Source organism: Mesorhizobium captivum (genome assembly GCF_033977165.1).
GTDB lineage: Bacteria > Pseudomonadota > Alphaproteobacteria > Rhizobiales > Rhizobiaceae > Mesorhizobium > Mesorhizobium captivum.
Genome location: NZ_JAVIJB010000035.1, coordinates 1 through 56800, shown reverse-complemented (window position 1 = coordinate 56800; position 56800 = coordinate 1). Strand labels below are relative to the sequence as shown.

Sequence of the window (56800 nt, the reverse complement as noted above, 5' to 3'; positions counted from 1 at the left end):
GACTGGATGCGGGCAGGGCTGCAAAACCAACCAAACGCGGGGACACGACTGGGCGGCCGCGGCCACGATCTACTCGCCTCCCCCGAAACGCGGATTGCTCGTAAAGCCCTGAGCGAGCGGCTTGATCAGTGGTTGGCAAATTCACGCCTGGCCGTTCTGATTGGTAATGAGGGCGTCGGCAAATCATGGTCGTTCTTGTCTTGGTGGATTGATCGTTCGCAACAGCCGGTTTCCTTGCCGTTGACGATCTTCGTGTCTGCCAAAGACATCCGGGACGAAACCGTTGAGGAGTTGATCAGTCGATTGCTGGCCACCCGCCTCCAACAAGGCGACCGCCAGTTTTGGCAGCATCGGCTTGACCAGTGGCGCCGTGCTGAAGCGGTCGGACCTCAACTCATTCTTGTAATCGATGGTCTCAATCAAAACTGGATGAAGCGCGATTGGGCAGATTTTGTCCAACCTTTGTTCGACCAGCGCTGGCTCGGCCGAATTGCCGTGCTGATGACATGTTGGCCCGATCACTGGGCAGAGCTTCATAAGCTCGCACCGCTGACCCCGGAGCCCGTCGAGATCCCAGTTACCGTTTTTAGCAATGAAGAGCTCGACCTCTTGCTCAGCAGGCATCACCTTTCCCGGGAGAGTTTCACCGAGCCGATGCTTGCGCTGATGAGAGTTCCGCGCCTCTCCTTGTTGGCAATCACGAGGCAAAAGGAGCTTGCTGAAAGCGGCGATATCACCCCTGAACGTCTAGCTTATGAGGACTGGAAGAACCGCATCCTACGGCGCGGTTCGGCGCTCGCCATTGGCGACGGAGAGTTTCAGGATTTTGTCCGCGACATCGGAACGACCCTGAGAAAGTCGGTCGAAAACTCTGCCTTTACCCGACGGGACCTACTTGACCGCTTGGGAAGGGACAGCGGCAAAGAACGGAAAGACTTACTCGAAACGCTCGGCGAGATCGTTGCCGGACGCTGGCTGGAGCCGGGAAAACGGGCGCATGAGTTCCGCGTTAATCCCGAACTTACGCCGTTTGTGCTCGGCCTGACGCTGGCGCACGAATTGAAACAGGCTCCTGACGATGGTCCGGCGGCTGCGATCATCGCTGGCTTTGTCGACCCGTTCAAAGGCCAAACATTGGGCGTCGCAATCTTACGAGCCGCGTCGACCATCGCCTTGCTCGACCCTGAAGTCGGTCGCGGCGCCCGGCGCGCCATACTGAAGCGCTGGCTGGCAGAACAGAATTTCATGCAGGTAGACTTCGATGCCTACTGGCGCCTGATCGGACTCGACGTCGACCTGATCTGTCAAAATGTCGAGGAGACATGGCTTTCGAAGGAGGGAAGCGGAAGCTTCTCCGATGAAATCCTTATCAAAGGGATGGTCCAGGCTTATCGGTTCCCACAAGTCGCCTCCCACCTTGTTCCCCGGGCTGAACAATGGCTGGGCTGGCTATGGGAAGACCCTGATGAAGGCCGATTCCTGGGCCGAATTGACCCCAGCTCCAAACGGTCGATCGAGAACCGGGCTCGGACGAAAGCATCTTTGGCAAAATGGCAGAACCGCGGAAGCCACGAATGGCCGAGGATCGAGCTGCGGACATCCGGAGACGTCAGTTGGTTTAGCCATAGGGTATTCGGCATTCTCTCATTCCTGCCGCGCGCGCCCTTTATTCGTGCCTTCACGGCTTGGGGACTCAGCCGAGCTGTGATGGGCGTGCCACGCCACCTCGAGGAACTTGCCTGGGTTTTGCGACTCAACAACGAAGATCCAGAGCCGTTCGAACTGGTCTTTTATGAATGGATCGAAAGGCTGCGTGCCGTCGGAAACGGGATTGCCAACGAGGCGGCGAATTACCTTCTCGAAGCCATTGCTGATCCGCGCGCGCAAGGCTTGCTTGGCAGAAGTGAGACTTCGGAAACGGAAAGTGACGGGAAGGCGGCGCAAGCCGCATGGGCAGATCCTCGAAACCCATTCCAGCAGCCAGGTCGCGATAGTCACAAAGAGCATGTCAGCGGACGCCTATTGTGGCTTCATCACCGCCAAAACGGTGACGAAGATATTCGTTTCAAAAACGCCAGGATCAGCTTGGCACGGCTCGAACCGGCCGTTTTGCAGGAGGTTGCTGTTGAGGCGGTCAGAAGCGCCTCTGACCGCACCCCTGAACAGCTATGGGGACTCGTGCACCGAGCACACAGCATCCTTATGCTGTTGACCGCGGAGGAACGCCACGTCCTTGTTGAGGCGATAGACAGCGTACTTGGTAGCGGCAAACTCGCTGATGAGAAGGAGCTGCTCTGGTGGCGCGCCCGCCGGCTGGAAGTACGGCTTTGGGATGCTTCTGCGAGCGAACAGCTTACAATTATCACGAAGGAATGCCGTAACGCGACCGAACTCGCCCTCCTCGATGGTGCGTTACCCCAACCGGACCAGACGCTTCTTCGGAACGAATTAGCCAAGTTTCCCCTCACGGGAACGAAGGCTGAAAAGCTCGTTTGGTTATATTATCTGCGCCAAAGGGCGGCCGACGAGACACTGCGCGGATGGAGCGGTTTGGCTGCTCTCATATCCGACGAGGACGAGGACGTTGGGCGTCTGGCCATTGAGTTGGCGGCGGCAACTCGTGAACCTTCAGTCATGGAGGCGGTCGCGGCAAGCGGCAGGGACGCAAAATCAGCTGGAAATCGACTCGAGCGGGCGCATGTTTCTCGCGCGCTGCTCGCTGCAAGTGAAGTTTTGGGCCGGCCGGACCTGCTCAAAAGGGCAGACCCTGAGGTCGTTGCCCTGCAAGCAATTTGGCATCCTACCGATACCGCCATCTTGCACTCATACGACATGTTTTTGCGAGCGGCCCTCGGAGACTCGCTTGTATTGCGATCGGGCCCTGTCGGCGATCACTGGGTTCGGCATGAGGCGGCCATGCGCGCCCTGATTTCCCAGGATTCGAATGGATTCCTGCCTTGGCTGACCAGCTGGCTCAGTGAAATCGACGATATTCCACATTTGGTGCTTATGGATGAATTTCCGCTTATCGCTCTTTGTCGAATGCTGTTCGAAGCTGGTGCGCAGCAGGCTGAAGTCCTTTGGGACAAACTCACTGAGAGAATGGCGGGCGGAATCGTAAAAAACCAAAGCTTAGCGCTTATGCCCATGAAATCACCTGTGGGTGAAAATGGTGATCGGATGCGCACCCGCGTCCTGTCGTCGGCAACGACGGATCAGGATTTGGCAGCCCTAGTTCAAGCCGCACTAAAAAACGGTCACGCCGGCTGGCTCGAGCGCGTCATCCGTGACGGCGAAGCCAGTGGGCGGGCCGGCGAGATTGCCAAGGCCTACACGTTGCTTGGATATTCCGATGCCGTTAGCCCGTTCATCAGCCTTTGGGAAGATTTCTCGGGTCGGGAGCCCAATCGTGGATGGCTGGCATCGGTCTATCAAGCCAGCCATACCACCTTTGAGCTGAACCGATGGGCGCGCCACTGGTATTGCGAATATCTCAAGGCTCCGGATCCAGCGGCGGCCTTTGCAGCCTTTGGGCTGCTTCTGTCTTGCCTCGATGGTAGGGCATCCCTTTGGATCAAAACAAAATCCGAATTGGCGCCGGCTGAAGGATATTTAAAGGCTCACTGGGATTCCAACGTGCATGAACTAAACGACGCTATAAAAAACTCGCGAGACAAGCTGAAGAAGACCCTATTCCACACCGCCATCATGGAGCAAACTCAACACCCATGGCTATAGCTTTGGAGACCGAATATCCTTCTCACAACATCTTGCTTACACAGTGATACTCGGCAGTTTCTGATTTGTTGTGCAAGGGTTTGTGTAAGAAAATCCAAGGTTCAGCGACCCCTCACGCCAGCGGCCAGGCTTCGGAGATTCGACAGGAGTTGCGTTTCAACATCGCTTTCTGAACAGCTCCAAATGTCCCCTATGGCGGGATACGCTAGCCTCACGTCCCAGGGCGAAAGCGGTCGTCCGTCGATTTGCGCGAACGGTGAATCCGTTTCGGTTAGGATCCTCTCCCGTGGCATCAATTCAACGAGCTTACGTCCCTTTGCTGAGCCCATCATCGAAGGTCCCACACTGAACCAGCAACCGATTTGAATAGCGCGCTCAAGCTCTCGAGTGCTTCCCGAGAACCAGTGGAGGATTGGCGTTCCGGCCGCCGGCTCGGCTTCAAGAAGGTCCAGGACTTTAGAGGCAGCACGCCGCGAATGCAGACTAATCACACGTCCGCCTACCTTACTGCAGGCGAGCAAGATTCGACGCAATGTTTTGATCTGCAACTCAAAGCTGTCGCTCAAATGCGGGCTGCCGTCGAGCCCGACCTCGCCGACATAGCCCGTTTCCGACAGATAGTGCTCGAAGAGGGCTATTTCGGTGTGGCGCTCACGTACCAGTTCTGGATGGAGCCCCAATGCAATCCGAACGCGTCGCCGGTTTCCGATGAGCCGTTTCGTGCCGGTCCACGCTTTCGGCGTGGTCGTGACGGCCAGCAGATAGACACCTTTCTTTTCCGCTTCGTCTAAGATCGGATTCGGATCTTTGAAGAGATCAATGTGGCAGTGAAAATCGATCAAAGGACGCCTTGCACCTGTAATAATTTTTTGAGCTCGTCGAGACCACGCTCCACCACACCTTGAGCTAACGCCGTATCTCCGACGATGGCTGAATTCAAGGCGCCGCCTATCCACTCCTCCACGCCTAAAGTGTCAACCGTGTGCACTGCCGCAGCGACTGACCGGACATCATCGAAGTCGCGAAAACGGCGGCCCGGTGTTCCGATGGCATCATACTTGTAGGTCGGCGTCGCGTCGGTCACGCCCCACTTCAAAAACGACGCGCGCCTAACCAAACATGGGACACAGCGTCCGCACTGCTGGAACCCCGTGCGAGCATAGCGACCGCAGCTGGTAGTTGATCCAATGAGTTGCTTCAGAAGCGGCTGGTTCTTGGACTCGGCGAGCATCTCCCCCTTGGTTTTGTACTGATAGGGGTTTACCAGCTTCACGCTGAGCCCAGCGGCATCAAGGACCTCTTGAAGCTTCGCCAGATAGAAAGGGTGGGTCGTACGCGTGCTGAGCGAACCGAGACGCAGCGGCGTTAGCGGCACGTTGAGGCTGATGAACCCGTTTTCAGGCACATACAGCTTTACCGCCGTCCCTTTCCCGTAGGTTTGGAGGCAAGTGGCCGCAAGAACCCCTACCCCGAAAAACATCATCGATCGCGCGCGTTGTGACCTTTCCGACCGCCCCGGCGGTGAGGCGTTGTGGTTCACTTGCAAATGCATCGCCTGCTTGGCGATCCGCTGGGCGAAGGTTCGCTGGTCGTGCTTGTCACCTTTTGCGATCTGGCTGACCAGGAAAGGCAGGTGCCCTGCGGCAACAAGGTCCATTGCACCGATGAGACTGTCCATCCCGCCCGACAGCAAGCAGACCACATCTTCGTTGCGGACCTTCACCGGATTAGGAGGTGCCGGAAGATATCCGCCCCCAATGAATTCCAGATTCCAAATGTCGGCGGTCAAGAAGCGAAGCGCTTCCTCAAGTTGCGGTGCAGCACTTGTCCAAAAGCTCGGATCTATTACAGCGACCGTGAGCTTGATCTGGCGCGTCCAGCCATCAGCGCTTGTCGTTCGCGTGGAGCTTTCGTCTGCCGCGATAACCGAAAGCGCTAATGACAGAAAATCCCAAGCGCGTGCCGCAGGGCTGAGACTTAGCGCTCGCACCACTGGTGGGATGGTAGCTCCCACTGAGCCGACATGTGGCGACGATCGGTAGCCATACAGTACGAACGGCGTATCGACGCCGGACGGCAAAGATGTCCCTGCTGGAGCGCATCCGACGGTCGTCATAGGTAGCTCTCAAAGATTTCGAATGTGTCGCGCAGGATGGCGTCGGATATTGATACTGCATTTTGGCGGTTCATCGGCTGTGAGGCTCGCTGGACCCTAAAAGCACGCGCGACCTCCTGGCGGACATAAGATTTCATTTCCTGGAGTCGTTCGACGCCCTCCGAGTACGAGTCCGCTTTGTCGAGAACCGCCTTTCCGACATCGAGTTCGATACGGTGCGCAAGATCGTGCGCAATGTAACCCTCCACGACGCCATAAATCTGCGCCGCGTTCAGATTCGTAAGGTCCGCACTCGGATCCGCGTCTAGCAACTCAGAAAGCGATCGAGAAACCGAGTCACGCGCGGCTTCGCCGTCTTGCGTGCCGTCAACTGGGGCCAGCGCGTTGGCAATTATGTCCGCGATTTCCGCCTGCGATTTGCCGGCGAGCTGGGTCGGGTCCAGCGCTAGTTCCGTTGGGATTGGGGTCGCAGTCCGCAACGCATCGAGCACGCCATAGAGACCGCCGGCTCGCTGGGCCGTACCGCCCATACGCCGTGCTGCAGTGGATGATCCGCCAAGACCGCTGCGGGAATAATGACCAAGGCCTCGCCTGAGATCGTCCCGAGAACCGCTGCGGGCGAAGCGCCCGAGACTGGTGCGCGCCTGCTGGAAGCGTCGTGGCGGCGCCGCGGGAACCGGTGCCGGCAGAGGTGGCGGCTGAAGTGGCTGCGGTTGCTGAGCCGGCGGCGCCGCTGGCGCCGGTTGACCGGGCGTTGAAGGAACCCATTCAGGCACTAGCGGGACATCCTTGCCCGGTCCCCGGCTCGACGTGGAGGTGCCCATTATTTCCCCGCCTTCTTTGACGCCGCTGTGATGGCCCTTTTCACAGGGTCCTTGATATCGGCTTTGCCTGCCCAGCCGCTCAGGATGGGCGTTGCCCATGGTTTGTCGGCAAGCAGGGGCACAATCGCCGCTGTAAGTTGCGAGCCAGGCAATCCTGCGAGAAATCTTGTAATTGCTTGGACATGTTCGCCGGGCGCTTGGGCAAGCGTTAGCAATCCGAACAGCTCGTTCGGCGTGCCCCATATATTGACCATTCTGGACCTTCCGAGAACGCGCTCGGTAATGATCCCGAGCTCGTGCGCCGGGAGGGTCTTCAGTTTGGCGCCAACAGCCGCGCTCTCTGCATTGAGCTTGACGACTGCTTCGAGAAGTTCTGCGCCCTCTGAGGAAAGCCTGTCAGCTGCTGTGATGATTGGCATGTGTTCTCTGCTGACATAGACCACGCCCTGCAGATTCAAATCCGCAAGCGGCGGCTGCAGTGCGAGCCATTCGCGTACGAAGTCGCTATTCCAGTCCCCTTCGAGTTGCGGGATGTCCGCATTCTTGCCAGCCGCTTCCTCCCAAGGCGCAAGAAAAACCGGCTTTCCATCGCCGCTCTCGTTAATGGCAGCCAGAAGCTCAGAATACGCCTTTTCCGATCCGCAGCGCTCGAACAACAACATTTTCGCTAGGGCCGTCTCGTCCACGTTCACCTTCTGCGCCCGTGCGATCGACATACGAATGGATAGTGTGTTCAGAACGCGCTTTATCAAGCGAGGATTGCCAGCAATCTTTGATGACGTTGTTAGAATTGGCGCGATACGGTCGGCCAAATCCAGCTGGGCTGACAAGGCTGCCGTGGCCCCGGAAATCTGTGACGCTACAAATGCGCGATCGACCCGCTTGCCTGTCCACGTTTCGCCAAGGCGTTGGCTGATTGCGTTGCGAACCTTGTCCTTTTCTGCCTGCGGTAGCGTGCTGTTCTCGACGAAGAGCATCATTAGGTATGCGCGGACGTCTTGTGTTCCGAGAGGCGGAACGCGAATAGGCACCTGTATCAGTTTGTCGAAGTAGTTGGTAACAAGGTCATCATTCAGCGCCATCCCTTTGAAATGCGCGCGGACGGCCTCGCGGATAACGGCATCATCGGCTGCAATTACAAAAGCGGTTCTTTTCAAAAAGAGAAACAGACGCATCGCTTCAAGCGTCGCAATCGCAGTCGGCGGAAGACAGCGGTCGAGATCGTCGATTAGAACGACAAGCGTCACATCCAGCTCGCGAAGCGTATCCTCCAACGCATCGCGAAAATCATGAATGGCTTGCGGAGGTGTTGGGCCTGCGGGAGCGGCGGCGGGGCCGATTAACCCTTTTCCGCCTTCTGCCGCCTTTGATGCCACATCAGCTGCTTGGTCAACGTCCTTTTGGCTTATGGAGCCGTCGAAAAGGCCTTTGAAAGCCGAGGTCCCTTCTGCCAAAAGACCTACCGGCGGCAGTCCTACTGCGAGGGAGGCCACCGTGGTCGCACTGACGCTGGCAAGGCGAAACCAATTTACCCGGGCTAGCAAGCCTTTCGCCTTGTCGACTGCTTTGTCGACGGCGCCTTTCTTCTCTTCGGCCCGCGCCAGGATCGCACGGGCGATGATTTCCATTAAGGCGGTTCGCGTATCATCAAAGCCCTGATACAGCCACGCGTTGAATTCGACGAACAGGAATTTGTCGCTGCCTTTCTCGCGGAGGGATTGCGCGAGCAGCTTCATCAGAGATGACTTACCGACACCCCAGCCGCCGGACACGCCTAGCGAAAGCGGGCGGCCGTTAGCCTGTGCTATCATTTCCGCCGCAATGTCAGCGACATACCGAAAATTCAAAAAATCCCGATCGGTCTCATTGTCAGACCACATGGCTCCCCCCCGGAGTAAGCGGCGTTACTCTATATTTGAACGAATCAATTTAGACAGATACTTCTTCCCATTGGAAGCATAATCCCATTGGGCTGGGCAACGTTGTTATTGCATTGAACGACCGGCGTCTATGGCGACCTCGTTGCTTCACAGCCGGAAAGGGCATTAATCAACAGATACTTCAGGCGCTCTCCAATGCCAGTCCGGCAGTCGCCAGTTCGGATACCCGCGAAGCATGCCGTTAATAGCTTCCGATAGCGGCATCCGTTTAATGTGGCGGCCCCTACTGAATCTGACAGGCGGCAAAACATCGGGATACGTGTCCTTACCCGCAAGATCCACTGCAAACGGTACTATTTCCTCGCAATCACATAGGAACTCACCGGTCTCACGGTAGTACTGGATATTTTTGTAGCTGAGGGCCTTTGTCAGCCTTAAGGCCACTGGGCGCTCAGACATGATCCAACAACATTTGACCCCGGAGCGCTGATAACGCTCTCCCCTGGCTAGAAAGCCATCCAAATGCTGGCTTGAGAGTTGAATCTCAAATGCGACCGGCGCGCCATTGTCAGCAAAAACCAGCGCATCTGCTATCCATTCGGCACCATTTCCGTCTGTTCCCCAAACCTCCAACTCGGCCCGAAATCCCATAGCTCGAGCTGCCTTGACAACATCGATCTTCAGGCGGGTGTGAGCGTAGCTTTCGGGGTGGGGAAGTTGTCCTGCAAATCCAGGGGCATGCGCGAAGAACCGTAGACCTCGGATTGATGTTTTGGGCACGGCCGGCCAACCTGTCCGCGGCATTAGCCATGTCCCCAGCGGTGCAGCGCAAATCCCCAGCCAAACGGCATCAGAGACCGAAAAGGCCTCGGCCGTCTCTCCAGTCATCGCGTTGTACGCTATCTGCCCCAATTATCCGTCCCCTTTCACCCATCAATGCTGCCGCAGAGCTCTAGATCATTGCGGTGCGAAAAGATTCACCGCAGAAGCAGTGAGATCCTCGTCCACCTCTCCGCCTCGATACACGACGACCTTAGCGATCACAGCGTTTGCGCAGTCGATGATCAAATGCAGTCCCAGCATGTAGTCGTACTCTCCGGCCATTGTGAGACCGCGTAGCTTTGCGACATCAAGGTCGAGCCCCCTCGGGTTTGCAGCCTTTTTCACCTCGACGACGGCACAGTTGTAATGGGTTCGCCTGCGGTGAACTATGATGTCGGGGAAGATTGTGAGGGCAGAAGTATCATCTGGGGACGCCTTCAACTCCTCTGGCCGAGGCAGATTCTTGGTCGCGTCTCCTAACCGATTGTATTCACAGTCGGTGTGCCATTGATCGAAGTGGGGCGCGATGTGCACCGCTAGACGGTGCGTCAAACTGCGCTCGTTAACCTCAACTTCCAGAAGGTCGGTTTCGGTGGCCAAAAATTCGTCAGTGGCTTTCGCAAGGCGGGCAAGTGTTTCCTTCGGTCCAGGAAAATCTTTCGGACGCTTGGGATCCGCCCAAATTGCGTATTCCATGCTTACTTCCCTCCTTGCATTTGACCGTAATCGCCGGTAGACGTCGATTTTCGGCACCTGTGGAATCCAATCTGCCGTGACATTCTTGTTGCATGAAAATTACATGAGCTCGGCCATAACGATAGTTGTTCGAATAACTATTTGAAAAACTTTGGCGTACCCGAGACGATTCGAACGTCCGACCCCTTCCTTCGGAGACTGTCGCTCCCCCGCGAATGAGGCGCAATTGACCTTGGCCCGGGTCTAATCTGCCTCCACCAGCCGATTGCGCGTTGAGCACGTCGAGGATCAATGCCTGGCAACCAGGTGGCCGAAACACTCAGACGATCAGTCCCGGTGGTCCGATAGATGCTATGCCACTTTTTCGAAGGCTTGCGGCGACGCATCGCGCTCGAACGCGATCGTGCCCTGTCCCGGGCCAGGCAAGCGAGGCAGGAGCGGCCGCTCAGGTCTCGTAAATGGGACGGTTGCGCCCCGGCCGCCGCCCACCACAACGCTGTTCCAGCCGGCTCATGTTGTCTACCGTGACACGGCGGTTGTTCTCGATCCGGATAACGCCGTCCATTCTCAGTCTGGTCAACTGACGGCTCACCGTCTCGTTCGTAATTCCAAGGAAATCAGAGATGTCGGCACGCGTCAACGGCAGATCGAAGCACGCCGACCTGGCTGCCGGACCAACACTGGAGCCGATGTTGCGGGCGATCATGAGAAGAAAGCTCGCCACCTTCTCAGGCGCGGTCTTGCAGCCCAGAGTCACCATCCATTCGCGTGCTTCGTCAAGTTCGTTCAGCGTCTGCCTGAGCAGGCGATGCTCGAGCTCCGGTGATTGCTTCATCATCTGTTCGATTGCCGCTTTGGGAAACGAGCACAGCGAGACTCTCGTTGCCGCTTCGGCATGGATCGCGCTTTTCGCCTTAAACGGCTGTCCCAGAAAATCCGGCGCGAACTGGAGACCGACGATTTGCTGGCGGCCGTCCGAAAGGCTCTTCGTCAGCTTCACCACGCCCGATAGCACGTTCGAATAGCTGTTGAGGGCCTCGGCATCGCCAATCAGTTCGACGCCCGGTTCGACGCTGTGCCGCGACGAAGTCTTGGCGAGCTTAGCCAAACGATCTGGATCGAGCGCGCTGCAGAGGCCGCGGCGCCGTGCCTGGCAAGACAGGCAATAGGCGGGGATGCCGGAACTGTGAATGTCGTGCCGTACTGTCATTGATCGCTCTCCCGATCTGATCGCCCTCCCGGCCCAAGCGCCGGCACGATAACAATCGACGGTAGAAAAATCTTTGCGGCAGTTTGTCGTGCTGGAGCCTGACCGAAATCAGGGCTCTGGCTCATCTGCGAGTCCACAGTCCCGACGACGCAACAAGGTGGACCACTACATGCGACCGGAACTAGCTGCCAGACTTTGCGAGAACGTCCCGCGCTACACCAGTTACCCGAGCGCGCCGCATTTCCATCCGGGTATCGATGCTGCCGTTTACCGCGGCTGGCTGGAGGCGCTCGAAGGCGGCGGCGAAATATCGCTCTACCTGCACATTCCCTATTGCGATAGGCTCTGCTGGTTCTGCGCGTGCCATACCAAACAGACGCGCCACTATGAGCCGGTGGCCGCTTATTTGCGCTCGTTGTATGCTGAGATCGCGACGGTTGGCGGCCTTGTCAGCGGCAAGGGCCGAATTCGCGCGCTTCATTTCGGGGGCGGTTCGCCGACCGTGCTGAAGCCGCAGCATATGGTGGCATTGGGGACGGCGCTGCGAGACAATTTTGATTTTCTCGACGATGCCAAGATCAGCGTCGAGATCGATCCGAACGAGATGGACGAAGCCCGCCTCGACGCGCTTGCCGAAATTGGTATGACGCGGGCAAGCCTCGGCGTGCAGGACTTCGATCCGAAAGTGCAAAAGGCGATCAACCGCGAGCAAAGTTTTTTGCAGACGAAGGCGGTCGTCGACGGCGTTCGTTCCCGGGGAGTAGATTCCGTGAACCTTGATCTGCTCTACGGCCTGCCGCATCAAACCAGCGAGAGCGTACGTTCCACCGTGGCGCAGGCGCTCACCCTGGAACCGGACAGGATGGCGCTGTTCGGCTACGCTCACGTGCCTTGGTTCAAGAAACATCAGACGATGATCGACGAGGCATGGCTCCCCGGTCCCACGGAGCGAATCGCTCAATCGCGACTTGCTGCGCGAGCGATCGAGGACAAGGGGTACGAATCAATCGGGCTCGACCATTTCGCAAAGCCAGGCGATGCGTTGGCGGTAGCGGCCCGCGCGGGGGCGTTGCATCGCAATTTTCAGGGCTACACCGAGGATCGCTGCGAGACGTTGATTGGACTTGGCCCTTCGTCCATCGGCCGGTTTCGCCAGGGCTACGTTCAGAACACGCCTTCGACTGGCGAATATCGGCGCAGGGTGGAAGGCGGGGAGCTGGCAGTCGTCCGCGGCATAGCATTTTCCGACGACGATCGCGTCAGGGGCTGGATCATCGAGCGACTGATGTGCGATTTCGCCTTCTCGGCGATCGACCTGGTGGAGAGCTTCGGGAAAGCCGGCCAAAAGCTCCTTCGTCAGGCAAGCTCCATCGCCCTTAAGGATTCTGCTCGACTGCTTGAACTCCAAGGCGACAGTTTCGTCGTGCCGGCGGAAAACCGTCCCTTCGTGAGGAGCATTGCGGTCAAGTTCGACAAGTATTTCGAACGTGGAACGGCCAGGCACTCAGCGGCAGTTTGAGCATTTTGACCGTAAAACTCGCGTCAATCGCGTTTGATCGATTGATAGCCATTTCCGCAGCACTGGAAATTGCGAGGGTTTCATGGCTATCGGTTGCAGATAGCAGCTGGCCTCTTTGACGGCTTTTCGCCCTGCCCCCAATTCCTGCGCGGCGTTCACGCGAGCTGGCCGGCGGCGACCGCCGTTCACCCGCGGGACGACTTGATCCGCAAAGCGCTGGAGGACCTTGCCAGTCGAACTTCATCCGGCTCGCCCTCCGAGCGGGCGACGGCGAGGGACGCCACCGCGTTAGCAATGACATTCGTCAGCAAGCGGAACTCCGACATGGGGCGGTCGGGACGACAAGGAGCGTTGTAGCCAATGTGACGAAGCCTACATCGGCCATGCGAGCTCACCCCTTCGAAGGGAGCATGGTGACAAGACGCAGCAGGATTCGATCGCCGATCAAGAGATCGATGTTCGTTGGCGGAGTGAAAGGCCCAGCGTCATGTAGATGTTGGCGCATTCCAGATTGAAGCAATATCCAGTCGGGATGATCCTGGCCAAAGCAATGCCGAACAGCACCGAGAAGGACAGCACCTGCAGGATGTCGCCTCCGGCGAAGGCACCTTCAATCAGGCCGGGATAACGTTCATCAGGAAGCTTGTCACGGACTGCTCGTGGACCCTTGGGGCATAGGTATTCACGACTTGGACATCGAGCGAGGCGGGATCGATGTTGAGGCTAGCGAGAAGCTGAACGACATTGGCGACGATCGGGCCTTCGATCAGCGGGAGCGTCAGAAGGTGAAAAAATAGGCATCGCCTTGCCGGCAACCCTCCCGACCTTCCGGAGATCATCCATGACGGCGATGCCGGTCGCAATTGTCAGGAAGATGACAGACGCGACGAGCTTGATGAAGGCATCACGGAGGGCCTCAGGCTCTCGCCGAGCCCCGGATAGGAGTGGCCGAGTGCGACGCCGAGGGCGATGGCGGCAAGTGTTTGGGCGCAAAGCTTGGCATAGAAGGGTTTGCGGGGTGCGGGAACCGCACCGCGGACTTGTAGAGCTGACATTGCACTTTCCCTGACTGGATCGAGAGGTGGGTTCCGACCTTCGCGGGCTTGTCCCCATCGCGGCGCCTCAGTCGAACGCGACAACGTCGCAGCAAGCGCCGTGCCAAAACCGCGGCGGCGCGAGAAACGCGCAGGACCCTTCATGTCGTGCTTATGCGGATTTCTGCTCACTGGCGGCTGGCGCGTGCCTATTCGACAGAAGGGCCGACGGTCAGGGTGGAGTGTCGCTCCGGGCGCTACATGCTGCCTGGCAGCGACAGGAAGGCCGTCGACGCAAGCTCTTTACGAGGCTGCGATCGGCATCTTGATTGTCGATTTCTTGCTATGGGATGCCGAAGGCTGTCGCCCGGGCGAGTGCTGGCTAGGCGCCTCGTTTGTTACCCCAGAGCATAACGTGCAGCTGTGGTAACACGCGGGCTTCGAACCACCTGTCGCGGGTTACGCGATCAACCAGCCACTCCATGCGTTTCATTATTCCATCAACGTCGACAGGCGCGTCTTCATTTCCGGGGTGTGGCGGCGTGTGATTGCCGGGTTGCAGATAGACTGGAAGTCGCGGAAATCTCGCGGCGGCCTCTTTCGCAAAGGCATAGTCATTTTCGTCGAAAACAACGAGCTTCAGCACGACTTGCGGCTTGTCCTGCGCCGCCTGGAAGCATGCCTCGATAGTAGCCCAATCGGTCCTCATTTCACTTGACGGCGGCTTTGGGCTGAGGACCAGCACGTCAAGTTCGGCGAACCATTCCCGGACCACGGAACCTTGGGTTTCCAGCGCAAATCGGTAGCCCTCATCATGACCTCGCTTGATGAGAGCACCGAAAGGCTGGATAGCCGGATTGCCGCCTGACAGCGAAACCATCAACGGGCGGCCGCCGGAAAGCGCGACCACGTTTTGCCACACCGCGTCGGAGGACATCATCTCCCATTCATGCCGGAATTGCCTGTCCACCGCATGCAGACTGTCGCACCAGGAACAGCGATAATCACATCCGCCGGTTCTGACGAAGACCGTCGGCAGACCGATGAGCACGCCCTCGCCCTGGATCGTCGGCCCGAAAATCTCACTCACGCGGATTGCAGGATGCGTATCGGTCATGGCCGGCATTCGGCCCATGTTTTCGGCGTCTCGCTAACCCGCACGGCCGTGGTTTCGGGCAAGCGTGCCTTGCACCATTCATAAAAGTGTCTGGCCAGACATTCCGCGGTAACCTTTTCATGTCCCAGCACGTCATTGAGATGTCGGTGGTCGAATTCATCATCGATATAACGTTTGAGCGGTGCCAAATCGTGATAGTCGCGGACAAAGCCGTGCTCGTTCAGTTCCTTGCCCGATAGCTCCACTTCGACGATGTAGTTATGCCCGTGCAGGCGCGCGCACTGGTGGTCAGGCGGCAAGGACGTGAGTTGATGAGAGGCCGAAAAGTGGAATTCCTTGGTGATGCGGAACATTACACGCTCCTCCTGCGCAACGCGTCGAGCCAGAAGCCGGCGTCCTCGTAGTCGGTGGGATCTGGGTGGCCACAGAGATGAAACGCCTCGCGCCGCTCGACGCACGTCCCGCACCGTCCACAGTGACGCTTGCCGCCCTTGTAGCAGGACCAGGTCTCCGCAAATGGCGTGCCGTGTCGGGCTCCATCCTCAACTATGTCCGCCTTCGTGAGATTCACATAAGGCGTATAGAGGCGAATATTCGCGTAGCCTTCGAGCGCGTGGTCTTGCATCATCTGGAAGGCGTCGATGAAGGCTGGCCGGCAGTCCGGATAGATGAAGTGATCGCCACCATGCACGGCCGTCGCCACCGCTTCGGACTTGCGCGCGGCAGCGAAGCCGAAGGCGATGGCCAACATGATGGCGTTCCGGTTGGGCACCACCGTGACCATCATCATGTCTTCGGCGTAGTGCCCATCGGGTACCTCCACATTGTCGGTCAGCGCGGAGCCGGAAAGGCCGCGGCCGATTTCGCGGATGTCGATGATGCTGTGCGGGACGTTCAGACGCTCCGCGCAAAGGCCGGCGAAGTCCAATTCCTTGCTGTGCCTTTGGCCGTAATCGAACGATAGGAGGCCGGCGAGTTCGTGCTCCGCTGCCACCTTGTGAGCAAGGGAAATGGAGTCCAATCCGCCGGAGCAGACGACGAGAGTCTTCATCGTTGGGGTTTCCTGTTTTGACCGGGTAGGCTGCGACCGGAGATTTCTCTGCTCTCCCAGTACCCCAGGGAGCCTCGTTTGTGAACTGAGGACGAGTTTGATGCGCTGACGTGCCGCTGTGCTCAAGCGGGCTGAGCCTGCAAGAAACACCAACCTGATAGACGGCCCACTTCACTGCATTCCAAGATCCAGGCATAACAAAATAGGCTCTGAAAGAGGCGCGGACCCGCAGAAACAAGGTTCTCGACGCTTCGATCAAGCGCCAAGTGGCCGAGCTTCGAGGACTGAAGGAACCGATTTTATTAATGGGCCTCGAGCGGAAGCCCAACGTCATTAACAGCCCGCGCCTTCAGGTTCAGGATTGGCTCGAATCGGAGCACGCCGTCAGTCAGTTGCCGAGCGTCAACCCAAACCAAACGATCGGGCGTGGGCCGTCTTCTGTGAACAAGCCGTGTGCGTCATTGCAATCACCCCTGTGTTGCGCGCAATTGCTCCCATGGCTGCGGATGAACTGGATTCGCTGGTATTCCAGATGGCGGTCGAAAGTGTCGGCGCGCTCTCCATAGGCTTCACTGAAAAGGCCGCGGCGATAGCCGCCAGGAGCCGCGGTATCCTGCTTTTCGACGTGCGGGTGGACGGTGACGCGGCGGTCCAGCGGATCGCGGCCATCCGATATCCAAGTGACCGGACCGGCGTGCTGGCCTTGGACATAAAAGGCGTTGTTATCCGCCATTGCATTGTCGGTGGAATTTTCTTGGGTTTGACCGCGCCACTGGAGAATTGGACCGGCCTGCCCCTGTCGATGCAGGCCAAGATTAATGTCGACGACCATGCCGCTCTCTTCCTAGGCGCCTTGCGGGAGGCCGGACATATGCCGGTCAGCTAGCCTGATTCATGAGGGTTGGCGGAGGTGGTGCAAGCCGTTGAAACGACGTGGAATTTGGTTGCTTACGCCAATCCTAATCATTCCGGAGACCACACCCGCCATGCACGATCCTACGCCGCCGCTGAGCGGTTTATCATCTGTCGGAGGCAAGTCCGTCGTTGCCCGTTTCGACGGCGGCATGCTGTCGTCCAACAGTGGCGTTCTGGCTCTGGCCGAGGTGGAGAAGTGGCTGCGGGTGGCGGAGCGTCTGGCACGCTGCATCGATGATCCGCGCTGCCCGGGCCAAGTCGTCTATATGATCGGCTTGCGCATGAAGATGATTGCCGCCGGTTATGTGGATGGCAATGATGCCAACCGGCTGCGCTCCGATCCGATCTTCAAGATGGCCCAGGATGCACCCCATTCGGGTCGGGATCTGGCGTCGCAATCGACAATGTGCCGGCTGGAGAACCTGCCCGGCGTGCGGGAACTGGTCGCGATGGGCCGGGCGATGGTTGTGCCTCCGTCCGGCAGATTCCGAAGCGGATCGTGCTCGACATCGACGACACCTTCAATGCCGTGCACGGCGGCCAGCAGCTCGTCTGTTCAATGCCCATCACGACGAGTACGGCTTCCAGCCGATCGTGGTGTTCGATGGCGATGGCCGCTTCGTCGCGGCCAAGCGGCCGAGTGGGGCACAAATCCGCCCCCACCTGCGCCGCCTGGTGCGGGCGATCCGGAGCAACTGGCCGAACACCCGGATCCTGATCCGGACCGACCGCCACTATTGCAGTCCACAGGTCATCGACTGGTGCCGCGCCGGTAGTGTCTCAGTTTGAATTTTCCGCCACGTGCTTTTTGTAAAGACCGCGCTTGCCCGGCTTCGGCGCAACGGCGTCCATCTTCTCGCAAAGGTCTTCCATCGACCACAGAGTTTGCGACACGCCAGCCGCCATTGCGGGCGTCATTTTCGACGTCTTATTCATTTTGATGAAGTTGTACCAGACGGTATAGATCGCGACCATGTGGACGTGGTTGTCGAACTTCTTTGAGAACGCATTGGTAAGACGCGTGAAGCGGCGGTTTGCCATGCGCATGGTGAGATTGGCACGCTCGATGTGCGACGTGCTGACATGCTCCGGATTGCCTTCGACGCGCGTCTTGACGCCAGTGCAGACAGCCGGGCTATAGCGGCGCTCTGGCGACTTGTTGCTTTCCGGCTCGCCGTACTGCTTCACAAGCATGGCATAATCGATGTCGGCTCCAAAGGCTTCCTCGACCGCATTGAGATAGGCGCGGTGACCATCGGTCGTAAGCTGGACGCGGTTCGCAATGCGGTCCTTCACGTCATCCATGAAGGCCAGCGCATATTCGCCGTCGCGACCTCCGACCAGCCACGACACGATAAGCTTGGTGTCGCTGTCCAGAGCGGTCCAGGTCCACACGTCGCCAGCGCCTTCGACCGGCTGCTTCATCGTCGAAACGTTCTTGGCCTTCGCGCCGACAAACGACCAGATTTCATCGCACTGGATACGCTTCGACGTGACGTTGCGGACTTCGCGGTCATGCAGATCGGCGCAGAACTTGCCGGCATCGACCAGCAGCTTGGAAACGGTGTTGATCGACACATCGGCAACGCGGGAGATCGACCGCATCGAGCTACCCTCGCAAAGCATCGAGAGGATTTGGACGCGGGTTTGCAGGGGCAGCTTGTTCATGCCCCTAGTATGTGAACTTTTATGCTTAGCGTCAAGCATTCAAGTTCAATTCGAATTTCGAAGTCTCGGCGTGAACGGCACGACACGCGTATCCAGGTGACCCTTTGGCAGGCCACAAAGCCGCTCGATATCACCCAGGCTAAGCGCTAGCGCTTCCTCTAATTGGTCTTTGGTCTGCACTCCGTGATCTAAAAGCATTTTGATAGATGATTCCAGAATTGTCGGTTCGCGCGTCTGAAACAGCTCATCAAGCGGCTCGTGATTTCTGATGCGCTTCATATTTAACTGCCGCATAATATAGCCATGCTGATTTACGTTTATTAACTCCAAATCTTTACATCGATAGGCCATAGCGGCGATAGATACACCCCACTTCTGCTTCAAAAACTCAAAGTGACTAAGAGACGTACCCAAGACTTCCCGACTGAAAGTATCTTGCGGCAGAAGTAGCGCGCTGGCGAAGCGATTCGCCTGCCGCTCAATTTCATTAATATTGTCGGATGTAACCGCGACCGAAGAATGCAGCAACATATGCCCAAGTTCGTGTGCAAGATTATAGGCTGTGCGCGGACCGCTGGTTACATCGGACGAAAACAGCACGTATGGGCGGCCCGATTGCCAACACGACACCGCATCCATATCAGCGCAATCAACCGCTTCATGTATTAGAATGAACCCATGCAGTTCCATGATCGCAGATAGGTCTCGAATGGGTCCACGACCAAGCGACCAAGCGCTACGCAAAGCGTCAGCAGCCGCCTCGATTTGCTCAATCGATTGCGATGCCGGTTCAAAATCGAGCGATGGAAGATCAATCGTAGGCAGGTCGATGAAGCGCTCCAAGTACGCCACAACGTCGCTAGCCCATTCAAGACGTCGAGCGATGCGCTTGCGGTGGTGCAGCTCAACGCGTTTCAAACTCCGCCAAAATGGCAATATGCCATCTGCGGCGCGTTGCCTTGGCGTGGTGAAGAAGGCCGGAGGCTGCCGCGTTACGGCTATGATGCGACCGAAGGTCTCCCCACTGGGAGCCGACAGGCCGCTTTCCAGGCGGGAAACCGCCTGTTTAGTAATATCTAAGAGTTCGGCAAAGGCTTCGATCTGCAGGCCCCGCGCCTCACGAGCTTCGCGAATGCGCTCTGGGATTACCCTAGGCAGATTCCTCCTATCGGCCGAAAAGAGGTCATTCATAACTGCTATGCGCCTTTCTTCTTGGCGTCTTCTTCTAGCGCCTGAGCAACGTGGTCTTTCAAGCGCAGCACTTCCTTCGGGTCTGGCACCTTTGCAACGGCAGGCACTTCGGCGCCGCGTTTGGCCACTTCTTCCAACACGTTGATATGGCCAATCCAGGTATCAGTGTCAGGAGCCGGCGCACCCCAGCAGAGATGGCTAAGCTTTCCATCATGGGCCGCGCGAAACGTCAGCCACGCGTAAAGCTTGGGTATCTTGTGAACCAGCTTGTTGATGTCCTTGTCCTTCTCAGACCAGCTCAAGAGATCGGGTTGGATTGAGAGCCGCTTATCCTGTCTACTCTCTGCTTCGTCCGGGAAGCCGTCGACATCATCGGTACGGACGACATGGCCGATTGCACCTGTAGCCGTAATCTCCAGCCAATGCCAATTCCCCTTCGGCATCGGCTTCATAGCCGTGACGAACGGGAGATCGCCACGGTTACAATACAAATCGATCTGGTAGGCGATTCCGACGCGGCGAACGTGCCCTCGGATGTCCCGGCCGATCACATTGTTCAGGAAGGATTCACCCTCAAAAAGATGCCCGGCCAAGAAACTTCCTTCTTGAACCGCGCGTGAGAGGAGAAGGTCACAAGACGGCGGAAAAGCTAGGCGCAAGCGCTCCTGAATTTCGGGAATGATGGGCATTGCCAAATTGGCTCCGATCTGATTCGTGCAAACCAGATTCCCAAAAATGGCGTTTCAGGTCAACTATGTTACCGACTTCCCCATCTCTTTTTTGCAGCGTCCCGTGCGATTTCCGCTCGGCGCTCTGGCGTCATATTGGCGGCGCGCTTCTTTCCGCCTTTCGAACCAAGCTCTTTCGCGGCAGCACTCTTGCCGTCGTCCGACGTGTCGTCGGTTTCCTCGCCAGTTGCAATGCGCATGACGCGGACGACGTTGCCGATCACGTCGGCGGGGCGTTTCTGTCCTTTGGGTCCCGTGGGCATTAGCTTGCCTGCACCAAAGAGTTTTCCTTCAAGGCATCCAGGGCTATCTTGACGATGCGATCATCAAACAGCCGCAACTTGCGCTCAGCCGCATCTTCGCCACCGGGCCATTTGGGCAGAGCTTCCCTGATTTCGGCAACTTGGGGAGCAACCTTTTCGTGGTGCACCAACCAATCGACAGTCGCGAGCAACTCCATTCCTAAGGGAGACTCGAATCCGTCGATAAGCCTGCTTGTGGCCTCCAAAGCCGATCGATATGGCTTTGCCTCTGCGGTAGAAAAGTAGGCAGAAACGTGCTCCTTTCGCTCATCATCAAAATGAATTGGCTCAAAGGGGCCGGCATCACCAAGTCGCTTGTCGCAATGTAAATAGCTCCCATCCAAAGCATTCAACATGTGCTTCATCTTGTCCGAATACGGACCATATTTATTTGCTCCAAATTCGAATTTCATTGCATCCAAACCTTCTCGGTTCGCGAATCGCTCTACGAAATAGCCAAGCTTCTGGACTTCAAGCAAAGAGCACTGGATTCCAAGAATACAATATCTCCTGACAAGTTCCGCTATCAGCGCTCGCGCTGGAGTCAACTTATCTACGCCAGTACGTTTGGCCACGTTCTGGTATTGGTGAGTCGGTTCATAAACAACAACTTCAACATCTTTTAGAGGGTCAAGCTTAGAAAGGATGAGTTCACGAACCTCCTGCCACTCTAAGCCGCCGTTGCCAGCACCCAAAGGTGGAATTGCTATGGATTTGATGTTATTGCGCTTCAAGACCGCTTTAAGGTTGTCCAGGCCATTTGCTATCCATTCAATCTTGGATGGATACCGCCAGTGCGCCTTGGTAGGGAAGTTGATTATCCATTTCGGGCCATAGAGGTCGTTCCTCTCCGTAACGAACATCTCGCCAAGCCGCACGCGCTTGTCCTCACAAGCTGCTTCGTAAAGCTTGAAGTTTTCGGGGAATGCCTCCTTGAACATCAAGGCCACGCCCTTCCCCATCACGCCGACGGTGTTGACGGTGTTTACCAGAGCTTCAGTGTCAGCTTCGAGTAGGTTGCCACGGACAAATTTGACCATCAGAGGAACCATCTCCTTTCCGCCAAAACTTTCGCATTAGCGCCTGCTTTCGCGGCGGCTGCCTCGATCTCGGCCTTAGTTTCTGCGTCATAGCAAACGATGCCGAGCAGCGCATCGAGCGGAACGTGCTTATAGACCAGCGCTTCAGCCTGATATTTCTCGAACTTGTCAACGTCATCGCGTTTGAAATCGCGAGCTTGCAGGGTTGGCCAAATGATCCAATTAAGATCGGCCAAATCGTCCGAGAACTGCGCCATCCTCAGATAGGCATGACGGTCGGTAAACACAAACGGAACTTCGAGCTTGGCCAAGTGACGCAGCGAAGACACGAGGATCAAGATATCCCGCATGGGGCGCTGCTTGATGCCGTTGTAACCCGTCTTGATATTGTAGAGCATCGGGCTGTAGGGCGTGAAATAGAAAGGAACATAGTCGCTCAGAGTACCGCCTGGCCCGCTTGGCACTGCTTTTTCAGTGCGCTTTTGGATGAGCTCCGGGTTGCCGATCTCGATATATTTTTTACCTTCCATGGTGGCGCGGCAGTGGCAGCCATCGGCCAACACGGGTCCAATGTTGTCCCTGTGGACAATCCGGAAAATCAGCGCTTTCTCTGGGTTGAGGTCTTTGGACATGATTCGGCGTATGCTGCCATATGCTTAGCGGCAAGCACAGCCCGGAATGGTCCTCGTGACGACTCTGCTGACAAGATTTTCAAACTGAGACACTACCGCAACGATGTTGACTTCATCCTCGGCGTTGCGCCCGCCACGACCTTGCGCAAGCATGTCGCGGAGCTGGAGACCCGCACGATGGCGCGCCTTGAAGCGTCGGCAAGACGGGCAAGGTCCGCCGCTTCACGGAGTTCCTGGATGGGGCCGCCAGTTGGAGCCGCGTCGAGCACGTCATCGCGCGGGTCGAGGTCGGCGCCAAGGTGCCGATACCCGCTTCATCGTCACCAACTTTGCCGGTGGCAAGGCCAAGGCACTCTACGAGGATGTCTATTGCCGGTGCGGCGCGGCCGAGAACCACATCAAGTCCTGGAAGATGCATCTCGCTGGCGACCGGACATCCTGCGCAAGAGCGACGGCTAACCAGTTCCGGCTGTTCCTGCATGCCGGCGCCTACTGGCTTATGCGGGCCTGCGCGCCGCGATGCCGAAACGAGCTTTGCCGTCGCCCAATTCGACACGCTGCGATTGCGCCTCATCAAGATCGCCGCGCGTGCGATCGAGATGAAGACCCAAATTCGCCTGCACCTGCCGACATCCAGCCCGGACCAGCGCATCCTGCGCATCGTTCGTTTTGGGGCATCTGCGTCCCATCGTTTATGTCGCGAGTTGCGGGATGCGACTGAGGACGCTGACCGCAACCCGCAAAACCCCGCCTGCCATCACCGACGGATCAACCCGGCGCCCGACGAGGCTTGTCAAAACGTACCGCAATGGTGACCAGAGCGCCGCCTCAGGCCGCCGAAAGCTCACCGCCGTGCATCAAGCGGGCTAGGTGACGGTAGGTCTTCGAGGACCTCTGGATCGCCAATGCACAATGCCCCAAGTATACAACTTATCCAGTCTTCACCAACCAAGCTTTGGTCGGAGTAGTGCTTGTCAGCGTCTTGGGGGACGGCTGGAGCTGGAGCGGTCATTATAATGGCCAACGCCGTGGCAGCAAGTATCGTTCGTGGCCAGTGAGACCGCAATTTCAGGAGCCTCGAGCGCGCCACAGCGTCTTTTTCTGAGGTAGGCATTTTTCGTTTTCCTTTTGGATCATCACGGATTTGAAGAGGATCTGGTGTTATGTGCCATTGGGAGAGCCGGCGAAGCAGATATTCATGTGGTCGAGTCATAAATTCTCCTGAATGTTTGTTTTACGAGAATCTGCGGGATAGCGATCCTGTCTGCCGATCGCAGCGAGATCCAACGGAGCTAGGGCGTCCCACGCGGGATGCGCAGCCTGTATTGCGTTCGGACGAATGTAATGTGAACTCCTGGGCTAAAGACTGCGCGACGAGCCATGTCGGAACACGTATCATGGCTATGAATATGCAATTGGCATGCCACCAAAAGGGTTGTGAGCAGCGACCACAAATCGGAGGAGTCGCCCCTGGCCGGCTTGATCCTAACCCCTAGGATGTCTGGACCTGAACACAGATTGTCGTCTATCGGACGCGGACAAAATGCTGTGACCAACTGGGCACCGGGCTGACGCTAGAGTCCTCGGTTGAGAATTGCGCGTCTGAGAGCGGGATTGAGGAACAGGCGATCGCCGGTGCCGGTAGACTTGCGCAGCCGTGTGTTGCTGTTAGCATGGCGGCATAGGGCCGCAGGTGTGATCCGAGCGCCGAATGCTGGCGCATCCGCTGCATCCGGCGACCCATCTAGCGATCACTGGTCGCGCGTGATCGAGGTCACAGTGAGAGGCGCGTGGTAGAGTTGAAAACCCAAATTCGCCTGCACCTGACGACATCCTGCCCGGATCAGCGCATTTTGCGCATCGTCCTCACTCGCATCCCGCAACTCGCGACATAAACGATGGGGCGCAGACGTCCCGGAACAAGCCCGCTGACCTCAACCCGCAAACCCTCGCCTTCATCCACGACGGATCACCGCCGGCGCCTGATGAGGTTTGGGAAAACGCACCGCAAAGGAAACCAGATCGCCGCTTCAGGCCGCCGAAAGCTCATCGCCGTGCATCAAGCGGGCAAGCATTTGGCTAGAATGCAGCTTGTCGATTTTGATATCCTGCATCGGTGCCGACATCGCCGGCATGAGTGTCATGCTCGAAAACGGCTCCGGCGATTTCGCAAAACGCAAATGCACCGCGTCTTCCGCTCACGCGAATGGAGCCTACCGCGCCGAATCGGAGGCGTAAGGATCGATCACGATCGCCGCTTAGCCGCCCTACCCTTTTGCAATCAGGAGGAGCTTCCACAGCTCACTCGGCGAGTCGACACGAGATCGCAGATGGCAGTTGGCCAAACACCAAAACTGGCGTACCGATGGCAATCGGCTTTCCTCGCTGGAGGAAGTGCAAGGCCTCTCGCCAGGCGGAGGCGCATGCGATGCCTACACCCGCTGCCTGCTCGAGGATCTGATCGACGCATGGTCGGACAAGGCGTTGGGCGCGGCCTGCCTCGACATTCCTAGAAGCGCGCCGGCAGCCTGGGCGGGGCTTGGGGCGAGACTGCCGGCGCACGCCACTCACGAAGAGCGGCCCCTTTTTGCGGTTCCGACACAGATAGTCAACCCAGCAGCGTCCAGGTGCCCGCTGTGCTGTTGTAACAGCGGTGGATGTCGGCCGTGTCGGCCGATTGTGGCTGGTGGGTCGGGCCGCTCTGGCCCGGCCAATGTGAGCTCCAGCCAGTATCGCCTTGCCGAGCGCGCCGTCGGCAGTCCTTTGTCGCGAGCAGATGCTATCATGCAAGCGTCGCAGCACTCCGGATGGCTATATTGCTTAAGACTGCATGAAGAAGCGTTCCAACTTCCTGTTCGGCGAGCCTGGGTGAAATCCCTGATTCGGACAGTTGAACGAGAATTTGCTTAGCGGTGTTGCGCCAGAAGGCATTCGCGTCTTCCCCGTTCTTGGATTCCAGGATCCGGGCGATACCTTCGACCAACTTCCGCCGCCGGTGCAGCGGAAAGGCGCTTATGTTCGAATCACACATCCATCACCTCACCCGTTGAGCCGGCGAGTTTGTATTGGCGGCTTAGAAAATCTGGTTAACAGCGCTTTTTTTGCCGGTGATCCGCAATGGAATAAAAGCGTCGGCCAGGCTCGGTGGACGGTGCCGCGATAGCACTGGAGACGGCGACAGGGGCGAGTTTCGAGTTCCTGTTCAAGAGGGCCGTCAGCCATGATGAGCCGCTGGCCATAGGCGTGATGCGGGTACAGCCGACCAGGCCAGCTGAGGGCAGGCAGGTTCTTGGACTTGATCAGAATCGAGTGAACCGCCATATCCCGATCTGCCCGCCAATTTCAGGCGGCCCATTTCATGGACGAGGCCGACCGGGCCTATTCGACGTCCGTTTTTTTGAATTGCTAGAGCGCTAGGTCGGGGACAAGTCTACCGATTTATCAGGGCGCCCTTGGTCTTCTTGGAGGTGTCTATGAAGGATTCCCGCATTCCTGAACCGGTTTTGGTGGCTATGTCAGAGGGGGTGCACATAATTCGCGCTTTTCGTGAACACCTTGGATATTCGATCGAGGACCTGGCGGTGACGAGCGGGCTAGCCGCTGAGGAAATCCAAAACATCGAGTCGGGTCTGAGGTACAACAAGGGCTATCGGGACCGCATCGTGAGGTCGCTATCCCTACCTGTGGGAATTCTTGCGGAGGCAGACCTATTGGGCGCTACGTGACCGCCTGGTTGCGCGCCTCCGATCTCGGTCTCTGGCAGCCCGATCTGAGTCGGGATCGCCGACGAGGGAGGCCAGACCGAATTGTTGCAGCTCGAGGCAGGTGCAAAGCGCAAACTCGAGCAAGATCTGTGGATAAGGTTTTGTCAGCTCCCCAGAAAGCGGAGGAAAACCGGAGCTTCTAACAGATGATTGAGCTCCGTGACGCCGTTCCTCCTAGGCGCGTCGTCCGCGAGGGTGGACTGCCTAGACAGATGAAAATAGTTGCAATGGCACCATGTGGCGGAAAACGCCGTCCGTGGACGCCGATTGTTCCGGGATGGTGCCATTGCTTATCGGCCTACGAGGCACTGGTCTTCGGTCTGGGAAAAGGTGTTTCGGGACTTCTTGGAAATCAGCGAATAACCGGCTCGCCGTGGAAGCGTCGCCGCGAGGGTGGCGAAACGCCGAACCCGACTTCCATCATCAGCCGCGGCGTGTGCGCCGGCACGGTGCCCATGTGGAAGCCGAACGGATCCTCTACGAAGCCAAGCCCCGCCTCTCCGATAAGGGTCACGGGGCTTTGCTCGCCATAGACGTCCAGGATCTCTTCCGCGGGGTGGCCGACGAGAAGCGTCAGCTGGTGCTTGAGCGCGCGGCGCCTGTGGCTGCCGCGGACATAGACATGCGGACCGGTGCCCTCGTCGACCGGCAGCAGGTAGAAGAAGAACTTCAACATTCGCCAGTCGTCGAGGTCGAAGTGGTATTTGCCGAGAGATGCCAGGTTCTTGTCGGCGTCTGAGGCCTGGCCGGTGGGGAAGCTCCACCAAACACGCGTAGTGATCAGTTTCGCCTGGCCACCGAGATAGTGTGCAGCGATATCCATGAGCAGCGGATCGTTTTGAACGGCGAGTGCCGCCTTGCAGCCGAGAATGCGTTCGAAATAGTGGCCGCTGAGCAACGGACGGCCGAATCGAGCCTCAGCCTCCGCATGATCCGCCGGCATGAATTCGAGACGGCGATCGAAATTGCCAAAGCAAGGTGTGCACCGGACGAAAGCTGCGATTTCCCCATGGATAAATTTCGGCAAAACGAGTCCGGAAAAAAGTCCATCCGACTGCAGCGCATCGACAACGTCCTGGCGATTGACGCCGACAAACATTGTTTCCCGGCCTTTCTGCGACGCTCGAACAGGCTTTGCACCACGCCAGTGCATTCTCCGTGCCGGCATGGTCCGGGCGAGCACGAACATCGGCAGCCACGCTGGATTCTCGCGAAGATCCGACAGATATGTCGGAATGCGTACGGCCATGCGACGTAGCATATTGCCATTTCGCGCGATTTCCTCGAGGCTTGCAGTGTCGGCTTTGTCGGTATTCGTAACGGTCATCAGGGTCCTCAGGTATGAATGCACTATCGACGAAGCATCGGTTCTCAGTGCTTCGTCACGTATTACCCAAACCCGATTCCCGCAGCGGAAGAACGCTAGCCACACGTCAAATTTTGTGCAACGCACAATTTCCCTCGCAGCAAATGCAGTTGGATCGCTGCGCGCTTTCGAATACGCCTTGCGAAGCTGGCACCTTAATCTGTCAGGAACTGTCCGGCATTAGGCAGCAAAGACCACCAATTGCACGTTAAGTACCTGGTTTTCGGGCCACATTCACGATGCCCAATTTGTGCAAGACTCGCTTGCGCAGATTGGCTTCCTACTTCTGATTAACCATTCGACCTCCTTTCGATCGACTCCTGAGCGCGTTCCAGGTAGCAGGCCATCCATGTTCAGGACGGCGTTCATACGGCTGTGACTTCTGGTGGCCAATCGGCCGCCGCGACCGTTGCATGCCTGCCGATTTGGAGCCTGAACATGAGCAATCAAATCCGCTATCGCCTTCTCGTCCGTGCAGCCCGCTGCCGTGGTCACGTGCGTCCCGTCTCGGTCCGGTCTTGGAAATACGCGGTCTAGCCGCCTTCCAAGCGGAGGGGACTGAGCCGTGGCGAAGTCCAGACAACAACCGAGAGGGCGGCATTTCCTGCTGTCGCCGGAATGCCGGACGCTCACCGTCATGGATCTCGCCACGGTCCGCGAGGAGACGGCTTATGGCTGGTTCAGGAAGGTGCGCTGGCCGGAAACCGATGGCGAGCCTTACTGCCCGAAATGCGGCACGCTGCGCTGCCACGCGATGAGCCGCGGCCGCTTCAAGTGCTCTGACAGAGTCTGCAAGGCGGTCTTCACCGTCCCTACCAGGCCGAAGATGGGACCAACGCCAACCAGATCGAAACCTTCTTCTCGCGCGTCCAGCGGGCCTATGTCGGCATCCCACCGCTTCTCGCTCAAGTACTTCGACTGGTACGTCGCCGAGCTCGCCTGGCGCGAGGACACGCGGTACCACGGCGCCAGACGTTCAGCGTCCTGCGAACCGCGCTGTCGCGGCCGACCTCCCGGTTCCTCTGCGGCTACTGGCAGGGCAACAAACCGCCAGACCTGATCTGGGAGGCGTAACTCAACAACGTCAGATCAAGGCCCAATCGACCCCGTTGGACGGTCCACCGGATCTGGCGTTGGCGCAAACGTCAGTTCCTCGGGTCCAATGATGTGGACAGAAGCGTCAGTCCTGGCGAGTTCGGCGAGTTCAGGCTTGCAGCCGTTGCGGCTGAATAACAGATACTGCTTGCCTGGTTTGTCCCTTCCGTAGGAAGTCGTCTCCGATCTCTTCTTCAACAGATCGAGCATTCCCATGTCGATCTTAACCGAGCGCCACTTGCATTCGCCGTAGAAGAACGTCTCGTCGAGGAGGCGGCCCGCGACATCGATATCGAAGTCGGCATGGCCCCAGATGCTGCCGACTTCGCGGGCTAGACTGCCCAGGACCTCGGCGAGATGAAGGCGAGCGTGGTCCAGGCAGATGCCCTCGAAAGCGCCTCCCATATATTCGGGGAAACGCCTCTGGATGTACTGGTCGTAGGTTTCGGCGCCGTAACCGCCGTTGATCGCCGTTAGGTTCGGCCTAACGAACCTGTGCCAGAAACCCATAAGTCGGTCGGTCAAGACGACGCGTTTGTTCCGCGACTTCTCTACCGCGTCGAGCGACCGCACACTGCTCACGAGATGGAGCCGCTCGAGCCTGTCGATGTACTGGCCGACCGCGGTAGTCGGCATCTGCAGCCGCGTCGCGATCTCCCCGGCGGAATGCAGACCTTCCGAGATCGCGGCCACGATGCTCGCGTAGATTCCCGGTTCCCGAAGCTCGCTCTGCAGAAGGGTGTTAGGTTCGTCGATCAGGGTCCCGGTCTCTGTCAGGAGCAGATTGATGACGTTTTCGCGCAGGCTTGCATGCTGGTCGGAGAGGGTCAGGTAGTACGGCACGCCGCCGAAAATGGCGTAGGTCTCTATGAGCTGCTCGGCGCTGTACTCCGGAAAGAACCCCGAAAGGTCGCGCAGGGGCAACTGCCGCACCTCCAGGCGCAGCGTCATGCGCCCGTAAAGCGGGTTCTTTTCCGCCAGCAGGTCCTCCATCTGAGCGACCGCAGAACCGCACAGTATGATCTTGAGGTTTCCCGCGCGTGCCGCCCCGGAGTCCCAGAACCGTTGGATCACCGATGGCAAAGCGCTGTCCTGATCGACGAGGTACGGGAATTCGTCGATCGTGACCACAGTGCCCGGTTTGGCCTTGGCTGCTTCGGCTACGAAGTGGAAAATACCCTCCCAGCTGTCGAGCGACGCCAGGACGGGTGACGGGCCAAGAACCCGGGCCACCTCGAGCTTGAACTGTTCCATGTTCAGGACTGTGGAGACCCGCGTCGCCTGGAAATAGATTTCGTTGCGGCCGACGGCAGCTTGGCGCAGGAGCCTTGACTTGCCGATCCGGCGGCGGCCATAGGCGATGACGAGCGATGCCGAACGCTTGTCCAGTTCGCGTTCCAGCAGCCGTAGCTCCCTTCCCCTCCCGATAAAGTGGTCCATGGCCGCACGCTCCCTTTTATAATCACGATTATTATAATCTGGATTATAAAAGCGTCCAGCGACACCGACACGCTGGTCCGAGATAGACCATCCGGCCTGCCGGACGTGCGTTGCGATGCCGTTGGTAGCAAACTTGGCCACGCAACGCCGCGGGGACTAGGAGGCGATCTCCCAGAGGAACTGAGCCGAATTGACCAGCAGGCCTGAGGAATTGGCGAAACTGCAGGCCGAGGTGCGCGAGCAGGTCAGTTCCATCGACAGGGTCATTGCCATTTACGAACCCGGTTACGAGCCGACGGCAGCTAGGTCGCGTCCGTTCCGGCCGGACCGCCGGGATCTCAGATGAGGTGAAAGCGTCGATCGACCAGTTTTGCAATCGGCGTCGTAAGGCCGTCAGGCAGACGACGGGGACGCACTCTTACGCCCGAATATCGGGCGGTGTAATCGCCTTCGAACCACCAGCAGTGCTCAAGTGCTTCCTTCCCCGGCGTCACCCCCCGCAGGTGTCGCGTTTGGCACGTCTTTGTGCAAGTGCGAAGAGCTAAAAAAAGCCGTGCGGCTGCGCGATGTTGACGTGCAGACAGCTGCGCTTAAATTAAATCGATTCAGGCGTGCAACTGACCAACCACTTTCGCGAACATGGACGATCAAGAAACAGGAGCCAGCAAAGACCGAGTCGCCGTCACGGGCGACGAAGTCAAAGTGGACCTGATCGCCCTTGTCGTCGCCGTAAACGACGGTGAACCCTGTGTCCTCACCATCGGGCAGGCGGACACTCTGCCTTCCGGACCATTTGCGCTTGAGCACAGATCGCTGCAATCCGGGTTGAGGGGCTGGGTTGAGCAGCAGACCGGCCATCCGCTGGGCTATATTGAGCAGCTCTACACCTTCGCTGATCGGGACCGCGTCGGCGCCGAGCGCCGGCAGCGCGCCATCTCCATCAGCTATCTCGCACTGACTCGCATGGAAAAGGCATCGGGCTCGCCCAAGTGCGGGTGGCGAAGCTGGTATGAATATTTTCCATGGGAGGACCACCGCTCCGGCACGCCGCCGGTCGTGCTGGACGTCCTGCGACCACGCCTGATTGAATGGGCAGACAGCGTGGGCGACGCGGCCATGCGACGCGAACGTCGGCAACGGGCGGCGATGGCCTTCGGCTTCGACGACCGCCATTGGAACGAGGAACTCACGCTTCAACGCTATGAGTTGGTCTACGAAGCAGGCCTGGTCCAAGAGGCCGGAAACGGGCGCGACCCGACGCGGGCCTCGCTGGTGCCCAGCAAGTCCATGGTCGCCGATCATCGGCGCATCGTGGCGACGGGCATTGCGAGACTGCGCTCCAAGATCAAATACCGGCCGGTCGTCTTTGAGCTGATGCCGCAGTCTTTCACGCTGCTACAGCTGCAACGAACGGTCGAAGCGCTCGCCGGCAGGCTAATCAACAAGCCGAACTTTCGTCGCCTCATAGAGCAGCAGGAGCTGGTCGAGGAGACTGGCGAGACTTCTATCGACACGGGCGGGCGACCGGCAAGACTCTATCGCTTCCGGCACGCAGTCCTCGACGAAACGGCGATAGTCGGCACAAAATTGCCGGTCGCACGGGGTTGACACCCTTATAGTCAACCTAGATATATATCCCTTATAGTCAAATGGATTATAACTGGAGGCGCCGATGAGCGGGGCATTACCTTCGGCCGCGTCTCTGTATCGGCGCGTCTGGCGTGTCATCCCGCCGGGGGAATGGGCGGCTTTCAGCGATGACATCGAGGCTATTTTGACGCTCAAACGCGAGCGCAATGCCGTCATCCTGGCCCACAACTATCAAACACCCGAGATCTTCCACTGCATTGCCGACATCGTCGGCGACAGCTTGGCGCTGGCCCGCAAGGCTATGACGGTCGAGGCGAAAGTCATCGTGCTGGCCGGCGTGCATTTCATGGCCGAAACGGCCAAGCTGCTTAATCCGGACAAGATCGTGCTCATTCCGGATCTCGGCGCCGGTTGCTCGCTGGCTGATTCGATCACGGCACAAGACGTGCGCTTGATGCGCCAGCGTTATCCCGGCGTGCCGATCGTCACCTACGTCAACACGTCGGCCGAAGTGAAAGCCGAATCCGATGTCTGCTGTACATCGGGCAACGCCAAGGCGGTCGTCGAATCCCTTGGCGTCCCCCGGGTGATTATGTTGCCGGACGAATATCTGGCCCACAATATCGCCGCCCAGACCGACGTCGAAATCATCGCCTGGAAAGGCCATTGCGAGGTGCATGAGCGCTTTACGCCGGCCGATATCCGCGAGTTGCGCGAAAACCATCCCGGCGTGACGGTGCTGGCCCATCCCGAATGCCCGCCCGACGTGGTTGCCGAAGCCGATTTTTCCGGCTCGACCGCAGCCATGTCCGACTATGTCGAAAGGCAAAAGCCGCCGCGTGTCGTGCTGATGACGGAATGCTCGATGAGTGACAACGTCGCGTTAGCGCACCCAGATGTCGAGTTCATCCGGCCCTGCAATTTGTGCCCGCACATGAAGCGGATCACGCTTGCCAACATCCGCATGGCGCTCGAGCAGAACCGCCATGTCGTCACCATTGAACCCGGGATCGCGGGGCGCGCGCGGCTCGCAGTCGAACGGATGCTGGCAATTTGAGCCCCGATGTCCGCAGCTTCTTCGGGCGGCCCATCATCATCGGGGGCGGCATCGCCGGATTGATGACCGCGCTTCAATTGGCGCCGGAGCCGGTGCTTGTTTTGTCCAGGACGCTTCTGGGAGCCGACACTTCGAGTACCTCGGCTCAGGGGGGGCTGGCTGCGAGTTTCGGCCAAGACGACCATCCGACACTGCACCTGGCTGATACGCTCGCCGCCGGCGACGGGCTTTGCGATACGGATATGGCGAGCCGCATCCTTCAGGCCGCGCCTGGCGCGATCGAGGGGCTTGCGCGCTTTGGGGTTCGCTTCGACCGTACGCTAAAAGGACCCCTGTGCCTCGGATTAGAGGCCGCACACAGCCGGCGTCGCATCGTTCATGCTCATGGCGACGGCAGCGGGCGTGAGATCATGCGCGCACTGATTGATGCCGTGCGCTCCACCCCCTCGATCGTTGTCGTGGAGGGCGTGGAAGCGCGCCGACTAGCGGTCAGGGAGAATGCGATCCGAGGCGTCTGGGCAAGCTGTGCGCTAGGACCTGTCTTCTTCGGCTCACGGCGGGTCGTCCTTGCCACCGGTGGGATCGGCGGGCTATTTCTCGACACCACCAATCCCTCGGGCAGTTGCGGACAGGGCCTGGCACTTGCGGCCCGCGCCGGCGCTGTCCTTGCCGACCTCGAATTCATCCAGTTCCACCCGACCGCGCTTGAGGGCCCCGAACGCCCCATGGCGCTGGTCAGCGAGGCTGTCCGCGGCGAAGGTGCTATTCTGATCGACGAGACGGGCCGGCGCTTCCTCGATGGCGTGCCGGGCGCCGAACTCGCGCCTCGCGACGTCGTGGCGCGCGCAGTCTGGAGCCATCTGGCAGGTGGCCATCAAGTCTTCCTCGACGCGCGGAAACGGCCTGGCCCGGAATTTGTTCGACACTTCCCGACAATCGCATGTGCCTGTCGTGGACTGGGGATTGATCCCGTGCACGATCTCATTCCCATTCGTCCTGCCCAGCACTATCACATGGGTGGCGTTGCCGTGGACGCCTCGGGCAGGACGTCGGTCAAGGGGTTGTGGGCCTGTGGCGAGGCCGCCTCGACCGGACTGCACGGCGCCAACAGGCTCGCCAGCAATTCCTTGACCGAGGCCGTCGTATGCGCGCGCTGGGTCGCTGAAAGCGTGGGCGGAACGCCTGCTCGCAGAACAAAGCCAGTGTTTGCGGACGATTACCCGTCGCCCGATCCGTTACCCGCGCGTCCTTTCGTGTCGCGCGCACTCGGTATCGTGCGCAATGGCGAAGCTTTGAAAGCAGCCGCACGGGCGTTGTTGCCGCTCGCTGAACGCGAGGACGCGGCATCGGATCCGGCGGCTGTCGGTCTGATGCTTGCTATTTCCGCCTTGCGGCGCCGAGAGAGCCGCGGCGCTCACTACCGCGAGGACTTTCCCCATCATGCGGCTGTTGCGCGTCGTTCCGAGATCACCCTCCAAGCCGCCCTCGCCGCGGCTCGGGAACTGGCGCACTCGCCAACGCTGGAAAGCGCCACCTGATGAGCCTGTTACCACTTCCCGCAATCATGCTCGAGCCGCTGGTTCGGTCCGCCCTTCTCGAAGACCTGGGCAGAGCCGGTGACGTCACCACCGAGGCGACCGTAGCGAAGTATCATCACGCCACGACCGTGCTGGCCGCACGCCAGCCCGGGGTTGTCGCCGGGCTCGATCTGGTGAGCCTCGCGTTCAGGTTGATCGACCAAAATATCAAGATAGATGTGAACCGAGCAGACGGCAGCAAAGTTGCGCAAGGGGAGATAATTGCATCGGTGAGTGGCCCGACCCGGGCCATTCTGACCGCTGAAAGGACGGCGCTGAATTTCCTGTGCCATTTGAGTGGCATTGCCACGGCAACCGCATCGATTGTCGCAGCGGTTTGCGAGCACCGCGCCAAGATCACCTGCACCCGCAAGACGACGCCCGGGTTGCGGGCTGTCGAAAAGTACGCCGTGCGCGCTGGCGGCGGCGCCAATCACCGCTTCGGCCTCGACGACGCCGTCCTGATCAAGGACAATCACATCGCGGCTGCCGGCGGCATCCGTTCCGCCATCAAACGCGCGCGACAGAGCGTCGGCCACCTCGTCAAGATCGAAGTCGAGGTCGACACGCTTGCCCAGTTGGAAGAAGCCCTCTCGCTTGTCCCAGACGCTGTCCTGCTCGACAACATGTCGCTCGATGAGCTTCGCCAGGCGGTGGCCATGGTTGCCAGCCGGGCGATCACGGAGGCGTCGGGCCGGATCACGCCTGCGACAGCGCCAGCCATCGCGGCCACTGGCATCGATCTTATCTCCGTCGGCTGGTTGACCCACAGTGCGCCAATTCTCGACATCGGACTGGACTATTACGCGCCGTGATCGGCCGACGAAACGGTCGGGGATCGACGGTCATTCGAAGCGCGAGGACAATGCGAAGTGCCAGGAAACAGGACGGATATGCACGACACCAATCCGACTAACACGATGCCACGCACGCAATGCGCTGATGGCGGGATGTGGACGCTAGAGAAGGCTCGGGCACTTCACGACGCACCTTTCAACAATCTGCTCTTCCTAGCGCAGACCGTTCACCGCCAGAATTTCGATCCCAACAAGGTCCAGCTCAGCCGGTTGCTCAGCATCAAGACAGGCGGCTGCCCGGAGGATTGCGGCTATTGCAGCCAGTCGGCGCATCACGAAACGGGCCTGAAGGCCTCGAAGCTGATGGAGGTCAAGCGAGTCATCACCGAGGCGACCAAAGCGCGCGATGCCGGCGCCACCCGCTATTGCATGGGTGCTGCCTGGCGCAATCCCAAGCCGCGCGACATGGATGCGGTGGTCGCCATGGTCGAAGGCGTCAAGGCGCTCGGCATGGAGACCTGCATGACGCTCGGCATGCTCGATCTCGAGCAGGCCGGTCGCCTGAAGCAGGCGGGGCTCGACTACTACAACCACAACATCGACACCTCGGAGCGCTACTACAGCGAGGTCATCAGCACGCGCAGCTTTGCCGATCGGCTGGATACGCTGGAGAACGTTCGCCAATCCGGCATCAAGGTCTGCTGCGGCGGGATTGTCGGAATGGGCGAAGAGCCGGTGGACCGGATCCACATGCTGGTGACGCTCGCCAATCTGCCTGAGCATCCAGAAAGCGTTCCGATCAACATGCTCATCCCTATCGCTGGCACCCCACTTGCCGACGCCAGCCCTATCGAGCCGATCGAGTTCGTGCGCATGATCGCGCTCGCCCGCATCATGATGCCGAAATCGCATGTCCGCCTTTCGGCCGGCCGCACCGCCATGACCGACGAGATGCAGGCGCTGTGCTTTTTTGCCGGCGCCAATTCGATCTTCGTCGGCGATACGCTGCTGACGGCGGACAATCCCGGCCAGGACAAGGATACGCTGCTGTTCCGGCGTCTCGGCATCGAGCCGATGGAACTCGAGGCGCAATGAACGGAGCGACCCTCGCCCGGTATGACGCGACCCTGCAGGGGCTGGCGCGCAAGGACCGGCTGCGGATATTGTCGCGGCGCGCCGGCCTCGACTTCTCGTCGAACGACTATCTCGGGCTTGCCGCCTGCAAGAGGCTTGGCGATGCGGTTGCTGCCGCGATTGGACGCGGCACGCCGGTCGGCGCAACAGGATCGCGGCTGCTGCGCGGCAACGCGCCGGAGCACGAGGAACTGGAAGCTCACGCTGCGGCGTTTTTCGGGGCCGAGCGCGCGCTTTTCTTCGGCGGCGGCTACATCGCCAATTTCGCTATTCTGACGGCGCTGCCGCAGAAGGGCGACCTACTCGTCCTCGACGAGCTCGCCCATGCCAGCATGCATGAGGGTGCGCGCGCCGGACGCGCGGAGTTCGTTCTGGCTGCGCACAACGACGTCGACGCCATTGAGGATCAGATCGCGCGCTGGCGCGCCGAAGGCGGCGTTGGGCGGGTCTGGATCGCGGTCGAAAGCCTCTACAGCATGGGCGGGGATTGCGCGCCTTTGGAGAGCCTTGTCGCGCTGGCCGACCGGCACGAGGCCTTCATCGTTGTCGACGAGGCGCACGCCACCGGGGTGTGGGGACCGGACGGCCGCGGCCTTGCCGTCGCTTTCGAGGGCCGCGACAACATCCTCGCGCTCCACACATGCGGCAAGGCGCTCGGCGCCTCAGGAGCGCTCGTCACCGGGCCGCGAACGCTGTGCGACTATCTCGTCAACCGCTCCCGACCATTCATTTACGCCACCGCGCCGTCGCCGCTGATGGCGGTTGCTGCGCGTGAAGCGCTCGCCATGCTCGCCGACGAGCCAATGCGCCGTATTCAACTGCATGAGCGCATTGCATTGGCGGGCCGCCAATTGGCAGAGCGCTGCGGCATAAAACCCAGCGGAACGCAGATCCAGCCAGTTGTCATAGGCGACAATCGACGCACCATGACGGCGGCGGCGGCACTGCAGGCCCGCGGCTTCGACATACGCGGCATCCGTCCACCGACTGTGCCGGAAGGGACTTCGCGCCTGCGCATATCGCTGACGCTCAACGTCGATGAAGCCGCCATATCCGCCATGATCGATGCGCTTGTCGAGGCGTTGGCCCAGAATGACTAAAGGCGGCATGACCCGAAGCGACATGACCAAAGGCATAGTCATCACCGGAACGGATACCGGTATCGGCAAGACGGTGTTTTCGGCGGGCCTCGCCGGCCTGCTCGACGGCTTCTACTGGAAACCGGTGCAATCGGGCCTCGACGAAGAGACCGACAGCGAGGCTGTTGCCCGGCTTTCCGGCCTGCCGGCCGGGCGCGTCCTGCCGGAAGTCTATCGTCTGAAGACGCCACTGTCGCCGCATCGTTCGGCCGAAATCGATGGCGTCGCAATCGAGGCGGCAAAGCTCTCACTGCCGGACTTGCCAGGCCCGCTCATCATCGAAGGCGCTGGCGGAGTGATGGTACCGCTCAATCGGCAGACAAGATTCATCGACATATTCCGGGAATGGCAACTGCCGGTCATTCTTTGCGCGCGCACCGGGCTCGGCACAATCAATCACACATTGCTGTCGATCGAGGCGCTCAGGGCCCGTGCCATCCCGCTCATCGGCGTGGCCTTCATCGGCGAGGAAATGGCGGACAGCCAAAGGACGATCGCGGAATTTGCCAATGTGCGGCAGCTTGGCAGGCTGCCATACCTTGATCCGCTGACATCTAGAACCTTGAGGGAAGCGATGGTTTCGGGCTTCGATCTCGCGCCGATTGCACGGGGTCAATGATGTCGCAATCCCGCGTCTGGCACCCTTTTACGCAACATGCGCTCGAGCCGGCGATCCCCGAAATTGTCCGGACTGAAGGCGCTTATCTCCACAAGGCCGATGGCACCCGCATCCTCGACGCCATTTCGTCCTGGTGGGTCGTCACCCACGGCCACCGCCATCCGCGTATCGTCAAGGCGATCGAGACGACTGCTGCAAGCCTCGACCAGATCATCTTCGCCGGCTTCACGCACGAGCCGGCCGAACGCCTCGCCAAAGCCTTGGTGAATCTCGCGCCGCCGGGGCTCGACTGGGTGTTTTATTCCGACAGCGGCTCGACCTCGGTCGAGGTCGCGCTGAAGATGGCGCTCGGCTATTTCCGCAATATCGGCGCGCCGCGCTCGCGCATCGTCGTCATGGAGCACAGCTACCATGGCGACACGATCGGCACGATGAGCGTCGGCGCCCGCGGTGTGTTCAACGCCGCCTACGAACCCTTGCTGTTCGAGGTCGACACCATCCCCTTCCCGGCCGCAGGACGCGAGCAGGAAACGCTCGATCGGTTCGAGGTCGTCTCTCGCGACCGGCGCGCAGCTGCGCTGATTGTCGAGCCGCTGGTGCTCGGCGCCGGCGGCATGCTGATGTATCCGGCCTGGGTTTTGGCTGAATTCAAGAGGATCGCCGAGGCTTCGGGTACGCTCTTGATCGCCGACGAAGTGATGACCGGCTGGGGACGCACCGGAACCATGTTCGCCTGCGAGCAGGCGAACATCTCGCCCGACATCCTTTGCACCTCGAAGGGCCTGACCGGCGGCACCATTGCGCTCGCCGCCACACTGGCGACCGACACCATCTTCCAGTCCCATTATTCAGTCGACCGGAAGAAGACCTTCTTTCATTCGAGCTCCTATACGGCCAATCCGATTGCCTGCGCGGCCGCACTGGCCAACGTCGAGATCTGGCACGACGAGCCTGTTACCGAACGGATCGCGGCCCTGGGCGCGCTGCAGGCTACTGGCCTTCGGCGTTTTCACGACTATCCTTGCTTCACCGACTGCCGGATCACCGGCACGATCGCGGCGCTCGATTTGGGTACCGCATCCCCGGGCTATCTGGCCGAGATCGGCCCAAAGCTGCGGGCATTCTTCCTCGAGCAGGGATTGCTGGTGCGCCCGCTCGGCAACGTCCTCTATCTTCTCCCGCCCTATTGCGTAACCGGCGCCGAGCTCGATCGGCTTTATGACGCCATCGAGGAGGCCGGCGAACGCTTCGGATCGAAACGATGAGCAGGTCGTCGAGCATCCTCGGGCTTGGCCACCATGTGCCTGGGCGCAAGGTTGAGAACGCCGAGATCGAGAACAGTCTCGGCCTCGAGCCAGGTTGGATCGAACGGCGCACAGGAATTCAATCGCGCTTCTGGGCGACTGACGAAGATACACTTTCGGGCCTTGCCGCGCGGGCCGGCGACATGGCGCTGGCAAATGCCGGTATCGATCGGAGCGAAATCGGTCTCCTGTTGCTTGCCACGTCCACTCCGGATCACCTTCTGCCACCGAGCGCGCCACTGGTCGCGCACCGGCTTGGCCTCGGCCGCGCCGGCGCCATCGACCTGACCGGCGCCTGCGCAGGTTTCATCTATGCGCTGATGTTCGCCGACGGGTTCACCCGCCTGCACGGCAGACCCGCCCTTGTCATTGCCGCCAACATTTTGAGCCGCCGCATCAACCCCGCCGAGCGCGCCAGCGCCGTGCTGTTTGCCGATGCCGCCGGCGCGGTCGTGATCGGTCCCAGCGAGGATGCCGAACGCGGCATTCTCGGCGCTTCGGTGGATTCGGACGGTTCGCGCTACGGTTTGATCCAGATTTCCGCCGGAGGAAGCAACACGCCTTTTCACAACGACCTCGACCTCGCGCAGACCCGCATGACGATCATCGACGGCCGCGAAGTGTTCGCCAAGGCCGTGGAGATGATGACGGCATGTTCAAGGGACGCGCTCGCCATAGCTCGAATGCGGCCGCAAGACATCGACCGGTTCGTCCCGCATCAAGCCAACGCCCGCATTTTCGATGCCGTCGGCCGAAACCTCGGCATTGCGGACCAGGCAATCGTCAAGAGGATCGCCGAATACGGCAACTCTTCCGCCGCAACGATCCCGCTCTCGTTGTCGCTCGCCAATCGGACGCAGCCACTCCAGCCGGGCGAGAAAATCCTTCTGGCGGCGGCGGGTGCCGGTCTCAGCGGCGGGGCGCTCGTGGTTGGAATTTAGCCGCGCGGCGGCCGCCGACAAGACACCAAGACTGTTCATGCGAGACGAAAATAGGACAACAGACCAATGCGAAAAATAGTCGCCGGCAAGCTCCACGGCATCCACGTCACCGAAGCAAATCTCAACTACCATGGGTCGATAACGCTCGACCCTGACCACTGCGAGGCAGCCGGAATCCTGCCCATGGAATTCGTGGAAATATGGAACAAGAATTCCGGCGCGCGGATTTCGACCTATGTCATCCTCGGCGAGCGCGGATCACGATGCTGCATCCTCAATGGTGCTGCCGCCCGTACCTGCCAGCCTGGCGACCCGATCATCGTCTGCAACTCCATCTACCTGAACGAAGCGCATATCACAGCGCTGAAGCCGCGGATCGTCACGTTCGACCAGGATAACCACATACGCGAGCGCCTGAGCTACTCGGTCGACCTCGACGCATGTGGCCGTTACAGTTTCTCGATCCATGATGAGGCCAATGAGGCATTGGCTACTCCTGCGCTTGTTTCCCGGGCGTGACTTGTCCCTGGCGCACGCGTGAGCCGATGCGCCGTCCCCGTCCCCGTCCACGACGTAGTGTCTTGACCCGCCGCGAGGAGGCTGTGACGAACCTCGAGGCCATCCTAGTCGGCGAGCGCTGAGGGTGCGGCGCCTCGGGGTAGCGGTAGAGCCGCATGACAAGCTGCAAAAAAGATCGCGACCGGATGATATGGAGCAAATCATGATCTTCCGTCAGCTGTTCGATTCCGTTTCGAGCACCTATTCCTATTTGCTTGCCAGTCGCCAAGGCGGCGAGGCACTGATCATCGATCCGGTTCTGGACAAGGTCGACCACTATCTCCGGCTCGTGCGTGAGCTCGACCTGAGGCTGGTCAAGGCGGTGGACACGCATCTCCATGCCGACCACATCACCGGCCTTGGAGCGCTGCGCGACAAGACGCAATGCATCACGGTGATGGGCGAGCAGACCAAGGCCGACGTGGTGTCGATGCGGCTTACCGACGGCGACAGGCTGACCATCGAGGGGCTGGCGCTCGACGTCGTCTACACGCCCGGCCACACCGAGGATTCCTATAGCTTCGCCCTGCCCGACCGAGTGTTCACTGGCGACACACTGCTGATCCGCGGCACCGGCCGCACCGACTTCCCGAACGGCGACCCGCGGCACCAGTATGAATCGATCTTCGGCCGCCTGCTCAAGCTGCCCGACTCCACGCTGGTCTACCCGGCGCATGACTACAAGGGCAACACTGTCTCGACCATAGGCGAGGAGAAGGCCTTCAACCCGCGCCTGCAGGTGAAGTCGGTCGAGGAGTATCTCGAGATCATGAACAATCTGAAGCTCGCCAATCCGAAAATGATGGATGTCGCCGTGCCCGCCAATATGAAGGTCGGGCTGCAGCAGGACGAGATCGCGCGGCGCGGCTGGGCGGCCAATGCCAACGAAGCGTTGGCGCTGGCCGGCAGGCCGGATGTCGCACTGATCGACCTGCGCGAGCGCTCCGAGCGCGAACGCCAGGGCATTATTCCGGGGGCGCTGCATGTGCCTTACCCGAGGCTGCAAGAAAACATCGCCCCTGGCGGCGTGTTGCACGAGCTCGTCCGTTCGACCGGCAAGCGGCTTGTGCTTTACTGCGCCTTCGGCGAGCGTTCGGCCATGGCGGTGCAGGCCGCCCAGGATGAGGGTCTCACATCAGCCTGCCACATCGAGGGCGGAATCGATGCTTGGAAGAGGGCGAATGGACCATTGGCAAGCTAGCTCCGCCCTCTCCCACGACAAAAAAGAAAGTGGGGCTCGTCAGAAATCCATGCCGCCGCCGCCCGGCATCGCCGGCGCGGGAATTTCCTTCTTCGGCTTCTCGGCCACCATCGCCTCGGTGGTGACGAGCAGGCCGGCTACGGAAGCGGCGTCCTGCAGCGCCGTGCGCACGACCTTGGCGGGGTCGATCACGCCTTGGCCGAAGAGATCGCCAAATTCGTTGGTCTGGGCGTTCCAGCCGTAGCCGAACTCAGGCTTCTCGCGAACCCTGCCCACGATAATGGAGCCTTCCGCCCCGCTGTTTTCGGCGATCTGGCGAGCGGGAGCCTCGATGGCGCGCCGCACGATCTCGACACCGGTCCTCTGGTCGGGGTTGTCGAGGACGACATGGTCGAGTGCTCTTGCTGCCCTGAGTAGTGCCACGCCGCCGCCCGGCAAGACACCTTCCTCGACCGCCGCGCGAGTGGCGTGCAGCGCGTCGTCGACGCGGTCCTTGCGCTCCTTGACCTCGACTTCGGTCGAGCCTCCGACGCGGATCACCGCGACACCGCCGGCGAGCTTGGCCAGGCGCTCCTGCAGCTTCTCGCGGTCATAGTCGGAAGTGGTCTCCTCGATCTGGGCCCTAATTTGAGCAACGCGGCCGTTGATTTCTTCCTTATGGCCGGCACCGTCGACAATGGTGGTGTTTTCCTTCTCTATCTCCACCTTGCGAGCGCGGCCAAGCATCTCCAGCGTGACATTCTCGAGCTTGACGCCGAGATCCTCGCTGATCGCCGTGCCGCCGGTCAAGACGGCGATATCCTCCAGCATAGCCTTGCGGCGGTCGCCGAAGCCGGGGGCCTTGACGGCGGCCACCTTCAGTCCGCCGCGCAGCTTGTTGACCACGAGCGTCGCCAGAGCCTCGCCCTCGACGTCTTCGGCGATGATCAGCAGCGGCTTGCCGGACTGAACCACGGCTTCGAGCACGGGAAGCAGCGCCTGCAGATTGCCGAGCTTCTTCTCGTGGATCAGCACATAGGGCTCTTCGAGCTCGACGCGCATCCTGTCCTGGTTGGTGATGAAGTAGGGCGACAGATACCCGCGGTCGAACTGCATGCCTTCGACGATTTCGAGCTCAGTCTCGGCAGTCTTGGCTTCCTCGACGGTGATGACGCCCTCGTTGCCGACCTTCTCCATGGCCTCGGCGAGGAATCGGCCGATCTCGGCATCGCCATTGGCCGAGATGGTGCCGACCTGGGCGATCTCGTCGTTCTTCGTCACCTTGCGCGCATTGGCCTTCAGATTGGCGACGATCGTTTCCACCGCCTTGTCAATGCCGCGCTTCAAATCCATCGGGTTCATGCCGGCCGCGACTGCCTTGGCGCCCTCGGTCACGATCGACTGCGCCAGCACCGTGGCGGTGGTGGTGCCGTCGCCGGCGATGTCGCTGGTCTTGGACGCGACCTCGCGCACCATCTGCGCGCCCATGTTTTCGAATTTGTCCTCGAGCTCGATCTCCTTGGCGACGGTGACGCCGTCCTTGGTGATACGCGGGGCGCCGAAGCTCTTATCGATCACCACATTGCGGCCCTTCGGACCGAGGGTGACCTTCACCGCATTGGCGAGAATGTCGACGCCGCGCAGCATGCGCTCGCGGGCATCAGAATGAAATTTCACTTCCTTGGCAGCCATTGGTTCACTCCTGTCAATAGGTAGTTCTTGTTGACTGTTCGTGTCACGCGGTTTCGGTCACGCGGCTTGTCTGGCCGAGGCCGAAACCTCGATCACACCCAGGATGTCGCTTTCCTTCATGATGAGCAGGTCCTCGCCGTCGAGCTTGATTTCGGTGCCGGACCACTTGCCGAACAGGATGCGGTCGTCGACCTTCACGTCGAGGGGGGTGAGCTTGCCGCTCTCGTCGCGAGCGCCCGGGCCGACGGCGATGACTTCGCCTTCCTGCGGCTTTTCCTTGGCCGTGTCGGGGATGATGATGCCGCCGGCCGTCTTTTCCTCGGCCTCGATGCGCCGAACGAGTACGCGGTCGTGCAATGGACGGAAATTCATATCGTTCTCCTTTAGGACAAACAGATTGCGAGAGCCTCCCCCGATCCGGGCCCTCAGGGCCAGAATGGGGTTCGCGCGACTTTTGCGGCATCGCGCGCGCATGCCGAACTGGTTTTGCTCCTTTCACGCTTCAAGAGGTGGACTGACTCGGGAGAATTTCCGAACGTCATGGCCCCTGTGATTTCACGAAGGGACGCTTGTGATTTCCCGACGCGAGGCTTGAGCTTTGTCGCGTAAGCGCGGGACCAAGGTTCGGGCCGGCACCATGCTAGGCACTGCGCAAAAGGGTATTTGGCGCGTATTGCGTCTCTTGTCAGATGCACGTCACTTCAGGCAGGCTGGAGAACTTGCGGCAAGTAATTGACGAAGACGCATCCGCTTTCCCATTTAACAGAGGGGAGTGCCTTCTGGCGGCTGCACGGATACGTCTTGGCATCCCTGCGAGCATCAATACTTAGCACATCGTTGGTTTCTTTTATGTCCAATGCGAACGCCAACGCCGATGCCATAAGAAAAGCTGCTGTCGTTATGATACTTGTCATTTGTCTTGCTCCATTCCTAAAGAAGAATGTTCATTTTCATGCCTTTCGAATAAATCGAATCGAGCACGCATTATATTTTTTATAATGCCTTCATATTTTGTATAACGTCTTCACATGTTAACAGGCAGAGAGCAAACGTCATGCCAGATGCAGGGGTGGCTTAAATTTCAATCAGTTACCAATTCTTCGCGCCTTGTGGGGTAAAGCGGCGTCGCTATTTTGTCGAATTCATTGCAGGAATTTGAAGGAAACCAGTCGACAGTTTTTCTTCATATATTAGCTGTCGGGACGCCGAAGGGGCGAGACGCCTCGTTGCACGTTCGCGAGCCGGAAGTCACGGTTGGCGACGCGAGTGGCAACAGCCATGCTCAAGCACGGTGACCGACGTGGACTGATGCGGATCAAGACAAAGCCAGTCGCACGCGAATAATCGGAACCAGAACCTGACCGACCCGGCCGACACCCCATCGGTTCGATCCAGACAAACGAGCCGGGGCCGCTGGTCGCGCCCAGCGGGCGTTTCACAGTGGGGACGCCCGGACTTACGCGAGGGGTTTCCGCGCCGTGGCTCCGACCTTGGGAACCTGGCGGCGTGGCATTCGCGGATCGGTCGCACAGGCGGACTTTGAAGGTCACGAGCTCCTCAGAAATTGAAGAGCTTTCATGCCGCAACCCTCTCACCGACAATTTGCGACAGGATGCTTTGACATTGTGCGAGGCGCGACAAATGCCGGACATGCGGCAATCGATTGGCATGCGTCTAAAGAGTTTTTTCTTTGGCACGCATGTTGCTTCGAGTGTCGCTAAACGTATCTCGCGCAGAGTGTTTCAATGTTCGCACCATGCTGTCTGCTGGGATCAGGCCGTACCGTAGGACCTCCCGATGCAGAAGAAGCAAGCGGCCGCACTGCAAGCAATAGCCGGGCCAAGGGCTGTACAGGCACTTTGCCACGATGATCCTCTTGCCTGGAGACCAACTCTGCAGTCGGTCCAACCTGGCCAATTTTAGGATGTCCGCGACAAAACCCGAAAATCAACACAAAGGAGAATTTTGGTGATGCGGCGAGTGGTTTTGACATGTGTCGTGCTTTGCGGTCTGTCGGCGGGTGCGGCCGCTGCCGACGGCCCGGTGTTCGCCGATCCGGCGGTGCGAGCCGACGCGGTGCCCACGGTCTTTTCATTCGAGGGCGGGCTACGCTACTGGTACAGTAGCGGCGAAGCATCGAAGGAACTTTACAACGCCGACGTCGCGGGGATGGTCTCGCGGCTCACATACAACGATCTCGGTGCCCTATCGGGCGAAGTCTTCCTCAACGCGACCCACAATCCGACTGACATCTTCGTCAAGGGCTTCCTCAGTGCGGGCGGGATCCCCAAGGGTTCTCTTACCGACGAGGATTTCGTTAACCCCTCTTTGTCCGTGAAATCCTATTCGAGCACGTTGTCCGATCAGCACAGCGGTCGCATCACGTATTTCACCGCCGACCTCGGATATAATTTCTGGAACACGCCGCGCTACCGCTTGGGTGCTTATGTCGGATACAATTTCTGGAACGAAAGCTACCACGCCATCCATTGCGCGCAGCAGGCGGCCAACCCGCGGATTTGCGTGCCAGCCATTACAACCAATATGGGCGTCATCAGCCAGGATAACGATTGGCATTCGCTGCGACTCGGCCTTGCCGGACAGACGCAACTCACCGAACGACTCAGCCTTTCCGGTGACGTCGCGGTGCTGTTCACGCAGCTTGACGGCAAGGATCAGCACCATCTGCGCCCAGAGATCAATCCGATTCCCGAAGATGGGAACGGGAATGGCGTCCAAATCGAGGCGATGTTGAACTACAAAGTCACGGATTTGTTCAACATCGGCGTCGGCGGCCGCTACTGGCGCGCGGCAGCTGCTGGCGCCGCTCATTTCGAGGAGACGCCGGGCGGTGGTAGCCCGCAGATCCAGCATTGGGAGGTTGAACGCTACGGCGTGTTCGGGCAGGCGAGCATCAAGTTCAACTGAGAAAGCACCGCCAGCGCCAAGTTGCCGTTGGACAATCGCAGTCCTGCTGCATGATCAGATACGGCCGATTTCGCAACACGGCTGAACTCGCGAACGGCTACGGCAGCCGTGAGGCTCGTGTGCAACGCGCACGCCTTTAAACCCTGGTCACCGTAGCCGGACGAAGGATTATGTCACGGGCGCCAAAGCAGAACGCGATGCCCTGCGAAGTCAAAGGTGATCGACAAGTTGGCGGGGCTCGGTCTCGGGCTTTCGCGGTCGCCCTGGTTGCCCTCGTGCGAGGCGCGACAAATGTCGGACATGCGACAATCGATTGGCATGCGTCTAAAGAGTTTTTTCTTTGGCACGCATGTTGCTTGGAGTGTCGCTAACGCGTCTCGCGGAGAGTGTTGCAATGTTCGCACCATGCTGTCTGCTGGGATCAAGCCGTACCGTAGGACCTCCCGGTGCAGAAGAAGCAAGCGGCCGCACTGCAAGCAATAGCCGGGCCAAGGGCTGTGCAGGCACTTTTGCCACGATGATCCCCTTGCCTGGAGACCGCTCCGCAGTCGGTCCAACCTGGCCAATTTCTGGATGTCCGCGACGGTACCCGAAAATCAACACAAAGGAGAATCTGCCGATGCGGCGAGTGCTTATAACCCATGTCGCGCTTTGCGATCTGTCGGCGGGCGCCGCCGCTGCCGACACCCCGGTGGTCGCCGAGCCGGCGGCAGTCGCCAGCGCGGTCTCCCCGGTCTTTTCGTTCGAGGGCGGGCTACGCTACTGGTACAGCAGCGGTGAAGCATCGAAGGACCTCTACGGCAGCCGCGGCAAGGTGATGTCGCGGCTCACATACTACGATCTCGGTGCCCTATCGGGCGAAGTCTTCCTCAACGCGACCCACAATCCGACTGGCATCTTCGTCAAGGGCTTTCTCAGTGCGGCCGGGATCGCCCAGGGTTCTCTTACCGACGAGGATTACCTGGACGAAGAACCCTATTCGAGGACGTTGTCCGATCAGCACAACGGTCGCATCACGTATTTCAGCGCCGACCTCGGATATAATTTCTGGAACACGCCGCGTTACCGCATCGGTGCTTATGTCGGATATAATTTCTGGCACGAGAACTACCACGCCATCCATTGCGCGCAGCAGGCGGCCAACCCGCGGATTTGCGAGCCAGCCATTACGACCAATATGGGCGGCGTCAGCGAGGATGACGATTGGCATTCGCTTCAACTCGGCCTGGCCGGGCAGACGCAACTCACTGAACGACTCACCCTTTCCGGTGACGTCGCAGTGCTGTTCACGCGGCTTGACGGCAAGGATCAGCACCATCTGCGCCCAGAGATCAATCCGACTCCCGAAGACGGCAGCGGGCATGGCGTCCAACTCGAGGCTATGTTGAACTACAAAGTCACGGATTTATTCAACATCGGCGTCGGCGGCCGCTACTGGCGCGCGGCAGCTGCTGGCGCCGCTCATTTCGAGGAGACGCCGGGCGGTGGTAGCCCGCAGATCCTGCATTTGGAGGTTGAACGCTACGGCGTGTTCGGGCAGGCGAGCATCAAATTCAACTGAGAAAGCACTGCCAGCGCCAAGTTGCCGTTGGACAAGCGCAGTCCTGCTGCATGATCGGACGCGGCCAATTTCGCAACACGGCTGAGTCTCGCGAACGGGTACGGCAGCCGTGAGGCTCATGTGCAACGCACACGCCCTTAACCCCAATCACCGTAGCCGGACGAAGGATTGTCTCACGGGCACCCAAGCAGCACGCTGTGCCCTGCGAGGCCAAAGGTGGTCGACGCGTTGGGTGGCGCTCCGTCTCGGGCGTTCGCAGTCGTGCTGGTTACCTCGCACTCACGCCTCCTTAAGGGGCAGCCCGGTCGAGAAAAGCATCGCATGCGGCAGCAACTGCCGCCGCCGTACGCGAACAAGACCGTTTTCTATGTCCACTATCCCGTCCTTCGCCAAAATCGCCAAGCGTTCAGTTGAATCGAGAAAACGGAAACGACGCTTACTGCCTGGGCCATGCTGCAAGGATGACATGCCCAGTCTCGCTCATGACCATTATGTCAGCGTCGTGCGGCACCCGCTGACGTAGCGAGCGGTGCCGCCTCATGACGTCTCAATATCGAGGCTCAAACAAACAAAGCTGTTGCCTTTGAACGAAACCTGTCGCGTATCGAACACGCGAACCATTCCAAAACCCTGGCGTTTCGTGCGCGGCTTGATCTCAAGGCAACATGAGAAGGGAGCGCGAACCAAGGTCCGCCGGCAAACTTGAGTGTCAAGCCACAGCTGCGTCGCCAGGTTGGCACGTCACTTGCGCATGCAACTGTGGAAGTCGTTGTGAGGATCTGCCCACAACTAGCGGACATCACTTTGGCGGTTGGCTCAAAAAGGGTGAATTCACAGTGCTGTATTGCAGCAATTCACATATTTATAAATGCCTCTGTTGTTTGATAATATGATTTATCTTCATCGCCTTTGTTGTTGAACCGTTATCATGACGGGTTCGTCGCGCTGCGAAAGGCGCAGCGCATTGCGCCACATTTTAGATCGCGGGGATAAGCGAAGGGTCCGCTCTTCGACGTCTTTCCTCTTTTATATGTTTGAACGGAGATCAAATGAACTTCACGAGTCTTCTTCTCGGCTCAGCTGCGACCCTGATTGCCGTTTCCGATGCCCGCGCCGTCGACGCCGAGCCAGACGCAGGCGAATACGTCAAGATCTGCGACGTCTATGGCGCAGGCTTCTTCTATATCCCAGGCACCGAAACCTGCCTGCGCATCGGCGGCTATGTCCGCTATGACATCGCCTTGGGTGACGTCGGCTCGTTGGATGGGGCAAAGGCAACCGACCACGAGGGCGGCAGCACCAATGCAACCTGGAAGAAGAATGCCCGCTTCACGCTGAAGACCTGGACGAACCGGGAAACCGAGTTGGGCACGTTGAAGACCTACACCGAAACCCGCATGAACTTTGGTAACCGCAACGATTATTCGGATCCGGGCAGTCCTCCAAACTATGCCTCCAATAGAGACCTCAGCCTGACTTTCGCCTGGATCCAGCTTGGCAACCTTCGAATTGGCAAGGACTGGTCGGCCTTCGACATGTTTATTGGCTATCCCGGCAACGTGCTCAATCCGATGCTCGTTCCCTACGGTGATTTCGAAACCAACGTCATCCAGTACTACTTTGACGCCGGTGACGGCTTTTCGGCCGTGGTCTCGCTTGAAGAAGGCGAAGGCGCGGTCGGCGCCATCGATAGCTACGTTCCGCACGTGGTCGGCGGCCTGAAATACACACAACAGTGGGGCGCGATCACCGGTGTTGCTGCTTATGATAGCAACTACGGATCGGTGGCCGGCAAAGTCCGCGTCGAGGTCAATGTCACCAACGAGCTGTCGCTATTCGGAATGTTAGGCTACGGCTCCAATGGCAAGCTCAACGATGATTCCACTAACGCAATCGACGCTCACGGCCGCGGCTTCTACAAAACTTGGGGCGGCAACTGGGCTTTCTGGGCTGGCGCCACTTACCAGTTCAACGAGACAACTTTGTTCAACCTTCAGGTCTCGGGTGATCAGCTCAAGAACTATGGTGTCGCCATGAACGTCGCCTATACGCTCATTCCAGATTTCACGGTAACAGCCGAAGTTGACTATGACCACTGCGGCGACTTCGGCGTCGGCATGGTGAACCCTTCCAACGTGAACTGGACTAACGCCGACAAAAACGACAGCGTCGGCGGCATTCTGCGTTTCCAACGCTCGTTCTGACGGACGAAGAGTTGCATCCAGGTAATTGAGCGGGGACCAATCTCGGCAACGCCCTAAGAGATCATCGCATGGAAGCGAGGCGAGATTGGAAGCCTCCACAACAGGCTGGATGACGTTCGAGATCCGGACATGGGCGAATGTGCAGGCGACATTCATGCTCGGGCGCTCATAGCCGCGGCACGCATGAGCCTATTTCGGTCCTGCAAGGAAGTCCAGGGCTCGCCGTTGGCTCAGATACAACGTCGTTGCATGCGGGCGAGCAGCGTTCGTCACCGATCCGCCGCTTGGCGGCGTTCGACCGTGGGGAATCCCGACCCGTCCAGCAGTACTGAAACCAAGTTGCCCTGGATAACCTGTCCTGTATTATTGAAATCACTAGATAATTTCTTCTCTGGTTGCATCACTTTGTAACATTGTGACGGGCGGAAAAGTGGGCTTTGTGGCCTGTGGAAATCGCCACTCTGGCGACTCTTAACGGGGAGTCTGGCCTATGGTCGGCTGCCTTCGACTGAGAAAGGGAGGCTGGCGCATGGGCGGCGAAGTTATGTTTGAGGAAAGCGAGGCGGCGGACATCGCTGCGGATTGGGGCGTCGATGTCGATCTGCTCAATGATGCGGTTTGGGAACTCGAAACGATAGATGGCAACGATGGCGAGACCTACGGCTTCCTAGTGCGCTTCGATGGGGATACCGACCCGGACCTTTTGCTTGCGCTGGGTGTAGCGCCCGGACAGTTCACGCGACAAGTCAGCTTGAACGCTTTCGACCAGCCCGACTATGAGCCGGAAGAATAGTAGGCCGCCGACTCGGGCGAAGGGTAATATGAAGTTTGTTCTAGGTATGCTTTTGGGCGGCTTTGTCGTCTGGGCAATAATGCGTCCAGCGGCTAGGGCGCATCTGCCTCCGGAGACGACCAGCGGGCTACCAAAAACCGATAGTTGGAAAGACACTTATCTAAAGCGCTAGGCAACGGCGAAGGAGTCAATGAGCGGCAATGAGCAACAATCCCGGCAAGAAGGGGAAGCCCGCCCGAACAACCTGAAGACGAATAGGCGCGCGCCGGGGTGGCCAGCCGGCTGACACACTGGCGACGGCTGGCAGGATTTACCACTGTGGATTGAATCCGCGACTCTTGACACGCGAGTCCACCCTATGATTCCTTGCCGCTGGGCAACGTCATTGGGGGACTAACCTTTGAAAAATCTGACTATTGCTTTGGCGACACTCGCAGTCGTGGGCGGCGTATTTTATACTTTCGGCCCTTACCCACCGTTTTGGGTGAAAGCCAACATCAGGTCTTCTATGACGCAATGGGTTCCCGACCCCGATTCGCTACAACTGACAGGTCTTCGCTACAGTGAAAACGGAAGCGGCATCATCTGCGGACAGATGAATGCGAAAAACCGACTAGGAGCATACACCGGATACAAGAAGTTTGCACATGCGCGAGACCGCAATTTCACCTTCCTTGAAGGCATTGGTCCTTCTGCCGACAGCATGATTGAATTGTTCCATTGTAACTAACAGCCATGGGGCCAAAAGCATGAAGCTTGACATGAAGACAATCTCGACGATGGAAGCGGCTGGACTTCATTTCATTGCCTATATCCGTGTCCCTGCCGGAAGTCAGACCGTTGAGATAGAGCCGAAGGAGATCGCCGCGTTCGTGGCTAATCGCGATGAAGTCGCGGCTAAGCTGTTCGGCGTCTCCACTTCGCAATATCTGGATTGGGTTGCTACCGATGGTGAACCCCGTTGTGGCGCCATCACCAAGAAGGGAACGCGATGCTCAAACTTCGTGAGCGGCGGAGTGCAGCGTTCGATTGAGGAATGGGTTCGTTTGGACGGCGGTTATTGCGCGGTTCACGGTGGCGAAAGCTCACAAGAGGCTCGACCACATCGTTATTGACCCGCGTTGCGGTGCAGGCGGGTCTTCACTCGCACGAAATAATCACTCTCGCTTCGCTTGCCGACACAGGGATTGAATTTAAATTGGAGATTGTCGGTGGGGTTCGCGGTCAGCCTGACAAGCAAATCGGCCGCGAACCCCGAATGCCGACTGGCGCACCCGCCGCATGGACGCTAGTGCAACCTAGCGTCCATGTTGGCGCATCGCGGCAATACTGAATATTAGATAGGCGCTTTCGCCTATTGGCAAGAGGCGCATCACTGGGCGCGCGCAGTGTAATTCACACCAACCATCTCATGAGATTCGTTGACGCACGGGCGAGGTTGCGGCGTCGCGAGACAGGTGACGAAGAGCCGCGACCTTCGCCGGTTGGCGCTATACCCGCAAGAGAACGGACGGACAGGATGATACCTGTCCGCCCGTCTTTGGTCAGCGAAAGGATCGGGCCGCGCTATGCGGCCTCTTTGAGCGAAAGGGATTCCTCGCGGCAGGTGTCCGGCACGATGAAGCCGACTTCAGCCAGGGCGATGATGACAGCGTTCCGGGGATCGTGGTCGCCGCGAGCCTCTACCAGCGCGTCCATGGCGCCATCGGTCACCTGACATTTTTCATTGACGCACCGCTCCTCGCATATCTTCGCTCACTCGGAACGATGCCTATCGTAATTAGGATCCGCAGTGCTTGCCAAGACTTTGGCAGCGGAACTCGCAAGGTGCCGCCCAGCGGGAAGACGTTCGTATATATCTTGCTTTTCGAAGCTGAGTATCCCGCGTGGGCCGAGGTGCGTTAGCGGCCCCGGCACAAAGCAGCTGACCGCCTTGAGCGGCGAGACCATACATCGAATCTTCTAAGGGAGTTTTTGGTGGGTGTGCGCCAATTAAATCAATATGTTAGGCGGTAATCGGCGGTAATCGGCGGTAATCGTCCGCTCGTCCCACACTACTGTCCTACACAGTGGTCACGTGCAACGGCCTAATCGGCACGCCACGCCGTCGCTGTCCCGATCCAGCTTCCCGCCCCATGAACAGTTCTGCAGATACCATTGGGCTTGGTCGCAGGAACTGATCTGCTTGCATGTCCGCCGCGGCTCGCACGAATAGCCGCTCTGCGCGACCAGTTTGCGGTTGACGATGCCGAGCGGCTGGCTCGACGGCGCTTTGCCGTCGGCATGCGACGCGCGCCAGTCCCAAGGCTGCTCAAACTTGCCGACCCATAGGCCGACCTTCGCCGCCTGGGCTTTCGCCTGCTGCCCGACATAGGCGCCGTTGCTGTAGCGCGGCCAATGGAGCGCCTGGCCGTGCTCGACCATCCATGCCGCCACGCTGGCGCCGTCGGCGCGCCGGCAGTCGCCGACAAAGCGGTGATAGCTATCCAGGTCACGAACGTGCATTGCACCGGCCTCGAGGCGGCCAGCAAGGTGTCCATCGCTGCAGCCGATCGCCGGCCGCACGGATATTCAAAGCCCTTGGCGTCGTCGCAGTATTGCTTGCTCTCCGGCGCGTCGATGCCGTTGAAGCGGATCCGCTGCCCGTGCACTTCGATCGTGTTGCCGTCGATGACGGATGCGACGCCGGTGATCGGCTCCGGCTGCTTCGTCCCGATCAAGTTCTGCAGACTGATCTCATGCAAGCTGTCGGCGTGCTTCATGGCAGTCAGCGCAGCCAGCGCGCCAGCAGCGGCGACAGTCACGAGGATAAAGCGAAGCGGAACTCTCGCCCAACGCCGCTCACGCGAGCGCCTGGCGCCGGAGTGTTTGCCCTTGGTCAGACCGATTGTGGTGCCGTGATTTGTCCAAGCCCTTTCCCCCGCTCGGGAGGATGCGCTTAAATAAGATCGAAGTCCAGCGGCGGCCCTGGTGCCAATTTCTAGGTATCGTGTAGCTTGGCGCCCAAATCTGTTAGTCTGGCGCGGCAAATAGCGCCGGTGCAGTGAAGAGGGGTGGAATGCCGATCTACCAGAAAGCTAAGGAAGCCGGGATCTTCGATTCGTCCGAAGTAGCCTTGCTTGGCCGCGTCTTCGACAGACTGAAAGAAGAACATCAATCGCAACAGCGACGTGAAGCGCTCGCCTCCCGGGTCATAGCAAACTACCAGGCTGGGATTAGAGACGAGGACGAGCTGGTTTCGGTGTCAAAATTGCCGCTAGGACGCTGAAGGCGGCTGGCGGAGTCTATTAATCGCCCGCTGTCGTCTGCGAGCGCCATAACCGCTCCTACATATAATTTTGCTAAAATACCTGGAACCTGGCGACTGCGCACGGCTTGAATCGCGGTTGGGGTATTGTGCATGCGCAACGCCAGCGAGCGGCTGAAGTTCATTAGGCCGCTGGAGCCAGTCCAGGTCGAGACGCCGCCGGTCAGCGACGACTGGCTGCACGAGATCAAATATGACGGCTTCCGCACCCAGCTGATCCTCGACTGGCCGGCGCGCGTGCCTTCACCCGCACCGGCATTGATTGGTCAAAGCGCTACTGGCCGATGGTCGACGCTGCCGAAAAGCTGCCGGGGAGGGCCTTCATCATCGACGGCGAAATGATCGCGCCGGATCCGGATGGCACGCCGAATTTTCACGAGATGCACTCGCGCATGGCGTGGAACGCGAGCAGCTAGCCTTTGTCGCCTTCGACATCCTGTGCCTTGACGGGCAGGATCTGCGCGCCCTACCACTGATCGAGCGCAAGGCGAAGCTATGGCACCTGGTCAAGCCGGCCAAGGGCATCATCCAATACAGCGATCATGTCGAAGGCGGCGGCGCTGCCTTCTTCGAGGCTGTCGAGAAGATGGGCCTAGAGGACATGGTCTCGAAGCGCCGGGAAAGCCCCTATCGCAGCGGCAAGCTGGATTTCTGGGTCAAGACCAAATGCTGGGAGATCGGAGATTTCGAGCTGCTCGGTATCAAGCGCGAGCCCGGCAAGCCGGCTGCCGCGATCGTGGCACGCAACGGCTGCTACGCCGGCACTGCCGCCGTGACGCTATCCCAACGAATGCGCGAGCGACTATGGCAGCGCGTTCAACTAGCCAAGGCTGCGAAACCGCATCGGCCGGTGCCGACGGCCGTCGCCGGCGCGGATGTCGAATGGGTGAGGCCTGGCATCACCGGGCAAGTGAAATTCCTGCGCGGCGAGCACAAGTTAAGGCATGCCTCGCTCCAGAATTTCCGGAGGAAATAAGGCATCGCGTCATGGAATGGCCGCTCGCTCGGCAAGGGACAACCGTTGTGACCGGCGTCTGGAACCCCTCTCAGTAGGTGCACGTTTTCGTTCTAGGGTTATGTGGTAACCAAGGAGGTATTTCGATGAATATCAAGATGTTGAGTATGGGCGCACTCGTACTCGCAATGATGGGTGGTACCGCAATGGCCGGGTCCACGTCTGCGCTCGATGATCCGGCCAAGATGTCGCCGTTCTTCACCGATGCCGGCATGAAAACTCTGAAGTCAGAAAAGGATTTCATGACCGCATGGAAGGCCATGAAACCTGATGAACAAAAGGCAGCGTTGAAAGACTGCGGCGATACCACGCTTAACAAGTCGCATGCAGATTTCTGCGCGATGGCTAAGAAGATGGGTGGCTAACTCGTTCTCCCGGCCGTCTATATGAGAGGAAGGCGGACCATGTGTTCGCCTTCTTGCAAAGGATACCGGAAACGCCATATGTGCACTTTCCACTGTCTTCGCGCATCATCTCCGCTAGCCGGCCTTCAACATAGCAATCCAGACGAAGGCGTGAAATGCTGGCTCCATCGCCTCTAGCCACAGGATCCGCTCAGGAGGTCTGTCGGCGGCGAGTCAGTCCTTTGCTGGCACGATCGCCGGCGGTCCGGGTCCGTGGATGATCCCCTGGCTCAGCCGACGCCGAATTTTTTGCCTAACCTGAACAGTCCGTCCTCTAGATCGTTCTAACGATTAGGAGGTCGTTTTCATGAGTGACGATGACAACAGGTCAGGTTCGCAAAGTGGGGCGATGAAGGTTCTGGCCGATCGCCTGGTCAGAGAGGCAGACGTTACCGAAGAGCAAGCTCGCGAGCTGATCACGTTGATCGGGACCGATTGGAATTCCCTGCTTCGAGAGGCTCATTTCCTGAAGGCGCGGCACCGCCTATGAGCGAACGCGGGGCAGAGTTCTTTGGAAAATGGATCACCGACAACGTGATGCGCGGCAGCGCCGGCGCCGACATTATTTCTGTGGCGGAGCTGACGACCAAGCTGTTCGCCGATGCGAAGGCCGCAGGCATTTCCGAGGACGAGATCGAAGAGGAAATCGGCAGTGCCTATGAGGCGATCCAGGCTGCGATTAATGGCCGCCAGATTTCGGAGCCGATTGACCGGCGCGCGGAGGTTCACCCATTCTAAATTGCCATCCGTCCACAACGAAGGACACCTTGGCTCGCGCCGCGGAGTTCGCTCTTCTACCTGTAGCTGGTCAAACTCGGATCGAGGTTCTGCTACAGTCCCGAATGGCCGTCC

General features: G+C 59.1%; 54 protein-coding genes and 3 pseudogenes (1 of these 57 cut by a window edge). 31 read left to right on the top strand and 26 right to left on the bottom strand.

Annotation, left to right across the window (positions count from 1 at the left end):
* Positions 1-3738, top strand: partial view of a hypothetical protein gene (locus tag RFM40_RS25175; protein ID WP_320278508.1) — the 3' portion only. 507 nt of this gene lie to the left of the window's left edge; the window shows 3738 of its 4245 coding nt (coding positions 508-4245); its start codon lies beyond the left edge, outside the window; its stop codon occupies positions 3736-3738.
* A gap of 101 nt (positions 3739-3839) precedes the next feature.
* Here the strand turns inward: RFM40_RS25175 and qatD are convergent, their stop codons facing one another.
* The 7 genes from qatD to RFM40_RS25140 all read right to left on the bottom strand — a co-directional run bounded on the left by qatD (position 3840) and on the right by RFM40_RS25140 (position 11286).
* Entirely contained in the window at positions 3840-4580 is a 741-nt protein-coding gene (gene qatD / locus RFM40_RS25170) for a Qat anti-phage system TatD family nuclease QatD (protein ID WP_320278507.1), read from the bottom strand.
* Complete coding sequence (gene qatC / locus RFM40_RS25165; protein WP_320278506.1) at positions 4577-5854, bottom strand: Qat anti-phage system QueC-like protein QatC; 1278 nt, start codon at positions 5852-5854, stop codon at positions 4577-4579. Before qatC ends, qatD begins: the two co-directional genes overlap by 4 nt.
* The gene (qatB, locus tag RFM40_RS25160; RefSeq protein ID WP_320278505.1) at positions 5851-6678 is read right to left on the bottom strand and encodes a Qat anti-phage system associated protein QatB; all 828 of its coding nucleotides are present in this window, start codon (positions 6676-6678) and stop codon (positions 5851-5853) included. The genes qatC and qatB overlap by 4 nt, the downstream gene beginning before the upstream one ends.
* A complete protein-coding gene (locus tag RFM40_RS25155; RefSeq protein ID WP_320278504.1) occupies positions 6678-8558 on the bottom strand; it encodes a KAP family P-loop NTPase fold protein in 1881 nt (626 codons plus the stop codon). Before RFM40_RS25155 ends, qatB begins: the two co-directional genes overlap by 1 nt.
* A 165-nt stretch (positions 8559-8723) precedes the next feature.
* Complete coding sequence (locus tag RFM40_RS25150) at positions 8724-9362, bottom strand: competence protein CoiA family protein (RefSeq protein ID WP_320278503.1); 639 nt, start codon at positions 9360-9362, stop codon at positions 8724-8726.
* A gap of 153 nt (positions 9363-9515) precedes the next feature.
* Complete coding sequence (locus tag RFM40_RS25145; RefSeq protein ID WP_320278502.1) at positions 9516-10076, bottom strand: hypothetical protein; 561 nt, start codon at positions 10074-10076, stop codon at positions 9516-9518.
* 445 nt (positions 10077-10521) lie between these two features.
* Entirely contained in the window at positions 10522-11286 is a 765-nt protein-coding gene (locus RFM40_RS25140) for a Crp/Fnr family transcriptional regulator (protein WP_320278501.1), read from the bottom strand.
* A gap of 169 nt (positions 11287-11455) precedes the next feature.
* Between RFM40_RS25140 and hemN the strand changes: the two genes are divergently transcribed.
* On the top strand, positions 11456-12805 hold the full coding sequence (gene hemN / locus RFM40_RS25135; RefSeq protein WP_320278500.1) for an oxygen-independent coproporphyrinogen III oxidase: 1350 nt from the start codon (positions 11456-11458) through the stop codon (positions 12803-12805).
* A 185-nt stretch (positions 12806-12990) separates the two neighbouring features.
* On the opposite strand, the pseudogene RFM40_RS25130 reads toward hemN, so the two are convergent.
* The 4 genes and pseudogenes from RFM40_RS25130 to queC all read right to left on the bottom strand — a co-directional run bounded on the left by RFM40_RS25130 (position 12991) and on the right by queC (position 16007).
* Positions 12991-13860, bottom strand: a pseudogene (locus RFM40_RS25130) (cation:dicarboxylate symporter family transporter).
* 361 nt (positions 13861-14221) lie between these two features.
* Complete coding sequence (queE, locus tag RFM40_RS25125; protein WP_320278499.1) at positions 14222-14956, bottom strand: 7-carboxy-7-deazaguanine synthase QueE; 735 nt, start codon at positions 14954-14956, stop codon at positions 14222-14224.
* Positions 14953-15309: a 6-carboxytetrahydropterin synthase QueD gene (gene queD / locus RFM40_RS25120; RefSeq protein ID WP_320278498.1), complete on the bottom strand. Its 357-nt coding sequence runs from the start codon at positions 15307-15309 to the stop codon at positions 14953-14955. The genes queE and queD overlap by 4 nt, the downstream gene beginning before the upstream one ends.
* Positions 15309-16007 (bottom strand): 7-cyano-7-deazaguanine synthase QueC, encoded by a 699-nt coding sequence (gene queC / locus RFM40_RS25115; protein WP_320278497.1) that lies wholly within the window; start codon positions 16005-16007, stop codon positions 15309-15311. Before queC ends, queD begins: the two co-directional genes overlap by 1 nt.
* Before the next feature lie 496 nt (positions 16008-16503).
* Between queC and RFM40_RS33765 the strand changes: the two genes are divergently transcribed.
* Together RFM40_RS33765 and RFM40_RS25105 are read left to right on the top strand one after the other, a co-directional pair.
* On the top strand, positions 16504-16893 hold the full coding sequence (locus RFM40_RS33765) for a hypothetical protein (protein ID WP_430691726.1): 390 nt from the start codon (positions 16504-16506) through the stop codon (positions 16891-16893).
* Positions 16894-16993: 100 nt separating this feature from the next.
* Positions 16994-17693 (top strand): annotated as a pseudogene (locus RFM40_RS25105) (transposase); the annotation flags it as partial.
* Positions 17694-17702: 9 nt separating this feature from the next.
* Here RFM40_RS25105 and RFM40_RS25100 read toward each other — a convergent pair.
* From RFM40_RS25100 to darT, 6 genes are all read right to left on the bottom strand, one after another.
* Entirely contained in the window at positions 17703-18590 is an 888-nt protein-coding gene (locus RFM40_RS25100) for an IS1 family transposase (RefSeq protein WP_320278495.1), read from the bottom strand.
* A gap of 45 nt (positions 18591-18635) precedes the next feature.
* Positions 18636-19781 carry a helix-turn-helix domain-containing protein gene (locus RFM40_RS25095; RefSeq protein ID WP_320278494.1) on the bottom strand — a complete coding sequence of 382 codons (1146 nt, stop codon included), beginning with the start codon at positions 19779-19781 and terminating at the stop codon, positions 18636-18638.
* Between the two features lie 5 nt (positions 19782-19786).
* Entirely contained in the window at positions 19787-20470 is a 684-nt protein-coding gene (locus tag RFM40_RS25090) for a hypothetical protein (protein ID WP_320278493.1), read from the bottom strand.
* 68 nt (positions 20471-20538) lie between these two features.
* The gene (locus RFM40_RS25085) at positions 20539-20772 is read right to left on the bottom strand and encodes an RNA-binding protein (RefSeq protein WP_320278492.1); all 234 of its coding nucleotides are present in this window, start codon (positions 20770-20772) and stop codon (positions 20539-20541) included.
* Entirely contained in the window at positions 20772-21851 is a 1080-nt protein-coding gene (gene darG / locus RFM40_RS25080) for a type II toxin-antitoxin system antitoxin DNA ADP-ribosyl glycohydrolase DarG (RefSeq protein ID WP_320235950.1), read from the bottom strand. The genes RFM40_RS25085 and darG overlap by 1 nt, the downstream gene beginning before the upstream one ends.
* On the bottom strand, positions 21851-22483 hold the full coding sequence (gene darT, locus RFM40_RS25075; RefSeq protein ID WP_320278491.1) for a type II toxin-antitoxin system toxin DNA ADP-ribosyl transferase DarT: 633 nt from the start codon (positions 22481-22483) through the stop codon (positions 21851-21853). Before darT ends, darG begins: the two co-directional genes overlap by 1 nt.
* 105 nt (positions 22484-22588) lie before the next feature.
* Here darT and RFM40_RS25070 point away from each other — a divergent pair.
* Positions 22589-23145 (top strand): annotated as a pseudogene (locus RFM40_RS25070) (transposase); the annotation flags it as partial.
* A gap of 2120 nt (positions 23146-25265) precedes the next feature.
* Here RFM40_RS25070 and RFM40_RS25065 read toward each other — a convergent pair.
* Positions 25266-25514 carry a DUF6074 family protein gene (locus RFM40_RS25065; protein ID WP_320235947.1) on the bottom strand — a complete coding sequence of 83 codons (249 nt, stop codon included), beginning with the start codon at positions 25512-25514 and terminating at the stop codon, positions 25266-25268.
* Between the two features lie 442 nt (positions 25515-25956).
* On the opposite strand from RFM40_RS25065, the gene RFM40_RS25060 reads away from it, so the two are divergent.
* Entirely contained in the window at positions 25957-26208 is a 252-nt protein-coding gene (locus tag RFM40_RS25060; protein ID WP_320235946.1) for a helix-turn-helix domain-containing protein, read from the top strand.
* A gap of 391 nt (positions 26209-26599) precedes the next feature.
* Here RFM40_RS25060 and RFM40_RS25055 read toward each other — a convergent pair whose 3' ends face one another.
* Entirely contained in the window at positions 26600-27574 is a 975-nt protein-coding gene (locus tag RFM40_RS25055; RefSeq protein WP_320278490.1) for a hypothetical protein, read from the bottom strand.
* A 676-nt stretch (positions 27575-28250) separates the two neighbouring features.
* On the opposite strand from RFM40_RS25055, the gene RFM40_RS33760 reads away from it, so the two are divergent.
* Positions 28251-28673, top strand: a complete 423-nt coding sequence (locus RFM40_RS33760; RefSeq protein ID WP_430691727.1) for a transposase — start codon at positions 28251-28253, stop codon at positions 28671-28673.
* Between the two features lie 29 nt (positions 28674-28702).
* Here the strand turns inward: RFM40_RS33760 and RFM40_RS25050 are convergent, their stop codons facing one another.
* Entirely contained in the window at positions 28703-30148 is a 1446-nt protein-coding gene (locus tag RFM40_RS25050; protein WP_320278489.1) for an ATP-binding protein, read from the bottom strand.
* Positions 30149-30787: 639 nt separating this feature from the next.
* Here RFM40_RS25050 and RFM40_RS25045 point away from each other — a divergent pair.
* The 11 genes from RFM40_RS25045 to RFM40_RS24995 all read left to right on the top strand — a co-directional run bounded on the left by RFM40_RS25045 (position 30788) and on the right by RFM40_RS24995 (position 42065).
* Complete coding sequence (locus RFM40_RS25045) at positions 30788-31756, top strand: NUDIX hydrolase (RefSeq protein WP_320278488.1); 969 nt, start codon at positions 30788-30790, stop codon at positions 31754-31756.
* Positions 31757-31820: 64 nt separating this feature from the next.
* On the top strand, positions 31821-32795 hold the full coding sequence (gene nadA, locus RFM40_RS25040) for a quinolinate synthase NadA (RefSeq protein WP_320278487.1): 975 nt from the start codon (positions 31821-31823) through the stop codon (positions 32793-32795).
* On the top strand, positions 32792-34333 hold the full coding sequence (locus RFM40_RS25035; RefSeq protein ID WP_320278486.1) for an L-aspartate oxidase: 1542 nt from the start codon (positions 32792-32794) through the stop codon (positions 34331-34333). Before nadA ends, RFM40_RS25035 begins: the two co-directional genes overlap by 4 nt.
* Positions 34333-35187 carry a carboxylating nicotinate-nucleotide diphosphorylase gene (gene nadC / locus RFM40_RS25030; RefSeq protein ID WP_320278485.1) on the top strand — a complete coding sequence of 285 codons (855 nt, stop codon included), beginning with the start codon at positions 34333-34335 and terminating at the stop codon, positions 35185-35187. Before RFM40_RS25035 ends, nadC begins: the two co-directional genes overlap by 1 nt.
* A gap of 135 nt (positions 35188-35322) precedes the next feature.
* The gene (bioB, locus tag RFM40_RS25025; protein WP_320278484.1) at positions 35323-36264 is read left to right on the top strand and encodes a biotin synthase BioB; all 942 of its coding nucleotides are present in this window, start codon (positions 35323-35325) and stop codon (positions 36262-36264) included.
* On the top strand, positions 36261-37403 hold the full coding sequence (locus RFM40_RS25020) for an 8-amino-7-oxononanoate synthase (RefSeq protein WP_320278483.1): 1143 nt from the start codon (positions 36261-36263) through the stop codon (positions 37401-37403). Before bioB ends, RFM40_RS25020 begins: the two co-directional genes overlap by 4 nt.
* Before the next feature lie 22 nt (positions 37404-37425).
* Positions 37426-38061 (top strand): dethiobiotin synthase, encoded by a 636-nt coding sequence (gene bioD, locus RFM40_RS25015; protein WP_320278482.1) that lies wholly within the window; start codon positions 37426-37428, stop codon positions 38059-38061.
* Positions 38061-39326 (top strand): adenosylmethionine--8-amino-7-oxononanoate transaminase, encoded by a 1266-nt coding sequence (locus tag RFM40_RS25010; protein WP_320278481.1) that lies wholly within the window; start codon positions 38061-38063, stop codon positions 39324-39326. The genes bioD and RFM40_RS25010 overlap by 1 nt, the downstream gene beginning before the upstream one ends.
* Positions 39323-40306: a beta-ketoacyl-ACP synthase III gene (locus RFM40_RS25005; RefSeq protein WP_320278480.1), complete on the top strand. Its 984-nt coding sequence runs from the start codon at positions 39323-39325 to the stop codon at positions 40304-40306. The genes RFM40_RS25010 and RFM40_RS25005 overlap by 4 nt, the downstream gene beginning before the upstream one ends.
* A 66-nt stretch (positions 40307-40372) precedes the next feature.
* Complete coding sequence (gene panD, locus RFM40_RS25000) at positions 40373-40825, top strand: aspartate 1-decarboxylase (protein ID WP_320217223.1); 453 nt, start codon at positions 40373-40375, stop codon at positions 40823-40825.
* A 202-nt stretch (positions 40826-41027) separates the two neighbouring features.
* On the top strand, positions 41028-42065 hold the full coding sequence (locus tag RFM40_RS24995; protein ID WP_320278479.1) for an MBL fold metallo-hydrolase: 1038 nt from the start codon (positions 41028-41030) through the stop codon (positions 42063-42065).
* Positions 42066-42104: 39 nt separating this feature from the next.
* Here RFM40_RS24995 and groL read toward each other — a convergent pair whose 3' ends face one another.
* The 3 genes from groL to RFM40_RS24980 all read right to left on the bottom strand — a co-directional run bounded on the left by groL (position 42105) and on the right by RFM40_RS24980 (position 44650).
* Positions 42105-43736, bottom strand: coding sequence for a chaperonin GroEL (groL, locus tag RFM40_RS24990; RefSeq protein WP_320278478.1), 1632 nt, complete (start codon positions 43734-43736; stop codon positions 42105-42107).
* Between the two features lie 57 nt (positions 43737-43793).
* Positions 43794-44108, bottom strand: a complete 315-nt coding sequence (groES, locus tag RFM40_RS24985) for a co-chaperone GroES (protein ID WP_320278477.1) — start codon at positions 44106-44108, stop codon at positions 43794-43796.
* Between the two features lie 329 nt (positions 44109-44437).
* Positions 44438-44650, bottom strand: coding sequence for a hypothetical protein (locus RFM40_RS24980; RefSeq protein ID WP_320278476.1), 213 nt, complete (start codon positions 44648-44650; stop codon positions 44438-44440).
* A 1057-nt stretch (positions 44651-45707) separates the two neighbouring features.
* On the opposite strand from RFM40_RS24980, the gene RFM40_RS24975 reads away from it, so the two are divergent.
* A complete protein-coding gene (locus tag RFM40_RS24975) occupies positions 45708-46664 on the top strand; it encodes an omptin family outer membrane protease (RefSeq protein ID WP_320278475.1) in 957 nt (318 codons plus the stop codon).
* Between the two features lie 619 nt (positions 46665-47283).
* Complete coding sequence (locus RFM40_RS24970; protein WP_320278474.1) at positions 47284-48225, top strand: hypothetical protein; 942 nt, start codon at positions 47284-47286, stop codon at positions 48223-48225.
* 279 nt (positions 48226-48504) lie between these two features.
* On the opposite strand, the gene RFM40_RS24965 is transcribed toward RFM40_RS24970, so the two are convergent.
* Complete coding sequence (locus tag RFM40_RS24965; RefSeq protein WP_320278516.1) at positions 48505-48693, bottom strand: hypothetical protein; 189 nt, start codon at positions 48691-48693, stop codon at positions 48505-48507.
* A gap of 581 nt (positions 48694-49274) precedes the next feature.
* Between RFM40_RS24965 and RFM40_RS24960 the strand changes: the two genes are divergently transcribed.
* From RFM40_RS24960 to RFM40_RS24945, 4 genes are all read left to right on the top strand, one after another.
* The gene (locus tag RFM40_RS24960) at positions 49275-50429 is read left to right on the top strand and encodes a porin (RefSeq protein WP_320278473.1); all 1155 of its coding nucleotides are present in this window, start codon (positions 49275-49277) and stop codon (positions 50427-50429) included.
* A gap of 529 nt (positions 50430-50958) precedes the next feature.
* Complete coding sequence (locus RFM40_RS24955; protein ID WP_320278472.1) at positions 50959-51222, top strand: hypothetical protein; 264 nt, start codon at positions 50959-50961, stop codon at positions 51220-51222.
* Between the two features lie 400 nt (positions 51223-51622).
* Positions 51623-51952: a hypothetical protein gene (locus RFM40_RS24950; RefSeq protein ID WP_320278471.1), complete on the top strand. Its 330-nt coding sequence runs from the start codon at positions 51623-51625 to the stop codon at positions 51950-51952.
* Positions 51953-51971: 19 nt separating this feature from the next.
* Entirely contained in the window at positions 51972-52337 is a 366-nt protein-coding gene (locus RFM40_RS24945) for a hypothetical protein (protein WP_320278470.1), read from the top strand.
* A gap of 451 nt (positions 52338-52788) precedes the next feature.
* Here the strand turns inward: RFM40_RS24945 and RFM40_RS24940 are convergent, their stop codons facing one another.
* Positions 52789-52920 carry a hypothetical protein gene (locus RFM40_RS24940; RefSeq protein ID WP_320278469.1) on the bottom strand — a complete coding sequence of 44 codons (132 nt, stop codon included), beginning with the start codon at positions 52918-52920 and terminating at the stop codon, positions 52789-52791.
* A gap of 375 nt (positions 52921-53295) precedes the next feature.
* Complete coding sequence (locus RFM40_RS24935; protein WP_347349856.1) at positions 53296-53727, bottom strand: excalibur calcium-binding domain-containing protein; 432 nt, start codon at positions 53725-53727, stop codon at positions 53296-53298.
* On the opposite strand from RFM40_RS24935, the gene RFM40_RS24930 reads away from it, so the two are divergent.
* From RFM40_RS24930 to RFM40_RS24900, 7 genes are all read left to right on the top strand, one after another.
* Positions 53635-54123, top strand: a complete 489-nt coding sequence (locus RFM40_RS24930; protein ID WP_320278467.1) for a hypothetical protein — start codon at positions 53635-53637, stop codon at positions 54121-54123. The two genes, RFM40_RS24935 and RFM40_RS24930, sit on opposite strands and share 93 nt — an antisense overlap.
* A gap of 157 nt (positions 54124-54280) precedes the next feature.
* On the top strand, positions 54281-54490 hold the full coding sequence (locus RFM40_RS24925) for a hypothetical protein (RefSeq protein WP_320278466.1): 210 nt from the start codon (positions 54281-54283) through the stop codon (positions 54488-54490).
* A 132-nt stretch (positions 54491-54622) separates the two neighbouring features.
* Positions 54623-54871, top strand: coding sequence for a hypothetical protein (locus tag RFM40_RS24920; RefSeq protein WP_320278465.1), 249 nt, complete (start codon positions 54623-54625; stop codon positions 54869-54871).
* Between the two features lie 55 nt (positions 54872-54926).
* The gene (locus RFM40_RS24915; protein WP_320278464.1) at positions 54927-55505 is read left to right on the top strand and encodes an ATP-dependent DNA ligase; all 579 of its coding nucleotides are present in this window, start codon (positions 54927-54929) and stop codon (positions 55503-55505) included.
* 125 nt (positions 55506-55630) lie between these two features.
* A complete protein-coding gene (locus RFM40_RS24910) occupies positions 55631-55909 on the top strand; it encodes a hypothetical protein (RefSeq protein WP_320278463.1) in 279 nt (92 codons plus the stop codon).
* Positions 55910-56255: 346 nt separating this feature from the next.
* On the top strand, positions 56256-56438 hold the full coding sequence (locus RFM40_RS24905; protein WP_320278462.1) for a hypothetical protein: 183 nt from the start codon (positions 56256-56258) through the stop codon (positions 56436-56438).
* Entirely contained in the window at positions 56435-56686 is a 252-nt protein-coding gene (locus RFM40_RS24900; RefSeq protein WP_320278461.1) for a DUF768 domain-containing protein, read from the top strand. The genes RFM40_RS24905 and RFM40_RS24900 overlap by 4 nt, the downstream gene beginning before the upstream one ends.
* Positions 56687-56800 lie beyond the last annotated feature (114 nt).

Coding starts and splice junctions, on each gene's coding strand:
- qatC (WP_320278506.1), bottom strand. CDS start 5,854: ATGACGACCGTCGGATGCGCTCCAGCAGGGACATCTTTGCCGTCCGGC.
- qatB (WP_320278505.1), bottom strand. CDS start 6,678: ATGGGCACCTCCACGTCGAGCCGGGGACCGGGCAAGGATGTCCCGCTA.
- RFM40_RS25155 (WP_320278504.1), bottom strand. CDS start 8,558: ATGTGGTCTGACAATGAGACCGATCGGGATTTTTTGAATTTTCGGTAT.
- RFM40_RS25150 (WP_320278503.1), bottom strand. CDS start 9,362: ATGCCGCGGACAGGTTGGCCGGCCGTGCCCAAAACATCAATCCGAGGT.
- RFM40_RS25145 (WP_320278502.1), bottom strand. CDS start 10,076: ATGGAATACGCAATTTGGGCGGATCCCAAGCGTCCGAAAGATTTTCCT.
- RFM40_RS25140 (WP_320278501.1), bottom strand. CDS start 11,286: ATGACAGTACGGCACGACATTCACAGTTCCGGCATCCCCGCCTATTGC.
- hemN (WP_320278500.1), top strand. CDS start 11,456: ATGCGACCGGAACTAGCTGCCAGACTTTGCGAGAACGTCCCGCGCTAC.
- queE (WP_320278499.1), bottom strand. CDS start 14,956: ATGACCGATACGCATCCTGCAATCCGCGTGAGTGAGATTTTCGGGCCG.
- queD (WP_320278498.1), bottom strand. CDS start 15,309: ATGTTCCGCATCACCAAGGAATTCCACTTTTCGGCCTCTCATCAACTC.
- queC (WP_320278497.1), bottom strand. CDS start 16,007: ATGAAGACTCTCGTCGTCTGCTCCGGCGGATTGGACTCCATTTCCCTT.
- RFM40_RS33765 (WP_430691726.1), top strand. CDS start 16,504: ATGGCTGCGGATGAACTGGATTCGCTGGTATTCCAGATGGCGGTCGAA.
- RFM40_RS25100 (WP_320278495.1), bottom strand. CDS start 18,590: ATGAACAAGCTGCCCCTGCAAACCCGCGTCCAAATCCTCTCGATGCTT.
- RFM40_RS25095 (WP_320278494.1), bottom strand. CDS start 19,781: ATGAATGACCTCTTTTCGGCCGATAGGAGGAATCTGCCTAGGGTAATC.
- RFM40_RS25090 (WP_320278493.1), bottom strand. CDS start 20,470: ATGCCCATCATTCCCGAAATTCAGGAGCGCTTGCGCCTAGCTTTTCCG.
- RFM40_RS25085 (WP_320278492.1), bottom strand. CDS start 20,772: ATGCCCACGGGACCCAAAGGACAGAAACGCCCCGCCGACGTGATCGGC.
- darG (WP_320235950.1), bottom strand. CDS start 21,851: ATGGTCAAATTTGTCCGTGGCAACCTACTCGAAGCTGACACTGAAGCT.
- darT (WP_320278491.1), bottom strand. CDS start 22,483: ATGTCCAAAGACCTCAACCCAGAGAAAGCGCTGATTTTCCGGATTGTC.
- RFM40_RS25065 (WP_320235947.1), bottom strand. CDS start 25,514: ATGTGTGATTCGAACATAAGCGCCTTTCCGCTGCACCGGCGGCGGAAG.
- RFM40_RS25060 (WP_320235946.1), top strand. CDS start 25,957: ATGAAGGATTCCCGCATTCCTGAACCGGTTTTGGTGGCTATGTCAGAG.
- RFM40_RS25055 (WP_320278490.1), bottom strand. CDS start 27,574: ATGACCGTTACGAATACCGACAAAGCCGACACTGCAAGCCTCGAGGAA.
- RFM40_RS33760 (WP_430691727.1), top strand. CDS start 28,251: ATGGATCTCGCCACGGTCCGCGAGGAGACGGCTTATGGCTGGTTCAGG.
- RFM40_RS25050 (WP_320278489.1), bottom strand. CDS start 30,148: ATGGACCACTTTATCGGGAGGGGAAGGGAGCTACGGCTGCTGGAACGC.
- RFM40_RS25045 (WP_320278488.1), top strand. CDS start 30,788: ATGGACGATCAAGAAACAGGAGCCAGCAAAGACCGAGTCGCCGTCACG.
- nadA (WP_320278487.1), top strand. CDS start 31,821: ATGAGCGGGGCATTACCTTCGGCCGCGTCTCTGTATCGGCGCGTCTGG.
- nadC (WP_320278485.1), top strand. CDS start 34,333: ATGAGCCTGTTACCACTTCCCGCAATCATGCTCGAGCCGCTGGTTCGG.
- bioB (WP_320278484.1), top strand. CDS start 35,323: ATGTGGACGCTAGAGAAGGCTCGGGCACTTCACGACGCACCTTTCAAC.
- RFM40_RS25020 (WP_320278483.1), top strand. CDS start 36,261: ATGAACGGAGCGACCCTCGCCCGGTATGACGCGACCCTGCAGGGGCTG.
- bioD (WP_320278482.1), top strand. CDS start 37,426: ATGACCAAAGGCATAGTCATCACCGGAACGGATACCGGTATCGGCAAG.
- RFM40_RS25010 (WP_320278481.1), top strand. CDS start 38,061: ATGTCGCAATCCCGCGTCTGGCACCCTTTTACGCAACATGCGCTCGAG.
- RFM40_RS25005 (WP_320278480.1), top strand. CDS start 39,323: ATGAGCAGGTCGTCGAGCATCCTCGGGCTTGGCCACCATGTGCCTGGG.
- panD (WP_320217223.1), top strand. CDS start 40,373: ATGCGAAAAATAGTCGCCGGCAAGCTCCACGGCATCCACGTCACCGAA.
- RFM40_RS24995 (WP_320278479.1), top strand. CDS start 41,028: ATGATCTTCCGTCAGCTGTTCGATTCCGTTTCGAGCACCTATTCCTAT.
- groL (WP_320278478.1), bottom strand. CDS start 43,736: ATGGCTGCCAAGGAAGTGAAATTTCATTCTGATGCCCGCGAGCGCATG.
- groES (WP_320278477.1), bottom strand. CDS start 44,108: ATGAATTTCCGTCCATTGCACGACCGCGTACTCGTTCGGCGCATCGAG.
- RFM40_RS24980 (WP_320278476.1), bottom strand. CDS start 44,650: ATGACAAGTATCATAACGACAGCAGCTTTTCTTATGGCATCGGCGTTG.
- RFM40_RS24975 (WP_320278475.1), top strand. CDS start 45,708: ATGCGGCGAGTGGTTTTGACATGTGTCGTGCTTTGCGGTCTGTCGGCG.
- RFM40_RS24970 (WP_320278474.1), top strand. CDS start 47,284: ATGCGGCGAGTGCTTATAACCCATGTCGCGCTTTGCGATCTGTCGGCG.
- RFM40_RS24965 (WP_320278516.1), bottom strand. CDS start 48,693: ATGTCATCCTTGCAGCATGGCCCAGGCAGTAAGCGTCGTTTCCGTTTT.
- RFM40_RS24960 (WP_320278473.1), top strand. CDS start 49,275: ATGAACTTCACGAGTCTTCTTCTCGGCTCAGCTGCGACCCTGATTGCC.
- RFM40_RS24955 (WP_320278472.1), top strand. CDS start 50,959: ATGGGCGGCGAAGTTATGTTTGAGGAAAGCGAGGCGGCGGACATCGCT.
- RFM40_RS24945 (WP_320278470.1), top strand. CDS start 51,972: ATGAAGCTTGACATGAAGACAATCTCGACGATGGAAGCGGCTGGACTT.
- RFM40_RS24940 (WP_320278469.1), bottom strand. CDS start 52,920: ATGGACGCGCTGGTAGAGGCTCGCGGCGACCACGATCCCCGGAACGCT.
- RFM40_RS24935 (WP_347349856.1), bottom strand. CDS start 53,727: ATGCACGTTCGTGACCTGGATAGCTATCACCGCTTTGTCGGCGACTGC.
- RFM40_RS24925 (WP_320278466.1), top strand. CDS start 54,281: ATGCCGATCTACCAGAAAGCTAAGGAAGCCGGGATCTTCGATTCGTCC.
- RFM40_RS24920 (WP_320278465.1), top strand. CDS start 54,623: ATGCGCAACGCCAGCGAGCGGCTGAAGTTCATTAGGCCGCTGGAGCCA.
- RFM40_RS24910 (WP_320278463.1), top strand. CDS start 55,631: ATGAATATCAAGATGTTGAGTATGGGCGCACTCGTACTCGCAATGATG.
- RFM40_RS24905 (WP_320278462.1), top strand. CDS start 56,256: ATGAGTGACGATGACAACAGGTCAGGTTCGCAAAGTGGGGCGATGAAG.
- RFM40_RS24900 (WP_320278461.1), top strand. CDS start 56,435: ATGAGCGAACGCGGGGCAGAGTTCTTTGGAAAATGGATCACCGACAAC.